Origin of the sequence: Micrococcus sp. FDAARGOS_333 (genome assembly GCF_002206575.2) — a bacterium.
GTDB classification, from domain to species: domain Bacteria; phylum Actinomycetota; class Actinomycetes; order Actinomycetales; family Micrococcaceae; genus Micrococcus; species Micrococcus lylae.
The window spans coordinates 904,195-961,865 of the sequence record NZ_NJFJ02000001.1; the positions used below are offsets into that span (position 1 = coordinate 904,195).

Annotated in this window: 48 protein-coding genes and 1 tRNA gene (2 of these 49 only partly in view); 39 read left to right on the forward strand and 10 right to left on the reverse strand. The window is 71.2% G+C overall.

Features of this window, described 5'->3' with window-relative positions:
- Positions 1–1,605, reverse strand: partial view of a glutaminase gene (locus CEQ11_RS04040; protein WP_088477819.1) — the 5' portion only. It extends 261 nt beyond the left edge of the window; only the first 1,605 of its 1,866 coding nucleotides appear in the window; its start codon is at positions 1,603–1,605; its stop codon lies beyond the left edge, outside the window.
- Between the two features lie 63 nt (positions 1,606–1,668).
- On the opposite strand from CEQ11_RS04040, the gene CEQ11_RS04050 reads away from it, so the two are divergent.
- The 5 genes from CEQ11_RS04050 to CEQ11_RS04070 all read left to right on the forward strand — a co-directional run bounded on the left by CEQ11_RS04050 (position 1,669) and on the right by CEQ11_RS04070 (position 9,280).
- A complete protein-coding gene (locus CEQ11_RS04050; RefSeq protein ID WP_088477820.1) occupies positions 1,669–4,515 on the forward strand; it encodes an ATP-dependent helicase C-terminal domain-containing protein in 2,847 nt (948 codons plus the stop codon).
- A 166-nt stretch (positions 4,516–4,681) separates the two neighbouring features.
- On the forward strand, positions 4,682–5,995 hold the full coding sequence (locus CEQ11_RS04055; RefSeq protein WP_088477821.1) for an extracellular solute-binding protein: 1,314 nt from the start codon (positions 4,682–4,684) through the stop codon (positions 5,993–5,995).
- Positions 5,992–6,939, forward strand: a complete 948-nt coding sequence (locus CEQ11_RS04060; protein WP_304442131.1) for a carbohydrate ABC transporter permease — start codon at positions 5,992–5,994, stop codon at positions 6,937–6,939. Before CEQ11_RS04055 ends, CEQ11_RS04060 begins: the two co-directional genes overlap by 4 nt.
- A 116-nt stretch (positions 6,940–7,055) precedes the next feature.
- Positions 7,056–7,877 carry a carbohydrate ABC transporter permease gene (locus CEQ11_RS04065; protein WP_070638885.1) on the forward strand — a complete coding sequence of 274 codons (822 nt, stop codon included), beginning with the start codon at positions 7,056–7,058 and terminating at the stop codon, positions 7,875–7,877.
- Between the two features lie 35 nt (positions 7,878–7,912).
- On the forward strand, positions 7,913–9,280 hold the full coding sequence (locus tag CEQ11_RS04070; protein WP_088477822.1) for an ABC transporter ATP-binding protein: 1,368 nt from the start codon (positions 7,913–7,915) through the stop codon (positions 9,278–9,280).
- A 126-nt stretch (positions 9,281–9,406) separates the two neighbouring features.
- On the opposite strand, the gene CEQ11_RS04075 is transcribed toward CEQ11_RS04070, so the two are convergent.
- The 3 genes from CEQ11_RS04075 to purU form a co-directional block, all read right to left on the reverse strand.
- Complete coding sequence (locus CEQ11_RS04075; protein ID WP_227718731.1) at positions 9,407–10,378, reverse strand: D-isomer specific 2-hydroxyacid dehydrogenase family protein; 972 nt, start codon at positions 10,376–10,378, stop codon at positions 9,407–9,409.
- A gap of 2 nt (positions 10,379–10,380) precedes the next feature.
- A complete protein-coding gene (locus CEQ11_RS04080) occupies positions 10,381–10,902 on the reverse strand; it encodes a gamma carbonic anhydrase family protein (RefSeq protein ID WP_088477824.1) in 522 nt (173 codons plus the stop codon).
- Between the two features lie 127 nt (positions 10,903–11,029).
- The gene (gene purU, locus CEQ11_RS04085; protein WP_088477825.1) at positions 11,030–11,953 is read right to left on the reverse strand and encodes a formyltetrahydrofolate deformylase; all 924 of its coding nucleotides are present in this window, start codon (positions 11,951–11,953) and stop codon (positions 11,030–11,032) included.
- A 151-nt stretch (positions 11,954–12,104) separates the two neighbouring features.
- Here purU and CEQ11_RS04090 point away from each other — a divergent pair, with 151 nt between their 5' ends.
- On the forward strand, positions 12,105–14,192 hold the full coding sequence (locus CEQ11_RS04090; protein WP_088477826.1) for a hypothetical protein: 2,088 nt from the start codon (positions 12,105–12,107) through the stop codon (positions 14,190–14,192).
- Positions 14,193–14,296: 104 nt separating this feature from the next.
- Here the strand turns inward: CEQ11_RS04090 and CEQ11_RS04095 are convergent, their stop codons facing one another.
- Complete coding sequence (locus CEQ11_RS04095) at positions 14,297–15,781, reverse strand: catalase (protein WP_088477827.1); 1,485 nt, start codon at positions 15,779–15,781, stop codon at positions 14,297–14,299.
- 271 nt (positions 15,782–16,052) lie between these two features.
- Between CEQ11_RS04095 and glyA the strand changes: the two genes are divergently transcribed.
- The 4 genes from glyA (at position 16,053) to CEQ11_RS13430 (ending at position 21,397) form a co-directional block, all read left to right on the forward strand.
- Positions 16,053–17,330, forward strand: coding sequence for a serine hydroxymethyltransferase (gene glyA, locus CEQ11_RS04100; protein WP_088477828.1), 1,278 nt, complete (start codon positions 16,053–16,055; stop codon positions 17,328–17,330).
- An 8-nt stretch (positions 17,331–17,338) separates the two neighbouring features.
- Positions 17,339–18,244, forward strand: a complete 906-nt coding sequence (locus CEQ11_RS04105; protein WP_088478892.1) for a bifunctional methylenetetrahydrofolate dehydrogenase/methenyltetrahydrofolate cyclohydrolase — start codon at positions 17,339–17,341, stop codon at positions 18,242–18,244.
- A gap of 211 nt (positions 18,245–18,455) precedes the next feature.
- The gene (locus tag CEQ11_RS04110; RefSeq protein WP_088478893.1) at positions 18,456–19,436 is read left to right on the forward strand and encodes an ABC transporter ATP-binding protein; all 981 of its coding nucleotides are present in this window, start codon (positions 18,456–18,458) and stop codon (positions 19,434–19,436) included.
- Between the two features lie 2 nt (positions 19,437–19,438).
- Positions 19,439–21,397 carry an ABC transporter permease gene (locus CEQ11_RS13430; RefSeq protein ID WP_102957483.1) on the forward strand — a complete coding sequence of 653 codons (1,959 nt, stop codon included), beginning with the start codon at positions 19,439–19,441 and terminating at the stop codon, positions 21,395–21,397.
- A 24-nt stretch (positions 21,398–21,421) separates the two neighbouring features.
- Here the strand turns inward: CEQ11_RS13430 and CEQ11_RS04120 are convergent, their stop codons facing one another.
- Positions 21,422–22,906, reverse strand: a complete 1,485-nt coding sequence (locus CEQ11_RS04120) for an MFS transporter (RefSeq protein ID WP_227718732.1) — start codon at positions 22,904–22,906, stop codon at positions 21,422–21,424.
- A gap of 181 nt (positions 22,907–23,087) precedes the next feature.
- Here CEQ11_RS04120 and CEQ11_RS04125 point away from each other — a divergent pair, with 181 nt between their 5' ends.
- From CEQ11_RS04125 to CEQ11_RS04165, 9 genes are all read left to right on the forward strand, one after another.
- A complete protein-coding gene (locus CEQ11_RS04125; protein ID WP_193762980.1) occupies positions 23,088–23,657 on the forward strand; it encodes a VanZ family protein in 570 nt (189 codons plus the stop codon).
- Between the two features lie 189 nt (positions 23,658–23,846).
- The gene (locus tag CEQ11_RS04130) at positions 23,847–24,383 is read left to right on the forward strand and encodes a hypothetical protein (RefSeq protein WP_088477830.1); all 537 of its coding nucleotides are present in this window, start codon (positions 23,847–23,849) and stop codon (positions 24,381–24,383) included.
- A gap of 1 nt (position 24,384) precedes the next feature.
- The gene (locus CEQ11_RS04135) at positions 24,385–25,311 is read left to right on the forward strand and encodes an exodeoxyribonuclease III (RefSeq protein ID WP_088477831.1); all 927 of its coding nucleotides are present in this window, start codon (positions 24,385–24,387) and stop codon (positions 25,309–25,311) included.
- Positions 25,312–25,385: 74 nt separating this feature from the next.
- A complete protein-coding gene (gene trpS / locus CEQ11_RS04140; protein WP_088477832.1) occupies positions 25,386–26,462 on the forward strand; it encodes a tryptophan--tRNA ligase in 1,077 nt (358 codons plus the stop codon).
- Between the two features lie 173 nt (positions 26,463–26,635).
- Positions 26,636–27,481 (forward strand): ABC transporter ATP-binding protein, encoded by an 846-nt coding sequence (locus tag CEQ11_RS04145; protein WP_088477833.1) that lies wholly within the window; start codon positions 26,636–26,638, stop codon positions 27,479–27,481.
- Entirely contained in the window at positions 27,478–28,761 is a 1,284-nt protein-coding gene (locus CEQ11_RS04150) for an ABC transporter permease (RefSeq protein ID WP_088477834.1), read from the forward strand. The genes CEQ11_RS04145 and CEQ11_RS04150 overlap by 4 nt, the downstream gene beginning before the upstream one ends.
- Before the next feature lie 33 nt (positions 28,762–28,794).
- Positions 28,795–29,220 (forward strand): hypothetical protein, encoded by a 426-nt coding sequence (locus CEQ11_RS04155; protein ID WP_067188026.1) that lies wholly within the window; start codon positions 28,795–28,797, stop codon positions 29,218–29,220.
- Between the two features lie 37 nt (positions 29,221–29,257).
- Positions 29,258–30,058: a hypothetical protein gene (locus tag CEQ11_RS04160; protein ID WP_088477835.1), complete on the forward strand. Its 801-nt coding sequence runs from the start codon at positions 29,258–29,260 to the stop codon at positions 30,056–30,058.
- Between the two features lie 31 nt (positions 30,059–30,089).
- Positions 30,090–30,605, forward strand: coding sequence for a hypothetical protein (locus tag CEQ11_RS04165; RefSeq protein WP_088477836.1), 516 nt, complete (start codon positions 30,090–30,092; stop codon positions 30,603–30,605).
- A 71-nt stretch (positions 30,606–30,676) separates the two neighbouring features.
- Here the strand turns inward: CEQ11_RS04165 and CEQ11_RS04170 are convergent, their stop codons facing one another.
- The 4 genes from CEQ11_RS04170 to sdhC form a co-directional block, all read right to left on the reverse strand.
- Positions 30,677–31,465: a succinate dehydrogenase iron-sulfur subunit gene (locus CEQ11_RS04170; RefSeq protein ID WP_067188035.1), complete on the reverse strand. Its 789-nt coding sequence runs from the start codon at positions 31,463–31,465 to the stop codon at positions 30,677–30,679.
- Positions 31,465–33,252 carry a succinate dehydrogenase flavoprotein subunit gene (sdhA, locus tag CEQ11_RS04175; protein WP_070638732.1) on the reverse strand — a complete coding sequence of 596 codons (1,788 nt, stop codon included), beginning with the start codon at positions 33,250–33,252 and terminating at the stop codon, positions 31,465–31,467. The genes CEQ11_RS04170 and sdhA overlap by 1 nt, the downstream gene beginning before the upstream one ends.
- Before the next feature lie 85 nt (positions 33,253–33,337).
- Positions 33,338–33,820 (reverse strand): succinate dehydrogenase hydrophobic membrane anchor subunit, encoded by a 483-nt coding sequence (locus CEQ11_RS04180; protein WP_088477837.1) that lies wholly within the window; start codon positions 33,818–33,820, stop codon positions 33,338–33,340.
- A 3-nt stretch (positions 33,821–33,823) separates the two neighbouring features.
- Positions 33,824–34,228 carry a succinate dehydrogenase, cytochrome b556 subunit gene (gene sdhC, locus CEQ11_RS04185; RefSeq protein ID WP_088477838.1) on the reverse strand — a complete coding sequence of 135 codons (405 nt, stop codon included), beginning with the start codon at positions 34,226–34,228 and terminating at the stop codon, positions 33,824–33,826.
- A 234-nt stretch (positions 34,229–34,462) separates the two neighbouring features.
- Here sdhC and CEQ11_RS04190 point away from each other — a divergent pair, with 234 nt between their 5' ends.
- The 20 genes from CEQ11_RS04190 to ilvA all read left to right on the forward strand — a co-directional run.
- Positions 34,463–35,614 carry a mannose-1-phosphate guanylyltransferase gene (locus tag CEQ11_RS04190; RefSeq protein ID WP_227718733.1) on the forward strand — a complete coding sequence of 384 codons (1,152 nt, stop codon included), beginning with the start codon at positions 34,463–34,465 and terminating at the stop codon, positions 35,612–35,614.
- A gap of 86 nt (positions 35,615–35,700) precedes the next feature.
- Positions 35,701–36,966: an amidohydrolase gene (locus tag CEQ11_RS04195; RefSeq protein ID WP_088477839.1), complete on the forward strand. Its 1,266-nt coding sequence runs from the start codon at positions 35,701–35,703 to the stop codon at positions 36,964–36,966.
- A 295-nt stretch (positions 36,967–37,261) separates the two neighbouring features.
- Positions 37,262–38,398 carry a BMP family protein gene (locus CEQ11_RS04200; protein ID WP_088477840.1) on the forward strand — a complete coding sequence of 379 codons (1,137 nt, stop codon included), beginning with the start codon at positions 37,262–37,264 and terminating at the stop codon, positions 38,396–38,398.
- A gap of 119 nt (positions 38,399–38,517) precedes the next feature.
- Positions 38,518–40,068, forward strand: coding sequence for an ABC transporter ATP-binding protein (locus CEQ11_RS04205; RefSeq protein ID WP_088477841.1), 1,551 nt, complete (start codon positions 38,518–38,520; stop codon positions 40,066–40,068).
- Positions 40,065–41,531, forward strand: coding sequence for an ABC transporter permease (locus CEQ11_RS04210; protein WP_088477842.1), 1,467 nt, complete (start codon positions 40,065–40,067; stop codon positions 41,529–41,531). The genes CEQ11_RS04205 and CEQ11_RS04210 overlap by 4 nt, the downstream gene beginning before the upstream one ends.
- Positions 41,528–42,844, forward strand: coding sequence for an ABC transporter permease (locus tag CEQ11_RS04215; RefSeq protein ID WP_088477843.1), 1,317 nt, complete (start codon positions 41,528–41,530; stop codon positions 42,842–42,844). Before CEQ11_RS04210 ends, CEQ11_RS04215 begins: the two co-directional genes overlap by 4 nt.
- A gap of 2 nt (positions 42,845–42,846) precedes the next feature.
- A complete protein-coding gene (locus CEQ11_RS04220) occupies positions 42,847–43,254 on the forward strand; it encodes a cytidine deaminase (protein ID WP_227718734.1) in 408 nt (135 codons plus the stop codon).
- A gap of 123 nt (positions 43,255–43,377) precedes the next feature.
- Positions 43,378–44,712 carry a thymidine phosphorylase gene (locus CEQ11_RS04225; RefSeq protein ID WP_088477845.1) on the forward strand — a complete coding sequence of 445 codons (1,335 nt, stop codon included), beginning with the start codon at positions 43,378–43,380 and terminating at the stop codon, positions 44,710–44,712.
- A gap of 16 nt (positions 44,713–44,728) precedes the next feature.
- A complete protein-coding gene (locus tag CEQ11_RS04230; protein ID WP_088477846.1) occupies positions 44,729–45,370 on the forward strand; it encodes a DedA family protein in 642 nt (213 codons plus the stop codon).
- Positions 45,371–45,424: 54 nt separating this feature from the next.
- Positions 45,425–46,645 carry an adenosine deaminase gene (locus CEQ11_RS04235; RefSeq protein ID WP_193762981.1) on the forward strand — a complete coding sequence of 407 codons (1,221 nt, stop codon included), beginning with the start codon at positions 45,425–45,427 and terminating at the stop codon, positions 46,643–46,645.
- Positions 46,646–46,698: 53 nt separating this feature from the next.
- Entirely contained in the window at positions 46,699–47,472 is a 774-nt protein-coding gene (locus CEQ11_RS04240; protein WP_227718735.1) for a MazG nucleotide pyrophosphohydrolase domain-containing protein, read from the forward strand.
- Between the two features lie 56 nt (positions 47,473–47,528).
- Positions 47,529–48,806 carry a phosphopyruvate hydratase gene (eno, locus tag CEQ11_RS04245; protein ID WP_088477848.1) on the forward strand — a complete coding sequence of 426 codons (1,278 nt, stop codon included), beginning with the start codon at positions 47,529–47,531 and terminating at the stop codon, positions 48,804–48,806.
- A 211-nt stretch (positions 48,807–49,017) separates the two neighbouring features.
- Positions 49,018–50,025 (forward strand): septum formation initiator family protein, encoded by a 1,008-nt coding sequence (locus tag CEQ11_RS13085; protein ID WP_227718736.1) that lies wholly within the window; start codon positions 49,018–49,020, stop codon positions 50,023–50,025.
- Positions 50,026–50,164: 139 nt separating this feature from the next.
- Complete coding sequence (locus CEQ11_RS13280) at positions 50,165–51,721, forward strand: DUF501 domain-containing protein (RefSeq protein ID WP_088477849.1); 1,557 nt, start codon at positions 50,165–50,167, stop codon at positions 51,719–51,721.
- Between the two features lie 37 nt (positions 51,722–51,758).
- Positions 51,759–53,180 (forward strand): NAD(P)/FAD-dependent oxidoreductase, encoded by a 1,422-nt coding sequence (locus tag CEQ11_RS04260; protein WP_088477850.1) that lies wholly within the window; start codon positions 51,759–51,761, stop codon positions 53,178–53,180.
- A 161-nt stretch (positions 53,181–53,341) separates the two neighbouring features.
- Positions 53,342–53,416: transfer RNA gene (locus CEQ11_RS04265), tRNA-Leu, on the forward strand.
- A gap of 245 nt (positions 53,417–53,661) precedes the next feature.
- Positions 53,662–54,555, forward strand: coding sequence for a Bax inhibitor-1/YccA family protein (locus CEQ11_RS04270; RefSeq protein ID WP_088477851.1), 894 nt, complete (start codon positions 53,662–53,664; stop codon positions 54,553–54,555).
- Positions 54,556–54,771: 216 nt separating this feature from the next.
- The gene (locus tag CEQ11_RS04275) at positions 54,772–55,758 is read left to right on the forward strand and encodes an aldose 1-epimerase family protein (RefSeq protein WP_369804911.1); all 987 of its coding nucleotides are present in this window, start codon (positions 54,772–54,774) and stop codon (positions 55,756–55,758) included.
- The gene (locus CEQ11_RS04280; RefSeq protein WP_088477852.1) at positions 55,755–57,125 is read left to right on the forward strand and encodes an AI-2E family transporter; all 1,371 of its coding nucleotides are present in this window, start codon (positions 55,755–55,757) and stop codon (positions 57,123–57,125) included. The genes CEQ11_RS04275 and CEQ11_RS04280 overlap by 4 nt, the downstream gene beginning before the upstream one ends.
- Positions 57,122–57,671 carry the beginning of a threonine ammonia-lyase gene (gene ilvA, locus CEQ11_RS04285; RefSeq protein ID WP_088477853.1) on the forward strand. Its footprint extends 830 nt past the window's final position, so only the first 550 of its 1,380 coding nucleotides appear in the window; the start codon lies at positions 57,122–57,124; its stop codon lies off the right edge, out of view. Before CEQ11_RS04280 ends, ilvA begins: the two co-directional genes overlap by 4 nt.

Genomic DNA, 57,671 nt, shown 5'->3' on the forward strand with positions numbered 1-57,671 from the left:
GGCCTGGCCGGTGAGCTCCACCTGGCCGGAGGTGATCACGTAGATGCCGCCGAAGGGCTGGCCGGCGCGGCGGATGATCTGGCCGTCCTCGTAGCGGCGGGTGTCCATCATGGACTCGACGAGGCGGGCGTCGTCCTCGGAGAGGTGCTGCAGCAGCGGGGAGAAGGCGGCCTCCTCCTCGGTCTGGGGCAGCAGGTGCGGTTCGTGGCGGGCCAGCAGGCGCTGCTCGCACCACTGCATGGCCTGCGAGCGGGAGGTGAAGAACACGAACTGGGTGGAGTCCAGCGGCACGTCCGGCAGGAACGCCTCGGACTCGCGCAGGGGTTCGCGCACTTCGACGCCCTCGGCCGCACCGGTGGCGCGGACCTGGTCGAGCAGGTCCTCGTCCCGGTCCGTCACCACGATGTCGAGCCCTTCGCGGAGCGCGTGCGGGATCCACTGGGCGATCAGCCGGCGGGCCGGCGCGGAGATGCTGCTCACGGAACGGACGTCCATGGCCAGGGTCTGCAGGGTGTCCGGCATGCCGGACACCACGTGCACGAGCGACTCGACCTGGCTGAAGCCGATGTGGCCGCCGAGTTCCATCAGGTGGATGGTGTCCCCGTGGTGCTCGAAGGCCGCCATGACCTCGGCGGTGCGGGAGGTGCCGGAAGGGGCCTGGTCCACCCGGTAGTGGGTGCGCAGCGCGGAGCGCGGGGAACCGGCCATCAGGGACGGATGCATCTCGAAAACCTCCACGAGCGAGCGCAGCGCCTCTATGCCGTGCGCGGAGACGCCGTTCTCGTCCAGGCCGTGGGACTGGAGGGCGAGGCCGAGGTGGCCGGGGACGACCACCATGATCGTGCCGCCGCGGCGGGAGGCCCAGCCGGGCTGGCCTACGGTGAGGGACCACAGCGGATCCCGGGTGACGAGGCCGCAGGAGGACATCAGGGAGAGCACGGCCTGCACGGTCTCGGCGGAGAAGACGCGGTCGCCGGTGTGCGGGTGGACGCCGCCGTGGGCGAAGACCGAGGCGATCACGGACAGCTCGCGCACGTCCACGGTCACGGCGCGCAGGCGGGAGATGTCTGTGAGGATGACGGTGGGGTCCGCGTCGATCGCCTCGATGGACTTCATGAACCAGGCTGCGGCGCGGGTGCGGCGGTTGGCCTTGTCCTCTGCGCGGGCGGCGGTGTCCGTCACGGAGACCTCGCGCTTGAGGAGGGTGGAGGCCAGCTGCATGAAGCGGGCGGTGCGGTCGCGTCCGCCGCGGCCCTTCACGAGGGTCGCCGCGGCCACCACGCCGGTGTCCGTGAGGCCGTTGTAGGCGCGGTGGGTCTCCGGCTCGACCTCGATGCGGTGCAGGGGGTCGCCGGCGGGCTCGGTGCCGATGTGCTCGAGCACGGCGTCGATGCCGTGGTCCTCCATCGCCATCGCGTAGATCAGGGGTGCGGCGAGCGCCCCGAGGGTCACGGTCTGCCCCGTGCCGGCCTCGTAGCCGTAGCCGTCCACGAGGGTCATGGCGATGCCCAGACCGCCCGGCGTGTCCTCGCCTGTCTCGGCCTGGGCCGGCGTCGCGTAGGAGGCGGCGAGCAGGTCGAGGTGGTACTGCACGGGCGTCATCATGCGGCCCAGCCTATCCACAGACCGAGGCCTGCGACACCCGATGCTGGGCCACAATGGACGGTGATGACCTCCGCTTCTCCGCTCTCCCCGCTGGACCTGGACTCCTTCGTCTCCGGCCTCACGGTGGCGCAGGTGCTGCCGGAGCTCACCGACGCCCTGGCGGCCCACGGAGCGGCCGTGCTCCACGCCCCGCCGGGCACCGGCAAGACCACCGCGGTGCCCCCGCACGTCGCCCTGACGCTCGCCGGCGCCGCGGGCGTGGCCGGGCGTGCCGACGACGGCCCCTCGCCCTCGTCTGCCGCTGCGCCTGCCGCGTCGGCCGGCTCGCCCTCCGACGTCGCCGCCGACACCGCCGCCGACACCGCCGCTGCGGCCGCACCCCGTGTTCTGGTCACCCAGCCCCGCCGCGTGGCGGTGCGCGCGGCCTGGCGCCGCCTCCATGCCGCGGTCGAGGCTGCTGATCGGGCCGCCGGCGCCGCCGAGCCCGCGGCGCGGCAGGCCGCCGACGCCGCGGTCGGCTACACGGTCCGCGGTGACGCCCTGGGCCACGGTCGCAGCCAGGTCGAGTTCCTCACCCCGGGCGTGCTGGTCCGGCGCCTGCTGAACGACCCGGACCTGGCCGGCGTCGGCGCGGTCCTGCTGGACGAGGTCCACGAGCGTGACCTGGACACGGACCTGCTCTTCGCACTGCTGGCGGACCTGCGGCAGCTGCGCGAGGACCTGCAGGTCGTCGCCATGTCCGCCACCCTGGACGCCGAGGCCCTCGCGGCCCGGTGGGCCGAGGGTATGGGCCAGGACACCGTTCCGGTGGTCCGCACCGAGAACGTCCTCCACCCGTTGACTGAGCGGTGGGCGCCCTACGGCTCCTCCCGCCTGACCGCGCGCGGCGGCTGCGAGCGCGGGTTCCTGGACCACGTGGCCGAGCAGACCGTGGCCGCGCACACCGCGGCCCTCGCCGAGGACCCGGGCATCGACGCCCTGGTGTTCCTTCCCGGTGTGGCGGAGGTGGAGGCGGTGACCGAGCGTCTGCGTGCCCGCGTCCCGGGGCACGACGTGCTCACCCTCCACGGCCGCCAGGAGCCGGCCGAGCAGGACGCTGCCGTCGCCGGCCGGGCACCCGGCGGCGCCCCGCGCATCGTGGTCGCCACGAATGTCGCCGAGTCCTCGCTCACCGTGCCCGGGGTGCGTCTGGTGGTCGACTCCGCCCTGGCCCGCGAGCCGCGCAGGGACGCCGGCCGCGCCATGACCGGTCTGGTCACCGTGCAGGTCTCCCGTGCTGCCGCCGGGCAGCGGGCCGGCCGTGCCGCCCGCCTCGGCCCGGGCACCGTGGTCCGCTGCTGCAGCCGCTCCGCGCTCGGCACCGCTCCCGCCGCGCCGACGCCCGCGCTCGACGTGGCCGACCTCGCCCCGCTCGCCCTCGCCCTGGCCGCCTGGGGCGCCCCGCGCGGTGAGGGGCTGGTGTTGCCCCAGGAGCCGCCGGCCGGTGCGCTCGCCGAGGCCGAGGCCCGTCTGCAGTCCTTCGGCGCCGTGGACGCGGACGGCCGCATCACCACCCACGGCACCGCCCTGTCCACGCTCCCGGTCCCGCCGCACCTCGGGCACGCCCTCGGGTACGGCGCGCAGGCCGTGGGGGAGCGGACGGCCGCGGACGTCGTCGCCCTGCTCGCTGCCGACCTGCGCGCCCCCGGAGCCGACCTCACCGCCGCCCTCGCCCAGGTCCGCCGTGGCGGACCCGAGTCCCGGATGTGGCGACGTGAGGCCGACCGCCTCGAGCGCCTGCTGCGTCGTGGCGCTCTCACTCCCTCCCTTCCCGACGACGGCGCCGGCACCTCCGCCTCGCCCGGCGCCTCCGCCTCGCTCTCGCCCGGCGCCTCCGCGGCGGTCGCCGCGTGCGGATCCGCCGGTTCTACCGCAGGCCCCCGTCGTCTCGGCGGGGACGAGGAGGTCGGTTACGTGGTGGCCCTCGCGGCGCCGGACCGCATCGCCCGTCGGGTGGGGGACACCGACGCCTACCTGCTCGCCTCCGGCACCCGTGCGTCCCTGCCTGCGGACTCGCCGCTGCGGGGCAGCCGCTGGCTGGCCGTCGCCGAGGTCCAGCGCACCGGCTCCGACGCCGAGGGCACCGGCGCCGTGGTCCGCGCCGCCGCCCCGCTGGGGGAGGAGGCCGCGATCGCCGCGGGAGCCGGACTGCTCCGCCAGGAGCACGCCGCCGTCTGGTCCGGCGGACGGCTCAGGGGCAGCCGCCGTCGCCTCCTCGGCGGCATCGAGCTGGCCTCCCACAGCGAGGCCCCCACTGTCGAGGCCGCCGCGGACGCCGTCCGCGCCGCGTGGGCCGAGGAGGGTCTGAAGGGCTGGGGCGGCGAGGCCGCGGACACGCTGCGCCGCCGCGTCCATCTGCTCCACCGCGTCCTGAAGGACCCCTGGCCGGACATGTCCGCCGCCGCCCTCGCCCAGGACGAGGACCTCGTCGCGGCCGTCGCCGCGCAGGTGGTGGCCGGCACCCCGCGGTCCCGGGTCGACCTCGCCGGACTGCTGCAGGGCCTGCTGCCCTGGCCCGCCGCCTCCGAGCTGGACACGCTCGCTCCTGCACGGCTGCCCATCCCCTCCGGGCGCACCGCCGCCGTGGAGTACCCGGAGGTCGGCGACGACGGCCAGCCGGTGCTCGCCGCCAAGCTCCAGGAGTTCTTCGGGGCCTCCGGCACGCCGACGGTCGCGGACGGACGCCAGCCGGTGCTGCTGCACCTGCTCTCGCCCGCCGGACGCCCGCTGGCCGTGACAGCGGACCTGCCCTCCTTCTGGGCCGGCGCCTACGCCCAGGTCCGTGCCGACATGCGCGGCAGGTATCCGAAGCACCCCTGGCCCGAGGACCCCACGACGGCCGAGGCCACGGGACGGACCCGGCGTCGGTGAGCCGGGCTCCGGCGGTCCGTCCGCGGAGGGTGCGGCCGGGCAGGAAGCCGGGGTGCCGTCGTCGTGAAACAGGGCCCCATAGGGGCACGGTGCGTGCTGACAGGCGGCGAAGGGTCTAGTGTGTAGCGCAGATCACCCGGAAGACGGACGACAAGGAACCCCCGCCATGACGACTCCCCCCACCCGGTGCGGCCGGGGCCGGATGCTCGCGGCGACCGGCCTGGCCGCCGCCGCCCTGGTCTTGAGCGGATGCGCCGCCGACGACGGCGGAGGCACTCCGGTGCTGACCTGGTACACGAATCCGGACGACGGCGGCCAGGCCACCATCGCCCAGCAGTGCACCGAGGCATCCGACGGGAGGTACCGCATCGAGACCTCCATGCTCCCCACCGAGGCCTCCGCGCAGCGGGAGCAGCTCACCCGTCGCCTCGCGGCCGGCGACTCGTCCATGGACATCATGTCCCTGGACCCGCCGTTCGTGCCCGAGCTCGCCGAGCCCGGCTTCCTGGCGCCGGTGCCCGAGGAGCTGCAGAACACCGCGCAGGAGAACACCCTCGACGGCGCGCTCGCCGGCGCGACGTGGAAGGACGAGCTCGTGGCCGTCCCGTTCTGGGCCAACACGCAGCTGCTCTGGTACCGCAAGTCGGTGGCCGAGGCCGCCGGACTGGACATGGACAAGCCGGTCACCTGGGACCAGCTGATCGAGGCGGCCGAGGCCGAGGACAAATACCTCGGCGTCCAGGGGGCCCGCGCGGAGTCCATGACCGTGTGGCTCAACGCGCTCGTCGCCGGCGGCGGCGACGACATCATCGTGGACCCTGAGGCCTCGGCGGACGAGATGACCACCAACCTCGCCGGTGAGGCCGGCACCAAGGCCGCCGAGATCGTCTCGACCATCGGCAAGAAGGGGCTCGGCGGCCCCGGCCTGCCGACCCAGCGTGAGAACGAGGCAATGCTGCAGTTCCAGGGAGACAAGGGCTCGTTCATGGTGAACTGGCCGTTCATCTGGGCGGCCACCAACGCCTCGGTCGAGGCCGGAGACCTGCCCGAGGACCTCCCGGAGGACATCGGCTGGACCACCTACCCGCAGACCGTCGAGGGGCACGAGGCCGCACCGCCGCTGGGCGGCATCAACCTGGGGGTCGGCGCGAAGTCCGAGCATCAGGATCTGGCCTGGGATGCCGTCTCCTGCATCACCACCGCCGAACACCAGGCGGACTACTTCGTCACCAACGGCAACCCGCCGGCGGACCCGAAGGCCTACGAGGACGAGCGCATCAAGGACGCCTACCCCATGGCGGACGCGATCCGCGACTCGCTGGACATCGCGAAGCCGCGACCGCAGACGCCGTACTACAACGAGGTCTCCACGGCCATCCAGCAGCGCTACGCGCCGGTCTCCGGCGTCAACCCCGCCACCACGCCGCAGGAGACGAACACCTTCATCGAGCAGATCCTCCGAGGGGAGCGCCTCCTGTGAGCACCGTGTCCACCCCCGAGCGTGCATCCGGGCGCCGCCGCGTCCGCTCCGCCCGTGCGAAGTCCGAGGCCCGCCTCGGCATGATGCTGGCCGCCCCGGCGTTCCTCATCATGCTGTTCGTGGTGCTGTACCCCATCGTCCAGGCGGTCTGGGACTCCCTGTTCAGCTTCCGCCTGACCGCGCCGGCGGACAAGGAGTTCGTGGGCCTGAACAACTACGGCACCATCCTCACCGACCCCGTGTTCTGGTCCGACCTGGGCGTGACCCTGCTCATCACGGTGGTCACCGTGGCGGTCGAGCTCGTGCTCGGCTTCCTCCTGGCCCTGGTGATGCACCATGCGATCAAGTCCACCAAGGGACTGGTCCGCACCATGATCCTGGTGCCCTACGGCATCATCACGGTGGTGTCCGCCTTCGCGTGGTTCTACATGTTCTCGATCGACTCGGGGTACATGAACTCGTGGCTGTCCTGGCTGCCCGGCGTGGACGCGAACCTCAACTGGTTCGCCCAGGGCTCCACGGCGCTGTTCGTGATCATGCTCTCGGAGATCTGGAAGACCACCCCGTTCATCTCCCTGCTGCTGCTCTCCGGCCTGGCTCAGGTCCCCGGCGACCTCACCGAGGCGGCCGCCGTGGACGGCGCCACCCGCTGGCAGCGTCTCACCCGGGTGATCCTGCCCAACATGAAGGCGGCCATCATGGTGGCGGTCCTGTTCCGCGCGATGGACGCCTTCCGCATCTTCGACGCCATCTTCATCATGACCAACGGCGCCTACGGCACTGAGGCACTGTCCCTGCTGGCGTACCGGACCTCCATCGGGCGCCTGGAGATCGGCCTCGGCTCGGCGGTCTCCGTCATCCTGTTCCTGTGCGTGGCGCTGATGGCCTTCATCGCGGTGAAGGGCTTCAAGGTGGACCTCGCCGACCGAGGAGGCAACCAGTGAGCACTGTGGCAACCCCTGACAAGTCCGGCAACGCACCGGACACGTCCGCGCACGGGCGCACGGAGGCAGGGCACAGCGCAGCGCCTCCGGCCAGGAAGAAGTCAGGGACGGGGCGGATCACCCTCGGCTGGTGGGTCCTCACCGTGCTGATCGGCATCTGGTGCCTGTTCCCGGTGTTCTCCATCCTGGCCACCAGCTTCAAGACGCCCTCGGACCTGTCCAACGGCCGGCTGCTGCCGACCTCCTGGTCCACCGTGAACTACGAGGAGATCTTCGTGGGCGGCTCCCGCGAGCTGTTCCTCACGGCACTGCGGAACTCGGTGGGCATCTCGGTGATCGCCACCGTGGTCGCCGTCGTCCTGGCCACCCTGTGCGCCTATGCGATCGCGCGCCTGGACTTCCCCGGCAAGCGGCTGGTGCTGACGGTCTCCCTGATGGTCTCCATGTTCCCGGTGATCTCGCTGGTGACCCCGCTGTTCAACGTATGGCGGACCATCGGCCTGTACGACACCTGGCTCGGCCTGATCATCCCCTACCTCTCGCTCACCCTGCCGATCTCCATCTGGACGCTGGCCGCGTTCTTCAAGCAGATCCCGTGGGAGCTGGACCAGGCCGCCCAGGTGGACGGCGCCACCCCGCTGCAGGCGTTCAGGAAGGTGATCGTCCCACTGGCCGCGCCCGGCGTGTTCACCACCGCGATCATCGCGTTCTTCATCGCCTGGAACGACTTCGTCTACGGCATCTCGCTGACCTCCACGGAGGCGGCCCGTCCGGTGCCGGCGGCACTGGCGTTCTTCACCGGCGCCTCGCAGTTCGAGTCGCCGACCGGCGCGATCTCCGCCGCCGCGATCATCGTGACCATCCCGATCGTGCTCCTGGTGCTCTTCTTCCAGAAGCAGATCGTGGCCGGCCTGACCAACGGCGCCGTCAAGGGCTGAGGCCCGGACCAACGCTTCGAAAGGACCCTGAACCGATGGCCTCCATCACCCTGAACAACATCCACAAGACCTACGACGACGGCTTCCACGCGGTGAAGGGCGTCGACCTGGAGATCGCCGACGGCGAGTTCGTGATCCTCGTGGGCCCCTCCGGCTGCGGCAAGTCCACCCTGCTGCGCATGGTCGTGGGCCTCGAGGACATCACCGACGGCGATCTGCTGATCGGCGACCGCCGCGTCAACGAGGTGGCGCCGAAGGACCGCAACCTCGCCATGGTGTTCCAGAACTACGCGCTGTACCCGCACCTGACGGTGTTCGAGAACATCGCGTTCCCCCTGCGCCTGAACAAGGAGGCCAAGCTCTCCGAGGACCAGATCAAGGCCAAGGTGGCCGAGGCGTCCCGCATGCTGGAGCTGGACGACCATCTGGACCGCAAGCCAGGAAACCTCTCCGGCGGCCAGCGCCAGCGCGTGGCCATGGGCCGTGCGATCGTCCGCGAGGCCGATGCGTTCCTGTTCGACGAGCCGCTGTCCAACCTGGACGCCAAGCTGCGCGGGCAGATGCGCGCCGAGATCGCCCAGATGCAGCGCCGCCTCGGCATCACCTCCATCTACGTGACCCACGACCAGACCGAGGCGATGACGCTCGGCGACCGCGTGGCTGTGCTCAAGAAGGGCGAGCTGCAGCAGGTGGCCTCCCCGCGTGAGCTCTACGAGCAGCCGATCAACCTGTTCGTGGCCGGCTTCATCGGCTCCCCGTCGATGAACTTCCTGCCCGCCAGCCTCAAGTCCGAGGGCGGCCGCCACGTCCTGTCCTCGCCGATCGGAGACATTCCGGTGCCGGAGGCGAAGGCCAAGGCCGCCGAGGGACGCGAGTTGGTGTTCGTGGGTCTGCGCCCCGAGTTCTTCGAGGACGCCTCCCTCGTGGACGAGGACAAGAAGTCCAAGGGCTCGATCTTCCAGGTGGAGCTGACCCACCTGGAGTGGCTGGGCCACGAGCAGTACGGCCACATCGAGTTCGACCCGGACCCGGAGGTCAAGACCATGCTCTCCGACCTGGCGAAGGAGATGGACGCGGACGAGCTGCGCCCGGTGGTGGTGACCACCCTGTCCGCGGAGTCCCGTGTCCGCCCGGGCACCCCGGTGGATCTGTGGGTGGACACCTCGCGCATCCACCTCTTCGACCCGAAGACCGGAGAGAACCTGACCCGCGACCCCGAGGCCGGCGCCGAGCTGACCCGCATGGCCGGCGAGGAGCGCCAGCGTCAGATCGATCTGGCCCAGGAGAACGACCGGAAGAAGAAGCAGGAGGGCGCCGGGCACCGGACCGAGGACGCCATCGGAGACAACCTCGACCACGGCGCCGAGGGCGAGGGCCGCACCGGCTCCCACGCCCAGGACTGACGCTCCCGGGGCGCCCTGGCCCCGGCCCACAGCAAAAGTGAGGGCAAGACACGGTCTCGTTCGTCGATCTCGACGCCGTGTCTTGCCCTCACTTTCGCCTTGTTCGCCTTGTTCGCCGTGTTCGGCTCAGTACCCGTCCTCGACGTCCACGAGCCCCTCGACCTCCCCGCCCTCCGCGCGAGCGGCGAGGTTCCGCCGGATCCGCGCATCGAGCAGCGGGATGCACATCTCCGGGGTGTCGGCGGTGTGCGGGGTGATCAGACAGCGCGGCTCGGCCCACAGCGGATGCCCGTCCGGCAGCGGTTCGGGGTCGGTCACGTCCGTGCCGTAGGAGCGGATCTTCCCGGCGGCCAGGGCGGCGGTCACGGCGTCGGTGTCCACGAGCACGCCGCGGCCGACGTTGACCAGCACCGCGTCGTCGTCCATGAGCTCCAGCTGCCGTGCGCCGACGATCCCGCGGGTCTGCTCGGTCGCCGCCGCGGCCAGCATGACCACGTCGGCTCCGGGCAGCACCTCGTCGAACCGGTCGGTCGTCACGGTGACGTCCGCGCCGGGCACGTCGTCCGCCCTGCGCCGCACCGCGGTGACGTGCACGTCCCAGGCCTTGAGCAGTCGGATGTACTCCTGTGCGATGCCCCCGCCGCCGAGCACCACCGCCCGGGCGCCGTCGAGGCTCTTCCCCCGGCACTGACCCCAGGAGGTCGCCGTGACGCGCTCGGGCAGATGCCGCAGCAGCGCGAGGGTCAGCATCAGGGCGTGCTCGGCCACCGGCGGGGCGTAGGTGCCCCTCGCCGACGTCCAGGTGATGTCCGGGCGGCTGCGTACGAGCGGCACGTAGGCCTCGATCCCGGCGAAGGGGAACTGCACCCAGTCGATCTGCGGGTTCGCCTCGAGCGCGGCGCGCACGTCCTCCACAGGGATCGGGGTCAGCAGCACCAGCGCGGTCGCGTCGCCGTCGCCGTGGGGTGGTCCGTCCGTCCCGACGACGGCCCCTCCCGTCTGCGTGACGGCTTCCGTCGGCCCGCGGCGGGCCTCGGCGTAGCGGGTGCCGGCCAGCTGTTCGGCCGTCGGCAGGATCAGCAGGCGTTCGGCGCGCACCCTCAGCCCTCCTGGGCGGCCTTGTGGGCCGCGGACAGCTCGAGGTAGATGCTTGCGTTGCGCTTCAGGGATTCGCGCTCGTCGTCCGAGAGCGGGCGGCGCACCTTGGCCGGGACACCGGCCACCAGGGAGCCGGCGGGGACCTCGGTGCCCTCCAGCACGAGCGCCCCGGCGGCCACCAGGGAGCCGGCGCCGATCGTGGCGCCGTTCATGACGGTGGCGGACATCCCGATCAGGCAGTCGTCCCCGACCTTCGCGCCATGGACCACGGCCGAATGGCCCACGGAGACGCCGGAGCCCAGCTGGCAGGGGAAGCCCTCGTCCGCGTGCAGCACCACGTTGTCCTGCAGGTTGGTGCCCTCGCCCACGCGGATGGGCGCGGAGTCGCCGCGCGCGGAGACGCCGTAGAAGGCAGAGGAGCGCTCGGCCATCTCGACGTCGCCGGTGATCGCGGCGGTCGGGGCGAGGAAGACGGACTCGTGGATGCGGGGCGTGGAGCCCTTCACAGTGATGATGTGTGCCATGTCACCAGGCTACGGGGAGCGGGCAGGCAGCGGCGAGCGCCACCGTGGTCCGAGGCCTGACGACGACGGCCGGTTCCCTCCGTCTTCTCGACGAGGACCGTCGTCGGGAAGGGGACGCGGGTGTGGATCAGCCGAAGACGACCGTGCGACGCCCGTCCAGCAGGACGCGGTGCTGGGCGTGCCAGCGGACGGCCTGGACGAGGGTGTCGCCCTCCACGTGCCGGCCGCGGGCCACGAAGTCCGCGGCGGTCTGCGCGTGGGTGACCGACTGGACGGACTGGGCGATGATCGGGCCCTCGTCCAGGTCCGCGGTGACGTAGTGGGCGGTGGCGCCGATGAGCTTCACCCCGCGTTCATGGGCCTGATGGTACGGACGCGCCCCCTTGAAGGACGGCAGGAACGAGTGGTGGATGTTGATGGCACGGCCCTCGAGTTCGGCGCAGAGCTCGTCCGAGAGGATCTGCATGTAGCGGGCGAGGACCACCAGGTCGATGTCGAACTCCTCGATGAGCTCGCGCAGGCGGGCCTCGGCTGCGGCCTTCGTCTGCGTGCCGGTCGTGGAGACCGGGACGTGGATGAACGGGACGCCGTAGAAGGAGGCCAGCGGCTGCAGGTCCAGGTGGTTGGAGACCACCACCGGAACCTCGATCGGAAGGGTGCCCGCGCGCTGCTGGAACAGCAGGTCGTTCAGGGTGTGGCCGTCCTTGGAGCACATCACCAGCGTGCGGGTGCGGACCGCGGCGTCCCAGAGTTGCAGGTGCATGTCGAACCGCTCGCCGACCGGGGCGAGAGCGGCGTCTACGGCGTCGTGTGCGGCCGGGGTGTGGAACTCCACGCGCATGAAGAAGGTGCCGGTGTCCGGGGAGTCGTACTGCTGGGACTCGGTGATGTCCGCGTCCACCTCGAGCAGGGCGCCGGAGACCGCGTGCACGATGCCCCGGGTGTTGGTGCAGGACAGCGTCAGGACGAACTCGTGCTCGCCGGACCCGGAAGAGGTTGCTGCGTCGGGGAAGGCGGGGGAGGGCGCAGAAGTGGTATCAGAGGAGGACATGCCAGCCATCAAACCACGGTGCCGGTCGGGTCGAACGGGGGGCGTCGGCCGATGACCACACAGCGGAAGGTGTGACATTCTCGGGTCTGAACTGTCTCCGCGACCGCGGAATCAGCAGTGACAACGACCGGAAGAAGACAGAGGAGACGTCATGGACAACCCCATCGTCTATGTGGTGATCGCCGCCATCATCGTGGTGCTGCTGATCCTCATCATCCTGAGCGTCGTCGCGGGCAAGCGCCGCGCGAACGCCGAGCTCGAGCAGGAGCTGCGCGCCGAGGAGCAGCGCAAGAAGAAGGCCGGCGTCAAGGACGACGTGATCCCGGGCGACGAGGACAAGGCCGCCGGGGCCGACCGCGTGACGCCCCGGAAGAAGGCGACCAAGGACGTCACGGCAGTGAAGGATGCCGACGGCCTCAAGGGGTCCGATGAGGCCGCCGCGGGCAAGGCTGCTGCGGACTCGGACGCCGGGCAGGCCGGCGGCAAGGACGGCCAGGACCCGGACGTGTCGAAGGAGGCCGATGTGCAGGCCGGCGGCAAGGATGTGCAGGTGGACGAGGCCGATGCCGACGCCGCCGCGAAGGTCGGCAAGGGAGGCCCGTGGGACACCCCGACCGCACCGGATGCCAAGGACCCGAACGAGCGCAAGCCGATCAAGTTCACCGAGGGTGAGAAGATCGCCGAGGCGGAGGCCGCCCGTGACGGCAAGGCCCCGAACGCCCCGAAGGAGACCCGCACGGGCAGCACGGCCGCTGCCGCTGCCGGTGCCGCTGCCGCCGTCGCCGGCGGTGCTGTGGCCGGTGGTGCTGCCGCCGCCTCCCAGGACGAGAAGGACGCCGACGAAGCCAGTGCCGTGAAGGCCGACGAGAAGACCGCAGCCACGGCTGCTGAGCAGAAGGTCGCTGACAAGGGTGCCGAGCGTGAGGTCGCCGACAAGGGCGACGTGGATGCCGGTGCCGAGAAGTCCGGCGTCTCCCAGGACGCCGATGTGCAGGCCGGTGGCCGTGGCGTGACCGTGGACGAGGCCGCTGAGACGGGCTCCGAGTCGACGCCGGTGACCGACTCCCAGCGTCAGGTCCAGCAGGCCACCGCAGCCACTGCGGCAGGCGTCGTCGGCGGGACGGCGGCCGCTGCGACCGCCGGTGTGGCCGGCGGCCAGGGCGTGCAGGCCGACGAAGCCGAGGCCGAGACGGGCCAGGGCACCGCCCCGACCGGCAAGGCCGACCAGGCCGACGGCGAGCCGGCCCTGGCGATGTCCTCCAAGGACGAGGACCGCATGGCCGCCGCGGTCGACGCCGACAAGAAGGAGTCCGTCCAGGCCACCGAGGCCGAGGAGTCGCAGGGCTCCGGCGCAGGCACCGCCGCCGTGGTGGGCGGCACCGCCGTCGCCGGCGGCGCTGTGGCTGCAGGCGCGGCCGCCCACGACGCCCGGACCGAGAAGGCCGAGGCTCCGAAGGAGGGCACCTACGGTGCTCAGACCCTGACGAGCGGCACTGACGTCCCGGGCACCGAGAAGGACCACGGCGACCTGCTGGACGAGCCCACCGCCGGCCGCACCACCGACGGCACGAAGATTGAGACCGTGACCCACGAGCAGCTCAACGCCCGCGCCGAGGGCGACGACGTAGACGGTGTCGACACGGCCGACGCCGCGCAGACCGATGGCGGCCGCGCGGACGCCCCGCAGACCGACACCGCCGACTCCGGGCACGAGACGGCCGCCCAGGTGGACGGCTACTCCGTGACCGGCGTGCCCGGCTACGCGGGACCGGTCTCCGAGCGCGCCCGGCGCGAGATCGCCGAGGACGAGGCCAAGGCATCCGCCGCCGGCGCCACGGACGCCGACGCAGGCACAGCCACCACCGGCAAGGCAGGCACCGACCAGTCTGACGCGGACAAGGCCGACACCGACCAGGCCGATGCGGACAAGTCCGGTACCGACCGCCGTGAGGTCCAGCCCGAGGAGACCCTCGGTGAGCACCACACCCCGGCCGCCCAGGGCCCGGTGTCCGTGGGTGCCTCCGGCACCGCGGCCGGCACCTCCGCCGAGGCCACCCCGGCGCGTCAGGAGGACGGCTCCCTGAAGGAGACCATCGTGGAGACCGCCAAGGGTGCCGCTTCCGTGGCTGCCAAGGGGGCCGCCAAGGGCGCTGAGGCCGGCGCCAAGGGTGCTGTGAAGGGTGCCGCCTTCCTCCGCGACAAGCTGGCCCAGGCCCAGGAGCGCCGCTGGAAGAAGTGACCCGCTGACAGGCGCCGCGGATGCACGCGGCTCCGGACAGACGACGGCCCCCTCACTTTTCGCAAGTGAGGGGGCCGTCGTCTGCCCATGGACGTCCTGCCGGATCAGACGCCCGGGATCTCCTCTCCGGCGGCGGCCTTCACGGCCTCCTCGATCTTGGCGCCGGTCTCGGCGTCCACGTTCTTCCAGTACTCGAGGGCCTTGGAGAGCACCGGCTCCTTCACGCCGTCGAGGGCGCCGGCCACGGTCTGCACGAACTCGGCGCGCTCCTCGTCGGAGAACACCTCGCGGACGAGGGCGCCGGCCTGGCCGAAGTCGTCGTCGTCCTTGCGGAGCGTCTGCGACTCGCGGGTCATCTCGCCGTCGGCCTCCCAGCCGTTGTCGACGCGACCCTCCTCGTCGGACCACGAGTGGTCGAAGGAGTTGGGGACGTACTGCGGGGCGGCGCCCTGATGGTGGTACGTCATCTGGCCGTCGAACGTGTAGGAGTTGACCGGGGACTTGGGCTGGTTGACCGGCAGCTGCGCGAAGTTCGTGCCGATGCGGTAGCGCGCCGCGTCGTGGTACGCGAAAGAGCGGGCCAGCAGCATGCGGTCCGGGGACAGGCCGATGCCCGGCACGGTGTTGCCCGGGGAGAACGCGGCCTGCTCGATCTGCGCGAAGTGGTTCTCCGGGTTCCGGTTCAGGGTCATGGTGCCGACCTTGATGCGTGGGTAGTCCTTCTTGGACCAGATCTTGGTCAGGTCGAACGGGTTGTACCGGTAGGTCTTCGCCTCCTCGTACGGCATCACCTGCACGTACAGGTCCCACTTCGGGAAGTTCCCCGCGGCGATGGAATCGAACAGGTCCTGGCGGTGGTAGTCGGCGTTCTCACCGGCCTTCTTCACGGCCTCGTCATTGGTGAAGTTGTGCACGCCCTGCTGGGAGATGAAGTGGTACTTCACCCAGAAGCGCTCGCCCTCGGCGTTGACCCACATGTAGGTGTGGGAGCCGTAGCCGTTCATCTCCGCCCAGGTGCGAGGCAGGCCGCGCGGGCCCATCAGATAGGTGACCTGGTGGGCGGTCTCCGGGTTGTTCGCCCAGAAGTCCCACTGCATGGTGCCGTCACGCAGGCCGGAGTCCGGCAGGCGCTTCTGCGAGCGGATGAAGTGGGTGAACTTCATGGGGTCGCGCATGAAGAACACCGGGGTGTTGTTGCCGACCAGGTCGTAGTTGCCCTCCTCCGAGTAGAAGCGGAGGGAGAAGCCGCGCACGTCGCGCCAGGTGTCCGGGGAACCGAGCTCACCGGCCACGGTGGAGAAGCGGGCGAGCATCTCGGTCTTGGTCCCCGGCTGGAACACGAGGGCCTTGGTGTACTGCGAGACGTCCTCGGTGACCTCGAACTCGCCGAACGCGCCGGAGCCCTTGGCGTGGGGACGGCGCTCCGGGATGTTCATCCGGTTGAAGTGCTGGTGGGTCTCCACGAGCTGGGTGTCGTGCAGGACGATCGGGCCGTCCGGGCCCACCGTCAGCGACTGGCGGTCCGACACGGCCGGGGCGCCCGACTGCGTTGTCGATCCGGTGGCGTGGGGAGTCTTCTTCTCAGTCATGCTCACTCCTTGCGTTTCTGTCCGGGCAGGGCCCGGGGTTTTCCGCCCTGTTCCGGAGGGCTCATTCCACTGTGTCACCTGGTGTCGGAAGCCGTAAGGGGCGGCACGCTCCGGCGGCGACGCCCACAGCGAAAGCAGCGGGCGCCGTCGTCGCCGGAACGGTCATGGACGCCAAGCCGCTGCGAGCGGTGCCACACAGCTGGCTAGGATGGTCCACGGAGCAGTCCGACCAGCCGAGGGTCGGAGCAGCCGACCGCCGAAGGGAAAGCCCGTGACCCAGCCCGATGTGAACACCCTCCCGCTGTCCGAGGTCGATCCGGAGATCGCCGCCGTCCTGGCCGACGAGCTGGGCCGTCAGCGCGGCACGCTCGAGATGATCGCCTCCGAGAACTTCGTGCCTCGGGCGATCCTCGAGACCCAGGGCTCGGTGCTGACCAACAAGTACGCGGAGGGCTACCCCGGCCGCCGCTACTACGGCGGCTGCGAGTTCGTGGACGTCGCCGAGAACCTCGCCATCGAGCGTGCCAAGGCCCTCTTCGGCGCAGAGCACGCCAACGTGCAGCCGCACGCCGGCGCCCAGGCGAACGTGGCCGTGATGACCGCCCTGATGGACCACGGGGACACCATGATGGGCATGTCCCTGGCGCACGGCGGCCACCTGACCCACGGCATGAAGATCAACTTCTCCGGCAAGAACTACACCATCGCCGCCTACGAGGTGGACCCGGAGACCTACACCGTGGACATGGACAAGGTCCGTGAGCAGGCGCTCGCCTCGAAGCCGAAGGTCATCGTGGCCGGCTGGTCCGCCTACCCGCGCCAGCTGGACTTCGCCGCGTTCCGTGAGATCGCGGACGAGGTCGGCGCCAAGCTCTGGGTGGACATGGCCCACTTCGCCGGCCTCGTGGCCGCGGGCCTGCACCCGAACCCGGTGCCGCACGCGGACGTGGTCTCCTCCACCGTGCACAAGACCCTCGCCGGCCCGCGCTCCGGCTTCATCCTCTGCAAGGAGGACCTGAAGAAGAAGATCAACTCGGCCGTGTTCCCCGGCCAGCAGGGCGGCCCGCTCATGCATGCGATCGCCGGCAAGGCCGTGGCCTTCAAGATCGCCGCCTCCGAGGAGTTCAAGGCCAAGCAGGAGCGCACCCTGGCCGGTGCCCAGATCCTGGCAGAGCGCCTCTCCGCGAAGGACATGCAGGACCAGGGCGTCTCCGTCCTCACCGGCGGCACCGACGTGCACCTGGTGCTCGTGGACCTGCGCAACTCGCAGCTGGACGGCCAGCAGGGCGAGGACATCCTGCACGAGGTCGGCATCACCGTGAACCGCAACTCCGTCCCGTGGGACCCGCGCCCGCCGATGACCACCTCCGGCCTGCGCATCGGCACCCCGGCCCTGGCCTCCCGTGGCTTCGGCGAGGCCGAGTTCCGCGAGGTCTCCGACGTCATCGCCGAGGCCCTCAAGCCCGGCGCGGACCTGGAGTCGCTGCGCGGCCGCGTGGCCAAGCTCGCCGACGACTTCCCGCTGTACGACGGCCTCGAGAACTGGTGACCGCCCAGATGACAGCACAGAAGCTGGACGGCAAGGCCACCGCGGCGGCCATCAAGGATGAGCTGCGCGGACGCGTGGCGACGCTGGCCGAGCGTGGCCTCACCCCGGGCCTGGGCACCGTCCTGGTGGGCGAGGACCCCGGCTCGCAGAAGTACGTGGCGGGCAAGCACCGCGACTGTGCGGAGGTCGGCATCCACTCCATCCAGAAGGAACTGCCGGCCGACGCCACCGAGGAGCAGGTCCTCGAGGCCGTGCGCGAGCTGAACGAGGACCCGGACTGCACCGGGTACATCGTGCAGCTGCCGCTGCCGAAGCACGTGGACACCCAGAAGGTGCTCGAGGCCATCGACCCGGCCAAGGACGCCGACGGCCTGCACCCGATGAACCTGGGCCGGCTGGTCGCCTCCGTGGGCGGCGAGCTGGACTCCCCGCTGCCGTGCACTCCGGCCGGCTGCGTGGAGCTGCTCAAGCGCCATGGCGTGGAGCTCGCGGGCAAGCACGTGCTGGTGATCGGCCGCGGCGTGACCATCGGCCGGCCCGCCGGCCTGGTGCTCACCCGCCGCGAGGTCAACGCCACGGTGACCCTGGCACACACCGGCACCACCAACCTGGACGAGCTGCTGGCGGCGGCCGACGTGGTCATCGCCGCCGCCGGCTCCGCCCACATGGTGAAGCCGGAGCAGGTCAAGGAGGGCGTGATCGTCCTGGACGTGGGCGTCTCCCGCACCACGGATGCCGAGGGCCGTTCCCGCATCGCCGGGGACGTGGACCCGGCCGTGGCGGAGAAGGCCTCCTGGATGGCGCCTAATCCCGGCGGCGTGGGCCCGATGACCCGCGTCATGCTGCTCGCCAACGTGGTGGAGGCCGCCGAGCGCGCCGCCGTCTCCGGCGACTGGGCGGGGGAGGCCCGCTGAGCCCGCTGGGCTGACCCGGCCGCCGTCCCCGTGCGGGTCGGCCGGCGGAGGGGCGCCGGCCGCAGCCCGGTGCGCGATGGCCGGCATGGCACCTTCCGGAGCGTCTGCCTGCGCGGGACCGGGGCGGGAGTCCGTGTCTGCCTGCCCCGGTTCCGGCGTCCACGCGTAGGATGCTGGCGTGAGCCACACCACCTCCTCTGCGGGCACCCCCGTGCCCTCCGCCACCGAGACCGCCGCCGGCACCTCGGGTACGTCCGTCATCCGCGCCCGCGGCCTGCGCAAGCAGTACGGCGACTTCCACGCGGTCCAGGGCATCGACCTGGACGTCACGCCGGGGGAGTGCTTCGGCCTGCTGGGACCGAACGGCGCGGGCAAGTCCACCACCATGCGCATGCTCGCGGGCGTCTCCCAGCGCACGGAGGGCGAGCTGTCCATCATGGGCATCGACCCGGAGGAGGACGGCCCCGCGGTCCGCGCGCACCTGGGCGTGGTCCCGCAGCAGGACAACCTGGACGAGGAGCTCACCGCCCGGGACAACCTGCTGATCTACGGCCGCTACTTCGGCCTGCCCTACTCCTACCTGAAGCCCAAGTCCCTGGAGCTGCTGGAGTTCGCGCAGCTCACGGACAAGGCGGACACCAAGGCCGATGCCCTCTCCGGCGGCATGAAGCGCCGCCTGGTGATCGCCCGCGCCCTGGTGAACGAGCCGCAGCTGCTGCTGTTGGACGAGCCGACCACCGGCCTGGACCCGCAGGCCCGCCACATCCTCTGGGACCGCCTCTACCGGCTGAAGGAGCGGGGCACCACGCTGGTGCTCACCACGCACTACATGGACGAGGCCGAGCAGCTCTGCGACCGGCTCGTGGTCGTGGACGGCGGGCAGATCATGGCCGCCGGCACCCCGCAGGCGCTGATCCGCGAGCACGCCTCCCGCGAGGTCCTCGAGGTCCGCTTCGGCACGGACCGCAACGAGGCCGCCGCCGAGGTGCTGCGGGCCGAGACCCGCGTGCACCGCATCGAGGTCCTCCCGGACCGTGTGCTGCTCTACGGCGACCGCGCCGACGAGCTCCAGGACGCCGTCACCGCGCTCGCCGAGGCCGGCCGCGTGACCGCACCGGTCACCGCGCTGACCCGCCGCGCCTCCCTGGAGGACGTGTTCCTCATCCTCACCGGCCGCACCCTGGTGGACTGAGCATGGCCGAGACCTTCCCGACGACGGCCGCCTCCTCCGGCGGCCGCCCCGGCTCCTCGTCCGCGCGCCGGGATGCCGCAGGCACCGCGCCGGGCGGCACGGCCGGCACCTCCACGGCGTCCGGCCCGCTGCAGCCTCCTTTCGGTCCGGCCGAATCCGCGCGCCGTGTCAGGCGCCGCGGGCTCTGGTACTTCGCCGAGCACCAGCTGCGCTCCATGCGCCGCTACGGCTCGGTGCTGGTGGTCAACGCCGTGGGCGAGCCGCTGGTCTACCTGCTGGCCATGGGCCTCGGCCTGGCCACGCTGATCAGCGGCGGGGCCTCCGCCGAGGTGCTGGGCGGCGCCACGTACCTGCAGTTCATCGCGCCGGCGCTCCTGGCGTCCTCGGCGCTGATGACCGCCTCCGTGGAGTTCTCCTACCCGGTGATGGACGGCTTCAAATGGCACCGGATCTACTACGCCCCGCAGGCCACCCCCCTCAGCCCGGCGCAGATCGCCGCCGGCCACCTGACCGCCGTGTCGCTGCGGTTCCTGGCCCAGTCCACGGTCTTCTACCTGATCATGACGGCCTTCGGCGCCACGGACTCCCCGTGGTCCTGGCTGCAGGTGTTCTCCGCGACGCTCGGGGGCCTGGCGATCGGCTCCTGGATCATGGCGTTCGCCGCGTCCATCCGGGACGAGAAGGGCCAGTTCGCCCTGCTCCAACGGTTCGTGGTGATGCCGCTGTTCCTGTTCTCCGCCACGTTCTACCCGCTGACCCAGCTGCCGCTGTCCCTGCAGTGGATCGGCTGGATCTCCCCGCAGTGGCACGCCGCCCAGCTCGGCCGCGTGCTGTCCTACGGCATGGACAACCCGGCCTGGCTGACCGCGGTGCACGTGCTCTACCTGATGGGCCTGGCCGCCTCCGGCGCCCTGGTGGCCGTCGCGATCTACACCCGCCGGCTCGGCTGGCGGTCCGGCCGTCCGGACCCGGACGCGGTGGTGACGCGGAAGAAGGGGCCCCGCGGCTCCGTCCTATCCCGCCGCGCGGACCGCGCCTCATCGGCGGCGGAGGCCTCCGGCGAGGCGACCACCGCCGCCGGCGAGGTGGCAGGACCCGGGGAAGCGACCGTCGTCGGGACGCCGGGCACCGCCGCCGACGCCGTCCCGCCGATGCCGGAGATCACCGTCCGTACCGGCGCCCTGTCCGGCATGTACTCCGGCAACATCCGCGCCGTGCTGGAGCGGGCGTTCCTGTCCCTGAAGTCGAACAACTGGGCGGTCTTCGTCTCGGGCTTCGCGGAGCCGGTGCTGTACCTGCTGTCCCTGGGCATCGGGCTGGGCTCGCTGATCGGCGAGCTGCCCGGCCCGGACGGACAGCCGATCCCGTACGGCATGTACATCGCACCGGCGCTGCTGGCGGTGTCCGCCATGAACGGCGCCGTGTACGACTCCACCTGGAACGTCTTCTTCAAGCTGCGCTACGCGAAGACCTACCAGACCATGCTCGCCACCCGCCTCGGCCCCCTGGACGTGGCCCTCGGCGAGATCCTCATGGCCCTGTTCCGCGGCGCCGTGTACGCCGCGTCCTTCCTGATCGTCATGGCGCTTATGGGGCTGGTGACCAGCTGGACCGCGCTGCTCATGGTGCCCGGCGCGCTGCTGGTGGCGTTCGGGTTCGCGGCGGTCGGCATGGCGGTGACCAGCTACATGAAGACGTTCCAGCACATGGACTGGATCATGATCGTGATGCTGCCGATGTTCCTGTTCTCCGCCACGTTCTTCCCGCTCCAGGTGTACCCCACCGGCGTGCAGTGGTTCATCCAGGCGCTGCCGCTGTGGCACGCGGTGGAGATGATGCGGCACCTGGCCGTCGGCGTGGTCACCTGGGCCACCGCCGGGCGCATCCTCTACTTCGTGGTGATGGCCGCCGCGGGCCTGGTGTTCGCCTCGCGTCGCCTGGCCAGGCTCTTCCTGCGCTGACCAGGCCCTTCTTACGCTGAGCCGTCAGGCGGTGCGGCGCTCCCGCCGGCGCTGCACGCCGCGGCGCGCCAGGTCTGCCGCACCGACGGCCAGCACCACGCACCAGCAGACCAGCACGACCCACAGGGCGTCCACCGCGGCCGCGCCGGAGGCCTCGCGCGCGGAGGCGTCCCGCATCCCGGCGGCGGTCACGAAGTACACACCGGTCACCGCGGCGATGCCGGTGGAGGTGCCGATGCGCTGGATGGTCTGGGAGACGCCACCGGCGGCGCCGGCCTCGCGGGGGGCCACGTCGTCCATCATGAGCACCTGGGTGCTGGTCATGATCAGCGCCTGGGACACGCCCTGGGGCAGCAGGATCAGTGCCACGGTCCAGAACGGCCAGGACCCGTCCGTCACGCGCGCGAACGCCAGGATCAGCAGCAGCGCGGAGACCACGGCCAGCACCCCGCCGGCGAACACGAACCATGGGCCGAACCGGTCCACCCGCGCACCGATCCACGCCGAGAGCGACACCACCATCAGTGCTGAGCCGAGGGTGGAGACGCCGGCCAGGAACGGACTCAGCCCCAGCCCCTCCTGGGCGAACATCGCCACCACGGCGAACGCGGCCGGCATGGCGGCCATGTACACGGTCACCTGCAGGGTGCCGAGGCTGAAGGACGGGCGGAGGAACAGGGCCGGATCCACCATCGGGTACACGCCGGTCTGCACGGCGGTCCGCCGCACCCTCACCTCCCACGCCCACCAGGCGGTCACCAGCACGGCGGCTACGGCCAGAAGCCACAGTGCGTCCGTGAGGATGAACGGGAGCATCAGGCAGACGGTCGCGGCGGCCAGCAGCGTCATGCCCACCGGATCCAGGTACTTCAGCCCCCTGGGCACCAGGTCTGCTGAGGTCTGCGTCGGCGGGTGCAGCCAGAGCAGGCCCATCACCAGAGCGGCCAGGCCCAGCGGCACGTTCATCAGGAACAGCCAGCGCCAGCCCCAGTCGTCCCCCGCCACGCCGAGCAGCGCGCCGCCGGCCGGCGGGCCCACCGCCACGCCCAGGCCGATCACGGTGCCGAAGAACCCGTAGGCCCGGCCGCGTGCACGCCCGGTGAAGGAGGACTGGATGACGCCGATGATCTGCGGGTTGAACAGGCCCGCCCCGCAGCCCATGAGCAGACGCGAGGCGTTGAGCATCAGCGCGTTCGCGGCCAACCCGGACAGCAGCGAGCCGATCACGTAGACGAGGATGCCGGCCAGGAACAGCGGCTTGCGGCCCCAGAGGTCGCCGGCACGGCCGGCGGCCACGAGCACCACGCCGTAGGTCAGGGTGTAGCCGGAGAGCACCCACTGCAGGTCCGCGGCGGTGGCGCCGAGGCCGCGCTCGATCGCCGGCACCGCCACGTTCACCACGGACACGCTCATCAAGGCCAGGAACAGCGGCATGAGCAGCACCAGCAGGATGCGGGTCTGCTCCGGGCTGAAGCGCGTGGAGGTGGCCTCCGGGGTCGTCTCGGTCACCGGGACAGGATAGGCCAGGGGCCTCGATGAACGGTTCCGATCGCTTCAGGAGCCTGACGTGACGAGAAAGAGCTGCAACAGCAAGAAGATCAAGCTCATGTTCCGGGCAGGGGTCAATCGTGACCAGATGCTACTCAGTATCCATGAAAGTCTATTAAAGAGAAAAGAATGGAGGGGGTCCATGAGCTCGTGGATCAGCACCTACGCAGGATTCCTGCCCCTGCTCGTCGGCCTCGGCGTGGCCGTTGCCGTCGTCCTGGCCGTCCTGAGGTGGCGGTGGCTGCCGCGCGGCTGGTCCCTGGACCGGGTGACGGCGCTCTGGCTGTTCGTGATGTGGCTCATGGGCGTCGCGGTGGTCACCCTCGTCGGCACCGTCGGCATGGGCGGTGGCTACGACAGGCCCCTGTCCGACCGCGTGGACCTGGTCCCACTGCGCTCCGTGTTCACCGCCGCGGACGGCGTGGCCGCCACCGCGTACCTCGAGCCCCTGTTCAACATCGCGATGTTCGCCGTCGGTGGGCTTGTGGCGGCGTGGGCCTTCCGCTGGTCCGTGGCCCGCACAGCGGTGGTCTTCCTCGCGCTCGGAGTGGGCATCGAGCTGCTGCAGACCGTGGTCCCGGGCGATCGGTCCATCACCGTCGACGACGTCCTCTGGGCCGTGCTCGGCGGTGCCCTGGGCGCTCTCGTCGCCACCGCGCTCCGAGGCCGGTCCCGTCCAGCCTCCGGCGCCGCGCGCCCGGCCGCGCGCTGAGCCGCGGCGTCCCGCGCCCCGGTTCTCCTCGCGCCCACCGCCCCACGGAAAGGCCAGAGGCACGACGACGGACGGTGCCGTCGTCGGGACGCCTCACCTCGGTCCGGGCCCGAGTGGCACCGGCACCGCCGGTGCGGGAGAATGGAGGTTGATCCCGCACGCGAGCCCTCGAGGAGAGGAAGCACACCCATGGCCAACGCCCTGCCCGGTGCCCCCGGCACGCCCCGCAACGCACGAGGAGGAGGGCTGCAGGTCGGCGGTCTGGGCTTCGCGGTCATGATCACCGTGCTGCTGGTGGCGCTGCTGTTCGCGGCCAACCAGAACTCGGTCATCGGATGGCTGCTCGTGGCGATCTCCGCCGGCTGGCTGATCTTCGCGATCGTCGTGTTCCTGCTGATGCGCAGGGGGATCCAAGGCGCCGCCCGCCGCGTGGACTCCATGGTCGCCAACACCGCCCACCGCCAGGAGGCCCCGGCGGCCGCCGGCGCGCAGACGTCCGCGGACCCGATGCGGGACACCAAGCTGGACCACTCCTTCAAGATCTGCCAGGTGCAGGTGAAGGTGGTGCGCGAGCAGCTCGCCTCCGACGAGCTGGACCGGGACATGGTGGACCGGGCGCTGGAGACCATCGACATCACCGCCTCCAACGCGCGGGACATGATCAAGGGCGACGACGCCCGCAAGGGCGAGGGTGAGGGCCCGGTGTCCGGAACGGTGGTGGGCTGACATGGCGCAGCTGCCCCAGAAGGACCCCGTCACCGGCAAATACCCCGAGCCAGCCGAGGGCGAGCCGATCATCCACGCCAACGCCGGCGCCCCCAAGGCCGAGGGTGCGGTGCGCATCGCCTCGGTCAACGTCAACGGCATCCGCGCCTCCCACCGCAAGGGCATGATCGGCTGGTTCGCCGGCCGCGGCGTGGACATCATGACCCTCCAGGAGGTCCGGGCCCCGCAGGAGATCACCGCCGCCCTGATCCCCGAGATCGTGGACGGCGCCTGGGACGAGGTGCATCTGGTGGACGTGGAGGCCGCCGCCAAGGGGCGGGCCGGCGTGGCGATCGCCACCCGGTTCCCCATCGAGGACGTCCGCCGCGGCCTGCGGGACGAGGACGGCCACGTCAACGACCAGGGCCGCTGGATCGAGGCCGACGTGCGCCTGCCGGACGGCTCCCTGCTCACCGTGGTGTCCGCCTACGTGCACACCGGCGGCGTCGGCACCCCCAAGCAGGAGGACAAGTACCGCTTCCTGGACGAGATGGTCCGCCGCCTGCCCGAGCTCGCCGCCACCGGGAACGAGGTCCTGATCACCGGCGACCTCAACGTCGGCCACACCGAGCGGGACATCAAGAACTGGAAGGGAAACCTGACGAAGGCCGGCTTCCTGCCCGAGGAACGCGCCTACTTCGACCGCTTCTTCGGCGAGCTCGGCTACGTGGACGTGGCCCGCACCCTCGCCGGGGACGTGGCCGGCCCCTACACCTGGTGGTCCATGCGCGGCAAGGCGTTCGACAACGACGCCGGCTGGCGCATCGACTACCACATGGCCACCCCGTCCCTCGCGGACCGCGCCACCTCCGCCGTGGTGGACCGCGCCCCGTCCTGGGGCACCCGCTTCTCCGACCACGCCCCGCTCGTGGCCGACTACCAGTACTGAGCGCCCCGCCCCGGGACGCCCGCAGCAGCCATGCGCGGCCGCCGCGCAGCACACACGAAGAGACAAGAAGAGCAATGACGAAGAACACCGTGGCCGACGTCCTGGCCAAGGATCCGTCCACCACCGCCCACCTGGCCGGCGCCGGCACCGGCCACCGCGTGCTCTCCGGCATGCAGCCCTCGGCCGACTCCCTGCACCTGGGCAACTACCTGGGCGCACTGGTGAACTGGGTCCGCACCCAGGACGACTTCGACTCCTACTTCTTCATCCCGGACCTGCACGCCATCACCGTGCCCCAGGACCCGGCCTCCCTGGCCCAGCGCACCCGCGTGGCCGCCGCCCAGTACATCGCCGGCGGTATCGACCCGGAGCGCTCAACCCTGTTCGTCCAGTCCCAGGTGCCCGAGCACGCCCAGCTGGCCTGGGTGCTGACCTGCATGACCGGCATGGGCGAGGCGATGCGCATGACGCAGTTCAAGGACAAGGCCGCCAAGCAGGGCACGGACGCCGCCGGCGTGGGCCTGCTGGCCTACCCGATGCTCATGGCCGCGGACATCCTGCTCTACCAGCCGCACGGCGTGCCGGTGGGCGACGACCAGCGCCAGCACGTGGAGCTCACCCGCGACCTCGCCCAGCGGTTCAACCACCACTACGGCGAGACGTTCGTGCTGCCGACCGGCTTCTACCCGGAGGCCGGCGCCCGCATCTACGACCTGCAGGACCCGACCTCGAAGATGTCTAAGTCCGCACAGTCCCCGAACGGCCTGATCAACATCCTCGACGAGCCGAAGGTGATCGCCAAGCGCATCAAGTCCGCCGTCACGGACACCGGCACCGAGGTCCGCTTCGACCGCGACCAGAAGCCGGGCGTGTCCAACCTGCTGACCATCCTGTCCGCGGTGACCGAGAAGCCGATCGCCGAGCTCGAGGCCGAGTTCGAGGGCAAGATGTACGGCCACCTGAAGGTCGCGGTCGCGGACGCCGTGGTGGAGGCCGTGACCCCCATCCGCGAACGGGCCCTCGGTCTGCTCGAGGACCCGGCCGAGCTGGACCGCCTGCTCGCCGCCGGAGCCCAGAAGGCCCGCGAGGTCGCCACCCCGGTGCTCGAGGACGTCTACCGGAAGGTCGGCTTCCTGCCGCCGGTCGGCTGAGTCCGACTGCGCCGAAGATCGCAGACGCATCGCGGGGATCTCCTCCTGAGGGGGGAGGTCCCCGCCGTGGTCTCCGGAGGATACTGGTGGTGCCGGGGGATTCCCGACGACGGCCGCCCGCCTGCCGCGTTCGGCTCGCCCCGGTCCGCAGCAACCGACGACGAGAGGGACGCATGGCCACCGCAGCGCCGCCGACCGACCCGACCCCACCCGAGGCCCCAGCCGGCCGACCAGCCGCCGATCCGATCCTGGAGACCGAGAACCTCGTGAAGTCCTACGGCCAGGGCGAGGCCCGCTTCGACGCCCTGCGCGGACTCACCCTGCAGATCGGGCGCGGGGAGTCCGTGGCGATCGTGGGCAAGTCCGGCTCCGGCAAGTCCACGCTCATGCACCTGCTGGCCCTGCTGGACCGGCCCTCCCACGGCGTGGTCGCCATGGACGGACGGCCGGTGTCCGAGCTGAAGGCGAAGGCCGTGGCACAGCTGCGCAACGAGACCTTCGGGTTCGTGTTCCAGCAGTTCTTCCTCAACCCGGCCCAGACCGTGCTGGAGAACGTGGTGCTGCCGCTGAAGATCGCCGGTGTGCCGCGCAGCGAGCGGCGCCGCCGCGGCATGGAGGTGCTCGAGCGCCTGGAGTTGGCGGAGAAGGCGGACAACCGCGCCACCGACCTCTCCGGCGGCCAGAAGCAGCGCGTGTGCATCGCCCGCGCGCTCGTGAACAACCCGACGGTGCTGTTCGCGGACGAGCCCACCGGCAACCTGGACACCGCCACCTCGGCGGTGGTGGAGGACATCCTCTTCGGCCTCAACCGGGACGAGGGCATCACCCTCGTGGTGGTCACCCACGATGAGGACCTCGCCGCCCGCTGCGGCCGGCGCGTCGAACTGCAGGACGGACAGATCGTCTCCGATGCGCCCGTCGCCGCCCCGGCGGCGGGAGCCGCCCCCGGCGGGCACACGGCGACGGCAGACGGAACGACGAGCCGCGCGGCCGTCGTCGGGAAGGAGGAGGACCGATGAAGACCGCAGACCTGTTCGGCACCGCCCTGACCAACACCCTGCGCTCCAAGCTGCGCACCATCCTGACGGTCATCGCGATCGTGATCGGCGCGTTCGCCCTCACCCTGACCTCCGGCCTCGGCGCCGGCGTGAACCGCTACGTGGACACCATGGTGGAGGGCTTCGGGGCCCCGGACGAGCTGTACGTCTCCAAGCAGGCCTCGGCGCCCTCCGGCATGCCGACCAGCGGCGCGCCCGCCGAGTATGACGCGGAGGAGGCCGGCGCCGGCGAGATGTTCGGCATGCCCCTGCTGACACAGAAGGACCTCGACACGATCGAGGGGATCGAGCACGTCACGGACGTGGAGACCACCCGCCTGGTAGAGCCGGACTACGTCCAGACGGCCGACGGGAAGAAGTGGCAGGTGGCCTTCATGGGCTCCTCCTTCGAGACCGAGACGGCCTCCACGGCGGCCGGGCGCATGCCCGCCGAGGACGCGGACGAGGTCACCGTCCCGCTCGCCTGGGTGGAGACCCTCGGCGGGAGCGAGCCCGAGGACGTGCTGGGGGAGCGGGTCACCCTCGTGGCCTCCGACCCGCTCGGCGAGGAAGGCTCCGTGGAGGCGGAGGTGGTCGGCGTGACCGAGACCCTCGCCTCCGGCTCCGGGGCCGGCCCTGTGCCGTCGGTGCAGGTCGAGGACGCGCTTCACGAGATCCAGACCGAGGGGCTGCCCGAGGAGCAGCGGAACACCTGGTTCAACGCCACCGTGACCGTGGAGGACATGGCCGCGAACGAGGCGTCCGTGAAGCAGGCGCTCGCCGACGAGGGCTACACCGCGCAGACGCTGGAGGACCAGCTGGGCATGATCCGCGGCGTGATCGACGCGGTGACCTGGGTGTTCAACGGCTTCGGCCTGATCGCCCTGCTGGCGGCGTCCTTCGGCATCATCAACACCCTGCTGATGTCCGTGCAGGAGCGCACCCGGGAGATCGGCCTGATGAAGTCGCTCGGCATGACCAGCGGCAGGGTCTTCGGGCTGTTCTCCCTGGAGGCGGTGGTGATCGGCCTGATGGGCTCGCTGATCGGCGTCGGAGGGGGGCTGGCCGTGGGACTCGTGGGCAACCGTCTGCTCGTGGACGGTCCGCTCAAGGACGTCACCGGGCTGCAGCTGTTCGCCGTGGAGCCGCTGTCCGTGCTCGGCATCGTGGCGCTGATCGTGGGCATCGCCTTCGTGGCCGGCGCCCTGCCCGCGGTGCGGGCGGCACGCAAGGACCCGATCACCTCGCTGCGCTACGAGTGACCGGCCCCCGGTCCGCCTGCCATCCTTGGAGGCATGGACATGCACACACGCCGAGACCCCGACGATCCGCGCTGGCTCCTGGACGACCGCCCGCCGCGCTGGGGGAACGTCGTCCGGCTGATGCCCGTGGTGGTGCTGACCGTGGTGGTCTACGCCTTCGCCGTGGGGCCGATGCCCAGCGCCCTCACCACGGGCGCCGGGGCCCTGATCATCGGCGCCGGCGTGCTCGCCGGACTGATGAAGGTCTCGGACGGTGCCCGCTGGGCTGGCCTGGTGTTCACCGTCCTGGTCATGCTCGGGACCCTGCTGTCCCTCGTCTTCCGCACGGCGGCCACCGGAAGCATCACGCTCTTCTCCGTGGTGACCGCCGTGCTGGTGCTGGCCGCCGGCGCCTTCTGGATCACCCAGGCCTTCCACGCCCAGGTCACCGCCTGGTTCAATGCCCGCCGCGACGGCTGAGAAGCACAGACCGCCCGAGAGAATCGAGAGGAATCACATGCCCGAGCAGAACGACCGCCCGTCCTACGGACAGGACCCGGAGGGAAGGGGACCCTACGGCGTGCCCCCGCAGGGTCAGGACCGGCAGGGACGCCCGGACTACGGGCCGACCGGCCAGGGCGCCTACGGCATGGGCCCGGGCCACCGGCAGAACGCTGACGGCCGGCCTCCGCAGGGGGCCTACGGCCAGCCGCCTCACGGCGGGTACGGCCAGCCGCCGCAGGGCTGGCCGCAGCAGCCGCAGCCCGGTGCCCGCTACGGCACCACGCCGTACGAAGCCCACGGGATGCAGCGGCTCGAGGAGCCGCCGAAGTACCGCGCCCTGCTGACCGCCACGCTGGTCTCGCTGGCCGTCTACGTGGTGTCCGCCGTCCCGGGCTTCCTGATGTTCGGGGACGCCGCCGGCTTCCGCTCCATGATCGACGAGTCCATCGCCGAGCAGGGCCAGCAGCTGAGTGCGGACCAGCTGGAGTCGATCGACCAGGTGTTGGGCATCGTGACCGGCATGGGCATGGCGTTCATGGCCTTCTGGATGGTCGTGGTCGTCGGCCTCTACCTGCTCGTGTACGTCGGCCTTCGCGGTCGGAGGAACTGGGCCCGCGTCACCGGCATCGTCTTCGCGATCCTCGCCCTGGTCTTCACGCTCCCGAGTCTGTTCGCCCTGCCCTTCATGGGCGGTGCCGGCATGTTCTCGGCGGTCGTCAGCCTGGTCTCCGTGGCCGTGGACATCTGGTGGCTGGTGCTCGCCTTCAACGGCCAGATCTCCCGCTACCTGGAGCAGCGCGCGCTCATGTCCTGAGCCGTCCGCTTCCCCTGGCACCATGGAGGCCATGGACTCCTCCCTCACCGCGCACGACGCCGCAGCCCGCCATCCCTTCGTGGAGCAGGGGCTGCGGCGTCTGTCGTCGGCCACCGTGGCCGCCGGGCTCGTATCCGCCGCGGCCTCGGTGGGCACCGTCCTGCTGAACCGGGACCCCGGTTACGTGCGCGCCCTGCTGACCTCCCGAGACTGGGGGACCGCCGAGCCCACCGCCGCGGACGTGGCGGCGGCACAGAGCACCGTGCTGGACGCCGTGCTCGTGGGAGCCGTACTGCTGGCGCTCACCGCGCTGCTCGTGTGGCTGGTGCACCGCCCCTGGCGTCTTGTGCGCTGGGTCGGCAGCGTCCTGACCGTGCTGGGCGCTTTCACGGCCGCGTTCTGGGCCGTGGACGGCGGCACGATGGTCCTCACCGCCGGCGCGGCCGGAGCGGTCGTCCTGGTGCTTGTCGGAGCCATGCTCGTGGCCTGCGCCCTGTGGCTGCTCGTGGCGCACTCGAAGAGGGTGCGCGAGGCTCTCGACGGCTGACCTGACCCGGCAACGACGAAGGGCCCGCCGCCCCGGAACGGGACGGCGGGCCCTTCGTGTGATCGTCAGGATCAGAAGGAGCGGGCGAGGATGGCCTGCTTGACCTCGGCGATCGCCTTGGTCACCTGGATGCCGCGCGGGCACGCCTCCGAGCAGTTGAAGGTGGTGCGGCAGCGCCACACGCCCTCCTTGTCGTTGAGGATCTCCAGGCGCATGTCGCCGGCCTCATCGCGGGAGTCGAAGATGAAGCGGTGCGCGTTGACGATCGCGGCCGGACCGAAGTACTGGCCGTCGGTCCAGAACACCGGGCAGGACGAGGTGCACGCGGCGCAGAGGATGCACTTCGTGGTGTCGTCGTAGATCTCCCGGTCCTTCTGGGACTGGTAGCGCTCACGGGTCGGCTCGTGGCCCGAGGTGACCAGGAAGGGCATGATCTCGCGGTAGGACTGGAAGAACGGCTCCATGTCCACGATCAGGTCCTTCTCCACCGGCAGGCCCTTGATGGCCTCGACCGTGATGGGCTTGGACAGGTCCAGGTCCTTCAGCAGGGTCTTGCAGGCCAGGCGGTTGCGGCCGTTGATGCGCATGGCATCGGAGCCGCAGATGCCGTGGGCGCAGGAGCGGCGGAAGGTCAGGGAGCCGTCGTGCTCCCACTTGACCTTGTGCAGCGCGTCCAGGACACGGTCGGTGCCGTACATGGTGAGCTTCCACTCGTCCCAGTACGACTCCTCGGAGGTCTCCGGCACGTAGCGGCGGACCTTGAGGATGATGTCGAAGCTCTCGACGGCGCCGGCGCCGTCGCCCGACTGGTTCAGCTCGACCTTGGAGGCCGGCTCGGCGGTCTCGTTCACGGTGCTCATCAGTACTTACGCTCCATCGGCTGGTAACGGGTGACGACGACGGGCTTGGTCTCGAACCGGATGCCCTTCACGCCCTCCATCTCGGCGGTCTCGTCGCGGTAGATCATGGTGTGCGCCATGAAGTTGGCGTCGTCGCGGTCCGGGTAGTCCTCGCGGTAGTGGCCGCCGCGGGACTCCTTGCGGCCCAGGGCCGCCAGGGTCATGGCCTCGGCGATGTCCAGCAGGTAGCCCAGCTCCATGCCCTCGAGCAGGTCGAGGTTGAAGCGCTTGCCCTTGTCCTGCACGGAGATGTTGAGGTAGCGCTCGCGCAGGTCCTCGATCTCGGCCAGGGCGCGGCGGATGGACTCCTCGGTGCGGAACACCTGCATGTCGGCGTCCATGACCTCCTGGAGGCGCGAGCGCAGCGCGGCCACCTTCTCGGTGCCGGTGGCGGAGCGCAGGTTCTCGATCTGCTCCACCACACGGGCCTCGCCGTTCTCCGGCAGCTCGACGAACTCGGCGTCGTGCGCGTACTCGGCGGCGAAGATGCCGGCGCGACGGCCGAACACGTTGATGTCGAGCAGGGAGTTGGTGCCGAGGCGGTTCGAGCCGTGCACGGACACGCAGGCGACCTCGCCGGCGGCGAAGAGGCCCGGGACGATCGTGTCGTTGTCCTGGAGGACCTCGCCCTTGACGGTGGTGGGGATGCCGCCCATGAAGTAGTGGCAGGTCGGGAAGACCGGCACCGGCTCCGTGTACGGCTCCACGCCCAGGTAGGTGCGGGCGAACTCGGTGATGTCCGGGAGCTTGGCGTCGATGTGCGCCGGCTCCAGGTGGGTCAGGTCGAGCAGCACGTAGTCCTTGTTCGGACCGCAGCCGCGGCCCTGGCGGACCTCCTCGGCCATGGAGCGGGCCACGATGTCGCGCGGCGCCAGGTCCTTGATGGTCGGGGCGTAGCGCTCCATGAAGCGCTCGCCGTCCGCGTTGCGGAGGATGCCGCCCTCGCCGCGGGCCGCCTCGGACAGGAGGATGCCCAGGCCGGCCAGGCCGGTCGGGTGGAACTGCACGAACTCCATGTCCTCGAGCGGCAGGCCCGCACGGTAGGCGATGGCCATGCCGTCGCCGGTGAGGGTGTGGGCGTTCGAGGTGGTCTTGAAGACCTTGCCGGCGCCGCCGGTGGCGAACACGACCGACTTGGCCTGGAAGACGTGGATCTCGCCGGTGGCGAGCTCGTAGGACACGACGCCGGCCACGCGCTTCTGGGTGTAGGAGGAGCCGTCCTCGCGGGTCGCCTCCTCGTCCACCAGGAGCAGGTCCAGCGCGTAGAACTCGTTGTAGAACTCCACGTTGTGCTTGACGCAGTTCTGGTAGAGCGTCTGGAGGATCATGTGGCCGGTGCGGTCCGCGGCGTAGCAGGCGCGGCGGACCGGGGCCTTGCCGTGGTCGCGGGTGTGGCCGCCGAAGCGGCGCTGGTCGATCTTGCCCTCCGGGGTGCGGTTGAAGGGCAGACCCATCTTCTCGAGGTCGAGGACCGCGTCGATGGCCTCCTTCGCCATCACCTCGGCGGCGTCCTGGTCGACCAGGTAGTCACCGCCCTTGATGGTGTCGAAGGTGTGCCACTCCCAGTTGTCCTCCTCGACGTTCGCCAGCGCGGCGCACATGCCGCCCTGGGCCGCACCGGTGTGCGAGCGCGTCGGGTAGATCTTGGTGAGCACGGCGGTGCGGGCACGCTGGCCCGACTCGATGGCGGCACGCATGCCTGCGCCACCGGCGCCGACGATCACCACGTCGTACTTGTGTACCTGCATTCTCAGGTTCTCTCTTCCGTTTCGTGTGGACGTCCGCTCCGCGTCGGTGCGGGCGGCGTCGCAAGCGTCAGACGTCGGTGTGCGGTCAGCCGGCGCAGAAGGCCGGGGTGCCGGACAGCAGCTGGCCGGTGGCGTCCACCATGCACGGCTCGAAGGTGAAGATCACCAGGGTGCCGAGGATGATGATGGCGGCGGTGGCCACGTACAGGATCATGGACAGCCAGAAGCGGACGCCGTCGCGCTGGGCGTAGTCGTTGATGATGGTGCGGACGCCGTTGGCTCCGTGCAGCATCGCCAGCCACAGCATCACGAGGTCCCAGAACATCCAGATCGGGTCGGCCCACTTGCCGGCGACGAAGCCGAAGTCGATCCCGTGGATGCCCTCGCCGAGCATCAGGTTCGAGAACAGGTGCCCGAAGATCAGGACGACGAGGATCACGCCGGAGACGCGCATGAACAGCCATGCGAACATCTCGAAGTTGCCCTTCTTGCCCTTGTCCCGGGTGTACTTCGCGTCGACGCGGGTGGAGCGCGGAGCGGCGATCGTGGTCTCAGCAGCAGTGCTCATGGATCACATACCTCCAAAGGCCAGCATGAGGTGGCGGACGCTGAAGCCGAGGGTCAGGACGACCCAGAGTCCCAGGACGACCCACAGGAGGGTCTTCTGATGCTTCGTGCCGCCCTTCCAGAAGTCCACGAGGATGATGCGCAGGCCGTTCAGCGCGTGGAACAGCACGGCGGCCACCAGACCCGCCTCGCCGAGAGCGAAGAGCGGGTTCTTGTACGAGCCGATCACCGCGTCGTAGGCCTCCGGGGAGACGCGCACGAGCGAGGTGTCCAGCACGTGGACGAGCAGGTAGAAGAAGATCACGACGCCGGTGATGCGGTGGCCCACCCAGGACCACATCCCGCCGTAGCCGCGATACAGGGTCCCGCGGCCGTTTTTGGCCGGGGCCTGTGCAGTGGCACTAGTCACGGTTGATTACCTCCCAGGGAAATGCACTGGCCCGGTGCGCGTCCGTGGGCGGGCGGGCAGGGGGCTGGGGTGCGAGTCGATTCCACCTTCCAGGATAGACCCTCCCCGGTCTCCGCCGGGTTCCGGGGGCGGCTGTGTGACACGGCGCCGCCCGCGCCCCGGTGTGCAGGGCACCGTCCGCCGCCGGGACATCGGTCCGCTCGAAGCGGCGCGGCGTTCCGTAGAGTAGACCCCGTGAAGAACGAGAGCACCGCGCCCGCGCCGCAGTCCGAGGCCGCCGCCGAGGCCCTGTCCCGCTTCCACGCCGTGATCCCGGCCGGAGGCATGGGCACCCGCCTGTGGCCGCTGTCCCGCGCCGCCGCGCCGAAGTTCCTGCATGACCTCACCGGCTCGGGCCAGACCCTGATCCGTGCGACCTGGGACCGCCTGGAGCCGCTGGCCGGCGCCGGGATGATGGTCGTCACCGGCCAGGCGCACCGCGACGCCGTGGCCCGTCAGCTCCCGGAGCTGGGGGAGGGCGACTTCGTCCTGGAGCCGGAGCCGAAGGACTCCGCGGCCGCGATCGGCCTGGCCGCCGCGATCCTCTCCCTGCGGGACCCGGACACCATCATGGGCTCCTTTGCCGCGGATCAGGTGATCTCTCCGCTCGAGGACTTCCAGAAGGTCGTGGCAGAGGCGGTCGTCACCGCAGCCACCGGCAAGATCGTCACCATCGGCATCACGCCGACCCACCCGGCCACCGGTTTCGGCTACATCCGTCGCGGCCGTTCGCTGCGCCTGGAGGACGCCCCGCACGCCTTCGACGTCGCCGCGTTCGTGGAGAAGCCGGACGCGAAGGTCGCGGCGCAGTACGTCCGCTCCGGAAAGTACCTGTGGAACGCCGGCATGTTCGTGGCCCCGGTGAAGCTGATGCTGCAGCACCTCGAGGAGCACGAGCCCGAGCTGCACGCCGGCCTGATGACCATTGCGCAGGCGTGGGACACGGACCGTCGTCAGGAGGTCCTCGCAGAGGTCTGGCCGACGCTGAAGAAGACCGCCATCGACTACGCGGTGGCCGAGCCGGCCGCCGCCGCCGGGGACGTGGCCGTGGTCCCGGGCGACTTCACCTGGGACGACGTGGGCGACTTCGCCGCCATCGCCCGCCTGAACCCGGTCAAGGACGGCTCTGGCATCACGGTCATCGGCGACACCCCGCGCGTGTACTCCTCGGAGGCCTCCGGGGTAGTCGTCACCGACTCGGATCGCGTGATCGCCCTGATCGGCATCGAGGACGTCGTGGTGGTGGACACCGGCGACGCCCTGCTGGTGACCACCACGGACCGCGCCCAGGACGTGAAGAAGGCAGTGGAGTCCCTCAAGGCCGAGGGTGCCGACGACGTCCTCTGACCCGGCCCGCTCCATATGACGCGAGGCCCCCGCGATGTGAACACGAGGTGAACGTCGCGGGGGCCTCTGCGCTACTCTGCGGAGACATGACCGGCACCATCGCGAGCTCCGCCTTCCCGCATCGCAAGACCGCACCCGACGTCCCCACCGTCTCTTCGGCGGTCGAGGCCCTGGAGGGCGAGGTGCGCGTGCTGCGCCGGTCCATCCATCAGGAGCCGGAGCTCGGCTTCGAGGAGCACGAGACCACCCGGAAGGTCATGGAGTTCCTCCGCGGTGCAGGACTGGAGCCCGTGAAGCTGGCGGACACCGGCTGCTCCGTGGAGATCGGCGAGGGGCCGCTGGTGCTCGGCCTGCGTGCGGACATCGACGCGCTGCCGGTCGAGGAGCTCACCGGCCTGCCCTACGCCTCGAAGCGCCACGGCCTGGCCCACGCCTGCGGGCATGACATGCACACCTCGGTGATGGCCGGCACCGCCGTGGCCCTGCACCGCATCCTCACCGGGCAGGTGGAGGACGAGGACCTGAAGGAGGCCGGCGCCCGCGCCCACGGCCGGGTCCGCATCATCTTCCAGCCTGCCGAGGAACAGCAGCCCGGCGGTGCCCTGCACGTGATCGAGCAGGGCGTCCTGGAGGGGTTGCCGCGCATCCTGGCAGCGCACTGCGAGCCGCGCTTCGACGTCGGCACGATCGGCACCCGCATCGGCGCCATCACCTCGGCGGCGGACACCATCCGCATCACGCTGACGGGCCGCGGCGGCCACACCTCGCGCCCGCACCTGACGGAGGACATGGTGTTCGCCCTGTCCCAGATCGCGGTGAACGTCCCGGCCGTGCTCTCGCGTCGCCTCGACGTCCGCTCAGCCGTGTCCGTGGTGTGGGGCCAGATCTCCGCCGGCTCCGCCCCGAACGCGATCGACTCCACCGGTCGCCTGTCCGGCACCATGCGCTGCCTGGACGCCGCGGTCTGGGAGGAGGCCGGCGCACTGCTGGACGAGGTCGTCACCCAGGTGGCCGCGCCGTACGGCGTGGAGGTGGAGCTCGAGCACATCCGCGGAGTGCCGCCGGTGGACAATGCCGAGGCCGAGACCGCCCTGATCGAGTCGGCCGCCCGCCGTGAGCTCGGCTCCGCGGCCATCCAGCTGACCCCGCAGTCCATGGGCGGGGAGGACTTCGCGTGGATGACCCAGCAGATCCCCGGCTCCATGCTGCGCCTGGGCACCCGCACCCCGGGTGGCATCGACTACGACCTGCACCGCGGCGACTACGCCCCGGACGAGCGTGCCCTGGGCACCGGCATGCGCGTGTTCGTCTCCGCTGCCCTCGGCGAGATGCTCCGCGCCCCGCGGCCCTGAGCGGCTCCGGCGCCTCCCGACGACGGCACCCGCCCCGGACTCTCGGCCCGCCCTGGGTGCGCGTTACCCTTAGGGCCCGCGCGCACCGCACCCAGGGTCCACCCAGGTCGAGGTCAGCTTCGACGCGGGGGCACGGGGCCGTCGTCGTGCGCCGTGCCACAGGTGTGGACTCAAGGTAAACTCACGGGTAACGAGCGTGCTTCCTTCGCGTGCGCGCGGCACGCTCGAACCCGGTCCATGGGCGGACGCCCGTGCCCCGGGCATCGTCATCGCACCACGTGAAGTGAGGAAATCCATGGGCATCCTGTCCGACGAGAAGGCCCGTCGCCTTCTGCTTCCCGCCGCTGTCCTGTCCGTCTCGGGCCTGCTGCTCACCGGCTGCGGCGCTCCGCCGGAGGAGGGCGACTCCAACGCTGACGGCGAGGCCCAGGTCTCCACCGACCCGGAGGTCGGCGACGACAACTCCGACTACCTGGCCTGCATCGTCTCCGACGAGGGCGGCTTCGACGACCGCTCCTTCAACCAGTCCTCCTACGAGGGCCTGAAGGCCGCCGAGTCCGACTACGGCATCGAGGTCCGCGAGGCCGAGTCCCAGGAGCCGGGTGACTTCACCCCGAACGTGAACTCCATGGTCGATGCCGGCTGCAACTCCATCTTCGGTGTGGGCTTCATGCTCGGCGACACCATCAAGCCGATCGCCGAGAAGGAGTCGGACATCCACTTCTTCGGCGTCGACGTCACCGACGGCGGCTTCTCGGGCAACGTCCAGAACCTGACCTACGACACCGCCCAGGCCGCCTTCCTGGCCGGCTACCTGGCCGCCGGCATGTCCGAGACCGGCACCGTCGCCACCTACGGCGGCATGGAGCTTCCGACCGTGACCATCTTCATGGAGGGCTTCGCCGAGGGCGTCGAGCACTACAACGAGCAGAAGGACGAGGACGTCAAGGTCCTCGGCTGGGACAACGACGCCAAGACCGGCTCGTTCATCGGCGACTTCTCCAACCAGGCCGCGGGCAAGACCAACACCGCCAACTTCATCAACGAGGGCGCGGACATCATCATGCCGGTCGCCGGCCCGGTGGGCCTGGGCACCCTCGACGCGGTCGAGGAGGCCGGAGAGGACAAGGGCGTCAAGGTGATCTGGGTCGACTCGGACGGCTACGAGTCCACCGACAAGGGCCAGTACATCCTGACCTCCGTCATGAAGAACATGGGCCAGTCGGTCACCGACGTCATCGCCGAGGACCTCAAGGGCGAGTTCACCCACGAGGCCTACCTGGGCACCCTGGAGAACGAGGGCGTGGGCCTGGCCCCGTACCACGACTTCGACGGTGAGGTCCCCGAGGACCTGAAGAAGGAGGTCGAGGACCTGCGGCAGCAGATCATCGACGGCGACGTGACGGTCGAGTCCTCGATCGACGAGGGCTGATACGCCGCCTGAACGCCACGGGGGCCGGACCCGGCAGCTCAGCAGGGTCCGGCCCCGTGGCGCGCACACCGCGTGCCGGAGCCCCGGCACGTGACCGGATGGAGGAGACGGAACATCCTATGAAGCTCGAGCTGCGCGGCATCACGAAGCGGTTCGGCACGTTCGCCGCGAACGAGGACGTGGACCTGGTGGTCGAGTCCGGGCAGGTGCACACCCTGCTCGGAGAGAACGGCGCCGGCAAGTCCACCCTGATGAACGTGCTCTTCGGCCTGTACGACCCCACCGAGGGCGAGATCCTGCTCGACGACGAGCCGGTTGCCTTCGCCGGTCCGGGCGAGGCCATGCGTGCCGGCATCGGCATGGTCCACCAGCACTTCATGCTGGTGCCTGTGTTCACGGTGGCGGAGAACGTCGCGCTCGGCGACGAGTACACGAAGGCGGCCGGCGTCCTGGACCTCGAGGCCACTCGCCGCAGGATCCGTGAGATCTCGGACCAGTACGGTTTCCACGTGGATCCGGACGCGGTGGTCGAGGACCTGCCGGTCGGCGTGCAGCAGCGCGTGGAGATCATCAAGGCCCTCGTCCGCGACGCCCGCATCCTCATCCTGGACGAGCCGACCGCCGTGCTCACCCCGCAGGAGACCGACGAGCTGCTGAACATCATCCGGCAGCTGCGCGAGGACGGCACCGCGATCGTCTTCATCTCCCACAAGCTCCGCGAGGTCAAGGCGATCTCGGACACGATCACCGTGCTCCGCCGCGGCCGCGTGGTCGGTTCCGCCGACCCGTCCGCCGAGGCCTCCGAGCTGGCCGCCCTCATGGTTGGCCGCGACGTGGTCCTCAACCGCCAGAAGACTGAGCCGAATCTGGGCGAGGAGACGTTCCGCGTGGAGGACCTCACCGTGGTCTCGCCCACCGGCCAGGTGCTCGTGGACCACGTCTCCTTCGGCGTCCGCCAGGGCGAGGTCCTCGCGATCGCCGGCGTGCAGGGCAACGGCCAGACCGAGCTCACCGAGGCCATCATGGGCCTGCAGAAGGCGTCCGGCTCCATCCGCCTGGACGGGCATGAGCTCGTCGGTCGCTCTACCCGCCAGATCATCCGCGCCGGTGTGGGCTTCGTTCCGGAGGACCGCTCCACGGACGGCCTCGTGAGCACGTTCACCGTGGCGGAGAACATGGTGCTCAACCGCTATGACACCGCTCCGGCTGGGAGTGCACTGCAGCTGAACCCGAAAGCCATCCGCAGTCTCGCCACCGAGAAGGTCGAGGAGTTCGACGTCCGCACCCAGGGCGTGGACATCCCGGTCGGCACGCTCTCCGGCGGCAACCAGCAGAAGGTCGTCATGGCCCGTGAGCTGGTGGACGACCTCTCCCTGTTCATCGCGTCCCAGCCGACCCGTGGCGTGGACGTGGGCTCGATCGAGTTCCTCCATTCCAGGATCATCGCCGAACGCGATTCGGGCACCCCCGTCATGATCGTCTCCACCGAGCTGGACGAGGTCCTCGAGCTCGCCGACCGGATCGCCGTGATGTACCACGGCCGGATCGTCGGCATCGTCCCCGGGGACACCTCGCGCGACCACCTCGGCCTGATGATGGCCGGCCAGCTCCCCGACGACGTCGTCCTTGCAGACGGCTCCACCCCGACCCAGGAAGGAGCGCGCGCATGAGCACCGCCGCCCCGCAGCCCACGGCGTCCACGGCGCCGGGCACGGCGTCCGGCACGCAGCCCCGCGCCGGCCGTCCGGCGCCGGACCAGGCGTCCGTGATGCGCCAGATCCTCTCCGGCAACGGCACGGTCACCGTGCTGGCCATCGTCCTGTCCCTGCTGATCTCCGGCCTGCTGATCGTCGTCACCGACGAAGACGTGCAGGAGACCGCCGGCTACTTCTTCGGCCGTCCGACGGACATGCTCGCGGCCGCGTGGTCCGCGTTCTCGGGCGCGTTCCTCGCCCTGTTCCGCGGCGCGATCTTCAACGACGAGGCCTCGAACTTCGAGGGCATGATCAGGCCGCTGACCGAGACCATGACGGTGGCGACGCCGCTGATCATCATCTCCCTCGGCATCGCCATCGCCTTCAAGGCGGGCCTGTTCAACATCGGTGGCCAGGGCCAGTTCATCTTCGGCGCCATGTTCGCCACCTGGTTCGGCGTCTCCATGGACCTGCCGTTCGGCGTGCACCTGCTGGTCGTCCTGGTCATGGGCGTTGTCGGCGGCATGCTCTGGGGCTCTGTGGTCGGCTTGCTCAAGGCCTACACCGGCGCCCACGAGGTCATCCTCACCATCATGCTGAACTACGTCGCGCTGAACCTGCTGGCGTACCTGCTGAACACGGACATCCTGCGCCGTGAGGGCACCACCAACCCGGTCTCAGACTTCCTGCCGCAGCAGGCCCGCTTCCCGCTGCTGTTCGGCGACGGCTTCCGCCTGCACTGGGGCTTCGTCCTGGCGCTGGCGGCCACCGCCTTCGCCTGGTGGCTGCTGCAGCGCTCCACCGTCGGCTTCCGCCTGCGCGCGGTCGGCGCCAACCCGGCCGCCGCCCGCACCGCGGGCATCTCCGTGAAGGGCGCCTACATCACCGCCATGGCGGTCTCCGGCGGCCTGGCGGGCCTGGCAGGCATGGCCCATGTAGCCGGCACCGAGGGCTCCCTGAACACCTCGGTGGCCGGTTCCTTCGGCTTCGACGCCATCACCGTGGCCCTGCTGGGCCGCTCCAACCCGGTGGGAGTCCTCTTCGCCGGCCTGCTGTTCGGCGCCCTGCGCGCCGGCGGCGTGACGATGCAGACCCAGACCGGCGTGCCGATCGACATCGTCCTGGTGGTGCAGTCCTTCATCGTGCTGTTCATCGCCGCCCCGCCGCTGGTGCGCACCATCTTCCGCCTGCCCGCCCCGGGCGCCTCCAAGGCCCGCCGCACCGCGGACCCGGTGACCCAGCCGGCCGTGGCCGGCGCCGCCGTCGCCGGTGCCTCGGGCGAGGCCGCCGTCCCGTCCATGGAGACCCAGGAGGCCGCCGTAGCCGCCGAGTCCGCCGCGGACGGTGTGGAGGACCCGGACCCGGCACCCACCGCCGCCGAGCAGGCTCCGGCCGCCGGCGCTGACACCCAGACCTCCGAGAAGGGGCAGACCCGATGAGCGCCACCGCCGCCGAGAAGAAGACCGTGGCCGAGACCCCGGACGCCGCACGCCGCGGCAAGGACGGCAAGCCGCTGGTGCGCAGCTGGAGCACCCCGATCCTGCAGACCGTCTTCGCGCTGCTCTCCCTGGGCCTGTTCGCGATCGGCGCCCCGGCGCACGACGCCGAGTTCCGCGTCGCCACTCCGGGCGACCTGATCGAGCTGGCGGCCGTCACCGTGCCGGCCGTCCCGGCCCTGTGGGTCCTCACCCTGGCGATGATCGCCATCGCGGTCCTCGCCTGGGTCCGCGCCGCCGCCGGCCGCAAGAACCCGGTGTGGCTGAACGGCCTGTACGTGTTCGCCTTCGTGGCCGCCTTCCTCATCTGGGTGGTCGGCTCGGCATCGAACAACTCCGTGTACCTGACCGGCCTGATCGCCGGCTCGTTCGCCCTGGCCGTGCCCCTGATCTTCGGCTCGATGGCCGGCATCCTGTCTGAGCGCTCGGGCGTGGTCAACATCGCGATCGAAGGCCAGCTGCTCGCCGGCGCCTTCACCGCCGCGATGGTCGGGTCCGCCACCGGCTCGGCATGGATCGGCCTGGCCGCAGCGATCATCGCGGGCGTAGCCGTCTCCAGCCTGCTGGCCGTGTTCTCCATCAAGTACCTGGTGAACCAGGTGATCGTGGGCGTCGTGCTGAACGTGCTGGTGATCGGCCTGACCAGCTTCCTGTTCTCCACGGTGCTGGCCCCGAACTCGTCCGAGCTGAACTCGCCGCCGCATTTCCCGAACATCCGCATCCCGTTCCTCGCGGAGATCCCGATCATCGGCCGTATCCTGTTCGACCAGTCGATCCTCGGGTACGGCATGTACCTGATCGTCGGCCTGCTGTGGTTCGGCCTGTTCCGAACCCGCTGGGGCCTGCGCGTGCGCGCCGTGGGCGAGCACCCGAAGGCCGCGGACACCGTGGGCATCGACGTGCTGCGCACCCGCTACGTCAACGTGCTGCTCGGCGGCGCGGTGGCCGGCATGGGCGGCGCGTTCTTCACCCTCGTCTCGGCCTCCTCCTTCTCCAAGGAGATGACCGCAGGCCAGGGCTTCATCGCCCTCGCCGCCGTGATCTTCGGCCGCTGGAATCCGATCGGCGCGTTCTTCGCCGCCCTGCTGTTCGGCTTCGCCACCAACATGCAGTACGTGTTCGCCATCCTCGGCACCCCGGTGCCGAGCCAGTTCATGGCGATGCTCCCGTATGTGGTCACCGTGTTTGCGGTGGCCGGCCTGGTGGGCCGCTCGCGCGGTCCGGCCGCAGCGGGCACGCCGTACGTGAAGGAGTGACCGTGGAGCCGAACGCTGTGGACTGGGAGGCGCTGACCGCGGCCGCCGTGCAGGCCCTGCAGCACGCGTACGTGCCGTACTCCGGCTACCGTGTGGGCGCGGCCGCCCTGACCGCCGACGGCCGTACGGTGAACGGCTGCAACATCGAGAACGCGTCCTACGGCGTCACGCTGTGCGCCGAGTGCTCGCTCGTCTCCGCCCTGATGATGGGAGGCGGCGGGACGCTGACCGCGTTCGTCTGCGTGAACGGGCACGGAGAGGTGATCATGCCGTGCGGCCGCTGCCGCCAGCTGCTGTCCGAGCACCGTGCCCCGCAGATGCTGCTGATGACCCCGGCGGGCGTGCTCACCATGGACGAGGTGCTGCCGCAGTCCTTCGGTCCGGCGGACCTGGAGTCCGCCTCCGGCTGACCGGCGTCAGCCGGAACCACGACGACGGCCGCCGCCCTCCGAGGCCATCCCACCTCGCCGGCGACGGCCGTCGTAGTCTGTTGTCTTCAGAGAACGTCTCCGAGGGAAGGATCCCGAGCCGCCATGACCGACGCCCCCGCCGCCGAGCCCTTCGACGCGATCGAGGTCATCCGTGCCAAGCGCGACGGCCACGAGCTGAGCCGTGAGCAGATCGACTGGGTCGTGGACGCCTACACCCGTGAGGTGGTGGCGGACGAGCAGATGTCCGCCCTGGCCATGGCGATCTTCCTCAACGGCATGCAGCGCCGGGAGATCGCGGAGTGGACGAACGCGATGATCGCCTCGGGCGAGCGCATGGACTTCTCCGGGCTGACCGCCCCGGACGGCCGCAGGCTGGAGACCTCGGACAAGCACTCCACCGGCGGTGTGGGGGACAAGATCACCCTGCCGCTGGCCCCGCTGGTGGCCTCCTACGGGGTGGCCGTCCCGCAGCTGTCCGGCCGCGGCCTCGGCCACACCGGCGGCACCCTGGACAAGATGGAGTCCATCCCCGGCTGGCGCGCCGAGCTGTCCAATGAGGAGATGATGCGCCCGCTCTCTGAGGTCGGCGCGGTCGTCTGCGCCGCAGGGTCCGGCCTGGCCCCGGCGGACAAGCGGCTCTACGCGCTGCGCGACGTCACGGGCACCGTGGAGGCCATCCCGCTGATCGCCTCCTCGATCATGTCCAAGAAGATCGCCGAGGGCACCGGGACCCTGGTGCTGGACGTGAAGTGCGGCTCCGGTGCCTTCATGAAGGACGAGTCCATGGCCCGGGAGCTGGCCCGCACGATGGTGGACCTGGGCCGGGACGCGGGAGTGAACACCACCGCCCTGCTGACGGACATGTCCGTGCCGCTCGGCCTCACCGCGGGCAACGCGCTCGAGGTGCGCGAGTCCGTGGAGGTCCTCGCCGGCGGCGGCCCGGCCGACGTGGTGGAGCTGACCGTGGAGCTGGCCCGCCACATGCTGGCCGGCGCCGGCGTCACCGGTGTGGATCCGGCCGAGAACCTCGCCAACGGCAAGGCCATGGACGTGTGGAACGCCATGATCTCCGCCCAGGGCGGCGACCCGAAGGCCGCACTGCCCACCGCGAAGCACACCGAGACCGTCACCGCCGAGGCGGACGGCGTCCTCACGGAGCTGGACGCGATGGCCGTGGGTCTGGCCGCCTGGCGCCTCGGCGCCGGCCGTGAGCGCCAGGGTCAGCCGGTGCAGTTCGGCGCCGGAGTGGAGCTGCACGCCCGTCCGGGCGACGAGGTCAGGGCCGGGCAGCCGGTGATGACCCTGCACACGGACACCCCGGAGCGCTTCGAGCGCGCCCGGGCCGCCCTGGCCGGCGGCTGGACCGTGGAGCAGGCCGACGCCGAACGCGCCGCCGTCCTGCGGGGCCGCTCCGTCATCCTCGACGAGATCCGCTGAGCGGTCGGGGAAGGTCGTGCTCGCCTGGCTCGAGGAGTTCATCCTCCACGCCGCAGCCCAGTGGTGGGTCCTGCCCGTCACGGGACTGCTGTGCCTGCTGGACGGCATCGTGCCGGCCTTCCCGTCCGAGTCCGTCCTGGTCGCGCTCGCGGCGATCGTGAAGGACGGCCGGCCGTTCGCGCTCACCGCCCTGTGGGCGGTGGGCGCGTTCGGCGCCTTCTGCGGAGACAACCTCGCCTACCTGATCGGCCGCACCGTCGGAGTCGACCGCTGGCGCTGGATGCGTTCCAAAGCCGTGGCCGGGGCCATGGGCATGGCCCGCCGGAACCTGGACCGGCGCGGCGCCTTCCTGCTGTTCACCGCCCGCTTCATCCCTGGCGGGCGCGTCGCCGTGAACCTCACCGCCGGCGCCACCGGGTACTCCTACCTCCGCTTCGTCCTGCTGGACGCGATCGCCTGCCTGTGCTGGTCCGCGTATTCGATCCTCATCGCCCGTGTGACCACCGGCTGGCTGGACTCCCCGCTGGCGAAGGTCGCCGTCTCCCTGGCCGGCGCCTTCGTGGTCGGCCTGCTGCTGGACCGCCTCATCCACCTGGTCCTCAGCCGCCGCGGGCAGGCGGTGGCGCGGCGGACGCCCGGCACCGGCCCCACGTCCTGAGCCGGGGATCGTCCGGCTCCCGGCCCGTCCGGCCCCTGCCGTAGACTCCGGGACGTGACTGAGAGCATCCCCACCGCCGACGCCCCGAGCCCCCTCGAGATCGACCTCGCCGCCCTGCCGAAGGTCTCCCTGCACGACCACCTGGACGGCGGCCTGCGCGTGGCCACCGTCCTGGAGCTGGCGAAGGAGGCCGGCACGCCGGTCCCGGCCGAGACCGAGGAGGAGCTGGCCGCCTGGGTCCACTCCCACGCCAACGGCGAGTCCCTGGAGAAGTACCTCGAGGTGTTCGCGCTGACCACCTCCGTCATGCAGACCCGTGAGCAGCTGCGCCGCGTGGCCCGCGAGTTCGTCGAGGACCTCGTGGAGGACGGCGTGGTCTACGGAGAGATCCGCTGGGCGCCCGAGCAGCACCTGGAAGGCGGCCTGACCCTGGACGAGGCCGTCGAGGCCGTGCAGGAGGGGCTGGACGAGGCCGTCGCCGCCGCGGTGGACAACGGCCAGGACATCTCCGTCGGCCAGCTCATCACCGCCATGCGGCACGCGGACCGCGCCCAGCAGATCGCGGAGCTGGCCGTGCGCCACCGGGACCGCGGCGTGGTCGGCTTCGACATCGCCGGCCCCGAGGCCGGCTTCCCGCCGTCCCGCTTCGCGGACACCTTCACCTGGCTGGCCGCCCACCACCTGCCGGCCACCGTGCACGCCGGTGAGGGCGACGGCCTGGCCTCCGTGCAGGACGCGCTCGTCAACGGCCGTGCGCTGCGCCTGGGCCATGGCGTGCGCATCGCCGAGGACATCAGCGTGGAGTACGGCGCGGTGGACGAGGACGGCGCGCAGCTGGACGCGGACACCGGCCTGGTGGAGCTCGGCCCCACCGCCGCGTGGGTGCGGGACCGTCAGATCGCCCTGGAGGTCTGCCCGTCTTCGAACCTGCAGACCGGTGCCGTGGACCCGGCCGCCGGCATCGAGGGTCACCCGGTCGACATGCTGGTCCAGCTCGGCTTCCGCATCACCGTGAACACGGACAACCGCCTCGTCTCGGACGTCTCGCTGACCGATGAGCTGTACCTGCTGGCCGAGACCTTCGGCTACAGCCTGTCCCAGCTGCTGGAGTTCCAGCTCAACGCCGCCGAGGCCGCGTTCCTGCCGGTCGAGGAGCGGGAGGAGCTCGCCGAACTGCTCGTGGCCGCCTGGAACCCGGTGATCTCCGGCTCCGGGGACGCCCCGCACCTGGCCGAGCTGCCGGACGACGAGCCCGCCGACGCCGAGCAGGACTGACGCAGCAGCGTCTGACGAGCGTGGGTGCCCGGGTCGACCATCTGGTGTGGGTGGTGGCACAGCTGCGCCTCCACTGCCCCTGGACCCGGGCGCTCACACATGAGCAGCTGACGGAGTATCTCGTCGAGGAGGCCTACGAGGCCGTCGAGGCGATCGAGACCGGCGCGGACGAGGACGCGCTCCGCTCCGAGCTCGGAGACGTGCTCTTCCAGGTGGTCCTGCACTCGGCGATCGCCCAGGACCGCGGTGCCTTCGCCATGGAGGACGTGGCCGAGGCGATCACCGCCAAGATGCTGCGCCGCAACCCGCACGTGTTCACCCCGGACGGCGCCCTCCGCCGGCCGGACGAGCTGCGGGAGATCACCGTCGAGCAGCTCGAGCGCCAGTGGGAGTCCATCAAGGCCGCCGAGAAGGCCGCGGCCTCCTCAGCCCCGCCGGCCGCACCGCCCTCCTGCGCACCCGGCCCCGCTCCCGAGGGGAGCGGGCAGGCGGGGGAGGGGACCGTCGTCGGGACGCCGGGGGAGGACCTGCCGGGGCAGACCCGCGCAGCGGACGCGGCCCTGGCAGACCTGCTCGCCTCCCTGCCCGCGCACCTGCCGGCGCTCGCCGCCGCCGGCAAGGCCGTCGACCGCGCCGCCCGGCGCGAGCCGAACCCGCTGCCGGCCCCCACCCAGACCCCGGACCACCTGGCCGAGGCGCTCGCCGACGAGGCGGCGCTCGGCGAGGCGCTCTTCGCCCTCGTCCGCCACGCGCGGGCGGCGGGGCTGGACCCGGAGCGCGCGCTGCGGCGGCGGCTCAGGGGTCCGGGCCCGGACCCCGCGCGGTAAGCTGGCAGGCGTAGGCCACCGGACACCCCCCCACCGCATTCAAAGGAGACTGCTCCATGGCTCTGATCGACGCCATCCAGGCCCGTGAGATCCTCGATTCCCGCGGCAACCCCACCGTCGAGGTGGAGGTGCTGCTGACCGACGGCTCCGTCGGCCGCGCCGCCGTCCCGTCGGGCGCCTCGACGGGCGAGTTCGAGGCCGTCGAGCGCCGTGACGGCGACAAGGGCCGCTACCTCGGCAAGGGCGTGCAGGACGCCGTCGCCGCCGTCGACGAGATCGCCGACGAGCTCGAGGGGGCCTTCGCCGAGGACCAGCGCGCGGTCGACTACGCCATGCTGGACCTGGACGGCACCCCGAACAAGGGCAAGGTCGGTGCCAACGCCATCCTCGGCGTGTCCATGGCCGTGGCCGTGGCCGCCGCCCAGTCCGCCGAGCTCCCGCTCTTCAAGTACCTGGGCGGCCCGAACGCCCACGTGCTGCCGGTGCCGATGATGAACATCCTCAACGGCGGCGCCCATGCCGACTCCAACGTGGACATCCAGGAGTTCATGATCGCTCCGATCGGCGCGCCGACCTTCAAGGAGGCCCTGCGCTGGGGCGCCGAGGTCTACCACGCCCTGAAGAAGGTGCTGCAGGACAAGGGCCTGGGCACCGGCCTGGGCGACGAGGGCGGCTTCGCCCCGAACCTCGAGTCCAACCGTGCCGCCCTGGACCTGATCGCCGAGGCGGTCCAGGCCGCCGGCTACACCCTCGGCGAGGACATCGCCCTGGCCCTGGACGTGGCCTCCTCCGAGTTCTGCGAGAACGGCCGGTACACCTTCGAGGGCGAGCAGCGCTCCGCCGAGCAGATGGCCGCCTACTATACCGAGCTGGTGGACAACTACCCGATCGTCTCCATCGAGGACCCGCTCGACGAGAACGACTGGGCGGGCTGGCAGCTGCTCACCGAGTCCCTCGGCGGACGCGTCCAGCTCGTGGGCGACGACCTCTTCGTGACCAACGTGGAGCGCCTGCAGCGCGGCATCGACGAGAAGGCCGGCAACGCCCTGCTGGTGAAGGTCAACCAGATCGGCTCCATGACCGAGACCTTCGACGCCATCTCCCTGGCCCAGCGCCACATGTTCCACTGCATGATCTCCCACCGCTCCGGCGAGACCGAGGACACCTTCATCGCGGACCTGGCCGTCGCCACCAACGCGGGCCAGATCAAGACCGGCGCCCCGGCCCGTTCGGACCGCGTGGCCAAGTACAACCAGCTGCTGCGCATCGAGGAGGAGCTGGGCGACGCCGCCGTCTACGCCGGCCGCACCGCCTTCCCGCGCTTCCAGGGCTGAACCACTGACGCAGTGACCCCGCCCCGCCGGTGACCGCCGGGCGGCAAGGGGACACACGAGGGCCCCACGCTGCGAGCGTGCGGGCCCTCGGTGCGTCCGGGACGGGGCCGCACGGGCCGTGCGGTCCGGCGCGTCAGCCCGGCTGCCGTCCAGGTGCGGCGACTACCCTGGGGACATCCCCGCCCGTGACCTCCTCGAAGGAGCCCGCCCCATGGTGAGCCGCCGCCCCCGCATGCCCCGCGTGCCCGGTGCCGAGCGTGCCCGGGCGGAGGCCGCCGAGGCCGAGCAGGCCAAGGCGGCGGCGGACGACGCCGTACGGCGCAGGGCCGCCGAGACCACGGAGGACCTCGCCGCCGAACACAGCGCCGCGGACGGCGAGACGGCGAAGGAGAACGCGACGTCGGCGGGCGAGCGGTCGACGGGCGGGGACGTCGTCGAGCTGCGTCGCGCCGCGGACGCCGCCGAGACCTCCGTCGGTGAGGACGCCGCCGGCATCGTCGCCGAGCGCGAGGTGAAGGACTCCGCCGAGCACCCCGGGAGAAACGGGGAGGACCCGGAGAAGGACGGGGAGACGGCAGGGGGAACGGACGCGCCCGCGTCCACCGCCTCCTCCCGCATCGCCACCGAGCCGGGCCCGAGCGTCTCCCGCCTGCGCCCCGCAGGCGGTTCTCGCGGCGCCGGATCGGCCTCCGATTCCCGCCCGTCCGCCCGGTCCCACACCGCCGGGGCCCGCCCGGCCGGCTCGCCTCAGCGCCGCCTCGGCCCGGGACGCACGCCCGAGCAGGCGGCCCAGGATGTCGCCCGCCGCCGCCAGCCCGCCCCGAAGCCGGTGCCGGCGCGATCCGTCACCGGTCGCTCGCTGGTGGTGATCGCGGTGATCTTCATCGCCGCCACCCTCATGGCCCCGACGCTGCGGGTGTACCTGAACCAGTCCCTGGAGATCGCGGCCGCCGAGCAGGACATCGAGGACCAGCAGCGGCAGAAGGCCGAGTACGAGGAGCGGATCGCCCGCTGGGAGGACCCGGACTTCGTGCGCCAGCAGGCCCGCGACCGCCTGGACCTGGTGATGCCGGGGGAGACCCTCTACATGGTCACCGGCCAGGATCGGATCGAGGAGGTCCCCGAGGAGACGGACGACGCCCAGGAGGAGCCGGTGAACGAGCACCTGCCCTGGGCCGAAGGCCTCTGGGACTCCGTGGTCCGCGCCGCCACCGAGTGACCGGGGTCGGCCTCCACTCCGGCGGCCGGGACCTCCGACCACCGCACAGCCCGCGGGCCGGCACCGATGCCCGGCACCACAGCACCGAACCGCACAGCACCGAACCGCACACCTTCCGCACCCTGACGAGGACCCCCACATGAACACCGCTGACCGCACCGTCACCGAGCAGGACCTGGACACCCTGTCCCTGCAGCTGGGCCGACCTGTTCGAGACGTCGTGGAGATCGGCGCCCGCTGCGTGTGCGGCAGCCCGTTGGTGGCCACCACGGCCCCCCGCCTGTCCAACGGCATCCCGTTCCCCACCACCTTCTATCTGACGCACCCGGTGCTCACCGCGGCGGTGTCCCGTCTCGAGGCGGACGGGGAGATGACCCGCATGAACGAGCGCCTCGCCGAGGACGCCGAGCTGGCCGCCGCCCACCGCGAGGCGCACGAGGCCTACCTGGCCGAGCGTGACCGCATCGGTCGGCTCTCCGGCGTGGGCGAGGTGAAGGAGATCGCCGGCATCTCCGCCGGCGGCATGCCCGAGCGCGTCAAGTGCCTGCACGTGCTGGTCGGCCATTCCCTGGCCGCCGGACCCGGCGTCAACCGCCTCGGCGACGAGACCCTGGAGAAGATCGCTCCGTGGTGGACCCCGCAGGCCTGCCGCTGCGACGGCGCCTGGGACGCCTCCGCCGAAGTCCCCACCAAGGATCTGTCCCGCCACGTGAAGCACCTGGAGAAGGTCGAGGCCCTGAAGAAGGTCACCGTGGCCGGCATCGACTGCGGCACCAACTCCATCCGCCTGCTCATCGCCCGACCGGACGAGCAGGACCCGGAGACCCTGGTGGACGTCGTCCGTGAGATGACCATCGTCCGCCTCGGCGAGGGCGTGGACGCCACCGGCGAGTTCTCCGCCGCGGCCCTGGAGCGGACCTTCGCCGCCGTCGACGCCTACGCCCGCCTGGTGCAGCGTCACCACGCCGGTGCCGTCCGCTTCGTGGCCACCTCCGCCACCCGGGACGTGCAGAACCGCCAGGTCTTCGTGGACGGCGTGACACAGCGCCTCGGCGTGGAGCCGGAGGTCATCTCCGGCGCCGAAGAGGCCTCCCTGTCCTTCCGCGGCGCCGTCTCCGCGCTGCCGCCCGGCCTCGACCCGCAGGACCGCGTCCTGGTGGTGGACCTCGGCGGCGGCTCCACGGAGTTCGTCGTCGGCACCGCCGCCGGCGAGGTCCTGGACGCCGTGTCCACGGACATGGGCTGTGTGCGCTTCACCGAGCGCTTCCTCCCGGACGCCGGCCCCACCGAAGACCAGGTCGCCGCCGCCACGGCCGGCGTGGACGAGATCCTGGACCACGTCGCCGGGCGACTTCCCCTCGAGACGGTGAGTGCCGTCGTCGGGGTGGCCGGCACCGTCACCACGGTGACGGCCCACGCCCTGGGCCTGGAGGACTATGACTCCGAGCGGATCCACGCCACCGTCCTGCCTGTGGACGAGGTGACCGCCTCGGCCCGCGCCCTGCGCTCCGCCTCCCGTGAGGAGCGCGCGGCGATGGGCTTCATGCATCCGGGCCGCGTGGACGTGATCGGGGTGGGCGCGCTGATCTGGTCGCGCATCGTCGAGCGCATGCGTGAGGTCGCGGGCGTGACGGACGTCGTCACCAGCGAGCGTGACATCCTCGACGGCATCGTCCTGTCCATGAAGGACCACTGATTTCCAGCCGCCCCCCGGTGGTCCTAGAATCAGTGGCATGACTGTCACCCCTGATCTTTCTCCCAAGCCCCGACTCCTGGTGGTCGGCGGCGGCTACGCCGGCTTCCACATCGCCAAGTCCCTGCAGACGAAGATCAAGGAGCGCGGCGGCGTCGTGACCGTGGTCGACCCGCTGCCGTACATGACCTATCAGCCCTTCCTGCCGGAGGTCGTGGGCGGTCACATCGACGGCCGTCACGCCGTCGTGGACCACGCCACCCACCTGAAGGACGCCGAGCTCGTGCGCGGCGCCGTGGTGAAGGTGGAGCACGCCCGCCGCACCGCCACCGTGCAGGGCCCGGACGGCTCCGAGTTCGAGGTGCCCTACCAGGACATCGTGATGACCGCCGGCGCCACCACCCGTACCTTCCCGATCCCGGGCCTGGCCGACGCCGGCATCGGCCTGAAGACCGTCGAGGAGGCCGTCGCCCTGCGCAACCAGATCCTGGAGCGCCTGGACGCCGCCGCCCGCATGACCGACGGCGAGGAGCGCAAGCGCGCCCTGACCTTCGTGGTGGTCGGCGGCGGCTTCGCCGGCGTGGAGGCCATCGCGGAGATGGAGGACCTGATCCGCAACGCCGTCTCCCGCAACCCGCAGCTGTCCCAGTCCGAGGTCCGCATCGCCATGGTCGAGGCCATGGGCCGCATCATGCCGGAGGTCTACGAAGACCAGGCCGAGCAGGTCGTCGAGCACCTGCGCGGCCGCGGCATCGAGGTGCTGCTGAACACCTCCCTGGGCAACGCCGAGGGTGGCGTCCTGGAGCTCATCTCCATGGCGGACAAGTCCGTGGTGGAGCGCTTCGGCGCGGACACCCTGGTCTGGACCGCCGGCGTGGCCGCCAACTCCGTGGCCAAGTCCACCGACTTCCCGGTCGAGGAGCGCGGCCGCATCGAGGTCACCGCGACCCTCCAGGTCAAGGACGGCGAGAACGGCGTCCTCGAGGGCGCCTGGGGCTGCGGCGACGTCTGCGCCGTGCCGGACCTGACCGGTGCCGGCCCGGGCGGCATGTGCGTCCCGAACGCCCAGCACGCCGGCCGTCAGGCCAAGCGACTGGTCGCCAACTACCTGGCCGTGCGCCACGGCGAGGGCGAGGTCCAGGAGTACGAGCACAAGTCGCTCGGCGCCGTGGCCGGCCTCGGCTTCGGCAAGGGCGTCGGCAACCCGATGGGCGTGAAGCTCTTCGGCCCGCTCGCCTGGCTGGCCCACCGCGGCTACCACGCGATGGCCCTGCCGCAGCTGGAGCGCAAGGCCCGCGTGCTCGGCGGCTTCGTCATGGAGACCGTCTTCGGCCGTGACACCACCGCCGTGTTCGACCTGGAGCGTCCGCGCAACGCCTTCCTCAAGGCCGCCGGAGGCACGCCGGTCCTCGGCCGCTTCGCCAAGAAGCAGCTGGAGGACAAGGAGAAGGCCTCGGCCTGATCCGGTGAACACCACCCCCTGACGTCGCCTCCCGTGCGGGGCGCCTCGGGGGACCACGACGACGGCGGCCTCCCCTGTCGCAGGGGACGGTCGCCGTCGTCGCATTGTCGCCTCCTCAGCGGCGCGCCCCACGGTGCGTCTGTCAGGGGAGCGACGGCCACGCCCCCGTGGCCCAACTGGCAGAGGCAGGCGACTTAAAATCGTCTTCGGTGCGGGTTCGACTCCCGCCGGGGGCACGCGACCTGACGTCGGGACATCAGGCATGCCGGGCGCCCACGGCGGGTCCGCCGCGGCCGCCGCCGTCCGCTCTCTGTGAACACGGTGTCCCAGGATGCAGAGAATTCGTCCGGTGACCTGCCCGGACGCGCGGAGGACCGGTAGACTTCCAGACAGGAAAACGTCCCGCCGTCCGCCGACGGGTGCCTCACGCAGACGCAGCCGCGGCACGGTCCGGGCCGAGTCGATCGTGAAGGAGCACACCGTGACGAACCCGGTGATGAACAGCCGCAACTTCCAGGAGCAGATGGGCGGCGGACAGCAGCCCGGCTGGTACGGCGGCGGTCAGCAGACCCAGCAGAACCCCTACGTGCAGCAGGGCCAGGGCGGCCCGTACGGCCAGCAGTACCAGGACCAGTACGCGGCCACCCAGTACGCCCAGCAGCAGGGGCGCGAGCAGCGTCTCGAGGACATGTACAACGCCCCGGCCGCCCACGCGGGCGACACCGGCCGCATGACCTACAACGACATCATTGGCAAGACCGGCATGTGCCTGGTCCTGGTGGTCGTCGGCGCCGTCGTCGGCTGGATGTTCCCGAGCATCGGCATCGTCGGCGCGATCGTCGGCCTCGTGCTCGGCCTGGTCAACTCCTTCAAGAAGGAGCCGTCCGCTCCGCTGATCCTGGCCTACGCCGGCGCGCAGGGCCTGTTCCTCGGCGCCCTGTCCATGATGTTGGAGTACCAGTTCTCCGGCATCGTGATCCAGGCCGTCCTGGCGACCCTCTCCGTGTTCGCCGTCGTGCTGGCCCTGTACTCCTCGGGCAAGTTCCGCCCGACCCCGAAGATGACCAAGATCTTCATGGTCGCCATGCTCGGCTACCTGGCGTTCAGCCTCGTGAACCTCGTGGTGTCCCTGCTGGGCGTCACCGACGGCATGTTCGGCCTGCGTGACGGTCCGATCGGCCTGATCATCGGCGCCATCGCCGTGCTGCTGGCCTCCTACTCGCTGGTCATGGACTTCAGCATGGCGGAGCAGGGCGTCCGCAACGGCGCCCCGCAGAAGTACTCCTGGACCGTGGCGTTCGGCCTGACCGTCACCCTGATCTGGCTGTACGTGGAGATCCTGCGCATCATCGCGATCCTGCGCAGCAACGACTGACACACAGAGCCCGGCCGGCACCTGCCGCCTCCGGCCCCGGAGCCCCCGTCCTCCCCGGACGGGGGCTCCGTCGTGTCTGGGGATGTGGGAGGCGGACGTGAGCCTGTCCACAGTCCGGGCCGCGGGGTCGCCCCGCCGCGCGCACAGGCGTAGCCTCAACCAGAGTCCGTTCTCCGGCCGCATCGGTCGGAGAGCACCAGGGGTGAGGAGAGAGACGTGGAGCCGAACGAGCAGGGATCGCTCGCGGAGGACACCGCCGCCACCGGCATGCAGTACCGCCTGGAGCGGGGTCGCGCCGAAGCGGTCGTGGTGGGCCTGGCCGGCGCGCTGCGCACCTACCGCGTGGGCGGCGAGGACCTCACCGAGCCCTACGACGAGGACACGATCCCGCCGGCCGGCAACGGCATCCAGATGACGCCCTGGCCCAATCGCGTGGCCGACGCGCGCTGGGAGCTGGACGGCCGGACCCAGCAGCTGGACGTCACCGAACCCGCCCGTGGCCATGCCAGCCACGGCCTGCTGCGGAACACCCAGCTGATGCTGGAGTCCAAGACCTCGCATCGGGTGAGTCTGCGCGGCGAGATCCACCCGCAGCACGGCTGGCCCTTCCGACTCACCCATCGCGTCTCCTACACGCTGGAGGCGGACGGCTCCCTGACCGTCGCCCAGACGCTCACCAACCACTCGCCCCAGGCCGCCCCCGCCGCCTTCGGCAGCCACCCGTTCCTGCGGCTCGGGGACGTCCCCTCAGCCGAGCTCACCCTCACCGTGGACGCGGAGCGATGGATCGAGGCCGACCCCCAGACCCTCATCCCGGTGGGCACCCGCGAGACCTCCGGCACCGCATTCGACTTCCGGCAGGGACGGCAGGTGGGCTCCGCTCCGCTCGATGTCTGCCTCACCGGTCTCACCGCTGCGGAGGGCGGCCGGCACGAGGCCCGTCTCACCGCTGCCGACGGCCGCACCCTGACCCTGTGGTCCGACCCCGTGTTCGCCTACACCCACGTGTTCGTCACGGATCGCCTGCCGGGCCGTGACGCGGCCGTCGCGGTGGAGCCGATGACCGCCCCCGCCGACGCCCTGAACTCGGGACAGGGCCTGCGCTGGCTTGAGCCCGGGCAGAGCCTCACCGGCTCCTGGGGACTGATCCCGCCGGCCGGCGAGGACACTGCCGACACCGACGAGAGGACCACCCGCCGATGACCACCCCCGCCTCCACCGCACGCCGCGTGGACCGCGACGTCCCGTACGGCCTGACCGTCGCCGCCGCGTGGTCGTGGCGCGTGATCGTCATCCTGGTCATGGCCGGTGTGCTGATCTGGCTGCTCAGCCACGTCAGCCTCTTGGTCATCCCCGTGATCGTGGCCGGACTGCTCGCCACGCTGCTGAGTCCGGTCTACCGGTGGATGGTCGGCATGCGGACCCCGCCGATCCTGGCCTCGCTGCTGTGCGTGCTGCTGCTGATCGTGGTGGTCCTGGGCCTGCTGTTCCTCTCCGGACAGCAGCTGGCGGTGGGCTTCGCGGACATGTCCGAGCAGGTCGGCCAGGGCATCGAGGCCGGACGTCGCTGGCTCGAGTCCACCGGCATCCCGATGCCGTGGCAGGAGGGCAACGGCGGCTCCAGCGTCCAGGACATCCTCAACACCGTGCGGGAGAACTCCAGCACCATCATGGGCCGTGCCATCTCCTTCGGCTCCACCGCCGCCAACCTGCTGGCTGGCACCGTCATGGCGCTGTTCACCCTGATCTTCTTCCTCTACGACGGCGGCCGCATCTGGGCGTTCATGCTGCGCTTCGTCCCGGCCGCCCGCCGGAACGCGATCGACAACGCGGGCCACTCCGGCTGGCGTGCCCTCGGCTCCTACGTGCGGGTGCAGATCTTCGTGGCCTTCGTGGACGCCGTCGGCATCGGCCTCGGCGCCTGGCTGCTGGGCGTGCCGCTGGCGTTCCCGCTGGCCGTGCTCGTCTTCCTGGCCTCCTTCATCCCCATGGTCGGCGCGGTCCTGACCGGCGCCCTGGCCGTCCTGCTGGCCCTGATCACCAACGGCATGTGGAACGCCGTCTTCATGCTCCTGGTGGTGCTGCTCGTCCAGCAGCTCGAGTCCAACGTGCTCCAGCCGCTCGTGATGGGCAAGGCGGTCTCCCTGCACCCGCTGGCCGTGTTCCTTGCCGTGGCCGGCGGCTCCGCCGTCCTCGGCCTGGTCGGTGCCGTGTTCGCGGTGCCGCTGCTGGCCTTCGTCAACGCCTTCGTCCGCGGCCTGACGGGGGAGGGCCCGCATGTGGGCGTCGACGACGAAGCGCTGACCCTTGAACCGGGCGACGAGGCCCGCAGGCTGGCCCCGGACGGGGACCTTGCCGAGGATGGGCCGGACCACGCGGAGCGCCGGGAGAAGGCCCTCGTGGCCTCGCACGGGATCGCGGCGGAGGAAGCGGCTGTGGACGCCGGCATCGACCCGTTCGAGCGTCGCCGGGACGGCGAGGACGCGGGCGAGCCCGGCGCCGGCCAGGATGCAGAGCGCGGCGACGACTCCGTAGGCTCCCGCCGCGCCGAGGACGCGGGCCGCGCATGAGCATCGCCCGCCGTCGCCCCCGTCCAGACGAGCTGCCCCGCTGGGTCCGCCCGGCCGTGCCCGCCGGTACCGGCGCGACGTCGCAGGCCTCTGCGTCCGGCTCCAGCTCCGGCTCCGGCGCGCAGTCCGGCGCCGCCCCCACGCTGCCGGTGACCCTGGCCGACGTTCGGGCCGCCGCCGAGACTCTGCGGGACACCGCCCTGACCACCCCGCTGCTCACCGCCCGCGCCCTCGGCCGGGACGTGGGCACCGAGGTCTACTACAAGTGCGAGAACCTGCAGCGGGCAGGCTCCTTCAAGGTCCGCGGCGCCTATGTCCGGATGGCGCTGCTGACGGAGGAGGAGAAGTCCCGCGGCGTCGTGGCCGCCTCGGCCGGCAACCACGCCCAGGGTGTGGCGCTGGCCGCCCGCCGGCTCGGCATCCATGCGCGCATCGTGATGCCGCGCGGCGTGGCCCTGCCGAAGCTGCAGGCCACCCGGGACCACGGTGCCGAGGTCGTGCTCTACGGCACCACCGTGGACGAGTCCCTCGCCGAGGCCGAGCGCT

What these genes read in the sequence shown, in the direction of transcription:
- CEQ11_RS04050 (WP_088477820.1), top strand. Translation starts at nt 1,669, where the DNA reads ATGACCTCCGCTTCTCCGCTCTCCCCGCTGGACCTGGACTCCTTCGTC.
- CEQ11_RS04055 (WP_088477821.1), top strand. Translation starts at nt 4,682, where the DNA reads ATGACGACTCCCCCCACCCGGTGCGGCCGGGGCCGGATGCTCGCGGCG.
- CEQ11_RS04070 (WP_088477822.1), top strand. Translation starts at nt 7,913, where the DNA reads ATGGCCTCCATCACCCTGAACAACATCCACAAGACCTACGACGACGGC.
- CEQ11_RS04080 (WP_088477824.1), bottom strand. Translation starts at nt 10,902, where the DNA reads ATGGCACACATCATCACTGTGAAGGGCTCCACGCCCCGCATCCACGAG.
- purU (WP_088477825.1), bottom strand. Translation starts at nt 11,953, where the DNA reads ATGTCCTCCTCTGATACCACTTCTGCGCCCTCCCCCGCCTTCCCCGAC.
- CEQ11_RS04090 (WP_088477826.1), top strand. Translation starts at nt 12,105, where the DNA reads ATGGACAACCCCATCGTCTATGTGGTGATCGCCGCCATCATCGTGGTG.
- CEQ11_RS04095 (WP_088477827.1), bottom strand. Translation starts at nt 15,781, where the DNA reads ATGACTGAGAAGAAGACTCCCCACGCCACCGGATCGACAACGCAGTCG.
- CEQ11_RS04105 (WP_088478892.1), top strand. Translation starts at nt 17,339, where the DNA reads ATGACAGCACAGAAGCTGGACGGCAAGGCCACCGCGGCGGCCATCAAG.
- CEQ11_RS13430 (WP_102957483.1), top strand. Translation starts at nt 19,439, where the DNA reads ATGGCCGAGACCTTCCCGACGACGGCCGCCTCCTCCGGCGGCCGCCCC.
- CEQ11_RS04125 (WP_193762980.1), top strand. Translation starts at nt 23,088, where the DNA reads ATGAGCTCGTGGATCAGCACCTACGCAGGATTCCTGCCCCTGCTCGTC.
- CEQ11_RS04130 (WP_088477830.1), top strand. Translation starts at nt 23,847, where the DNA reads ATGGCCAACGCCCTGCCCGGTGCCCCCGGCACGCCCCGCAACGCACGA.
- CEQ11_RS04135 (WP_088477831.1), top strand. Translation starts at nt 24,385, where the DNA reads ATGGCGCAGCTGCCCCAGAAGGACCCCGTCACCGGCAAATACCCCGAG.
- trpS (WP_088477832.1), top strand. Translation starts at nt 25,386, where the DNA reads ATGACGAAGAACACCGTGGCCGACGTCCTGGCCAAGGATCCGTCCACC.
- CEQ11_RS04145 (WP_088477833.1), top strand. Translation starts at nt 26,636, where the DNA reads ATGGCCACCGCAGCGCCGCCGACCGACCCGACCCCACCCGAGGCCCCA.
- CEQ11_RS04150 (WP_088477834.1), top strand. Translation starts at nt 27,478, where the DNA reads ATGAAGACCGCAGACCTGTTCGGCACCGCCCTGACCAACACCCTGCGC.
- CEQ11_RS04155 (WP_067188026.1), top strand. Translation starts at nt 28,795, where the DNA reads ATGGACATGCACACACGCCGAGACCCCGACGATCCGCGCTGGCTCCTG.
- CEQ11_RS04160 (WP_088477835.1), top strand. Translation starts at nt 29,258, where the DNA reads ATGCCCGAGCAGAACGACCGCCCGTCCTACGGACAGGACCCGGAGGGA.
- CEQ11_RS04165 (WP_088477836.1), top strand. Translation starts at nt 30,090, where the DNA reads ATGGACTCCTCCCTCACCGCGCACGACGCCGCAGCCCGCCATCCCTTC.
- CEQ11_RS04170 (WP_067188035.1), bottom strand. Translation starts at nt 31,465, where the DNA reads ATGAGCACCGTGAACGAGACCGCCGAGCCGGCCTCCAAGGTCGAGCTG.
- sdhA (WP_070638732.1), bottom strand. Translation starts at nt 33,252, where the DNA reads ATGCAGGTACACAAGTACGACGTGGTGATCGTCGGCGCCGGTGGCGCA.
- CEQ11_RS04180 (WP_088477837.1), bottom strand. Translation starts at nt 33,820, where the DNA reads ATGAGCACTGCTGCTGAGACCACGATCGCCGCTCCGCGCTCCACCCGC.
- CEQ11_RS04195 (WP_088477839.1), top strand. Translation starts at nt 35,701, where the DNA reads ATGACCGGCACCATCGCGAGCTCCGCCTTCCCGCATCGCAAGACCGCA.
- CEQ11_RS04200 (WP_088477840.1), top strand. Translation starts at nt 37,262, where the DNA reads ATGGGCATCCTGTCCGACGAGAAGGCCCGTCGCCTTCTGCTTCCCGCC.
- CEQ11_RS04205 (WP_088477841.1), top strand. Translation starts at nt 38,518, where the DNA reads ATGAAGCTCGAGCTGCGCGGCATCACGAAGCGGTTCGGCACGTTCGCC.
- CEQ11_RS04210 (WP_088477842.1), top strand. Translation starts at nt 40,065, where the DNA reads ATGAGCACCGCCGCCCCGCAGCCCACGGCGTCCACGGCGCCGGGCACG.
- CEQ11_RS04215 (WP_088477843.1), top strand. Translation starts at nt 41,528, where the DNA reads ATGAGCGCCACCGCCGCCGAGAAGAAGACCGTGGCCGAGACCCCGGAC.
- CEQ11_RS04225 (WP_088477845.1), top strand. Translation starts at nt 43,378, where the DNA reads ATGACCGACGCCCCCGCCGCCGAGCCCTTCGACGCGATCGAGGTCATC.
- eno (WP_088477848.1), top strand. Translation starts at nt 47,529, where the DNA reads ATGGCTCTGATCGACGCCATCCAGGCCCGTGAGATCCTCGATTCCCGC.
- CEQ11_RS13085 (WP_227718736.1), top strand. Translation starts at nt 49,018, where the DNA reads ATGGTGAGCCGCCGCCCCCGCATGCCCCGCGTGCCCGGTGCCGAGCGT.
- CEQ11_RS13280 (WP_088477849.1), top strand. Translation starts at nt 50,165, where the DNA reads ATGAACACCGCTGACCGCACCGTCACCGAGCAGGACCTGGACACCCTG.
- CEQ11_RS04260 (WP_088477850.1), top strand. Translation starts at nt 51,759, where the DNA reads ATGACTGTCACCCCTGATCTTTCTCCCAAGCCCCGACTCCTGGTGGTC.
- CEQ11_RS04280 (WP_088477852.1), top strand. Translation starts at nt 55,755, where the DNA reads ATGACCACCCCCGCCTCCACCGCACGCCGCGTGGACCGCGACGTCCCG.